We start from the raw sequence: 56,836 nt of genomic DNA on the forward strand, positions 1-56,836 counted from the left end.
GACAGCTACCGGGCGCAAGTCAAGTACTTGGTAATTGGCGAACACGGCCCATTTCATTTCGAATTTCATATCAGCAACGCGGAGCTCGAGCGAATCATGAACAACAACTGCGACGTCTGGCTTCGATGATCGCAGTCTCGCACTCGAGTCGCTGACATACATGATTCACATTGCCCTTCACTTTGTCGTCCCGGCATTGATCGCTCTCGCGTTCTACCGAGATCGCTGGAGATCGGCGACAGTGATCATGGTTGCCACCATGCTTGTCGACGTCGACCACCTGCTGGCCGATCCGATCTACGATCCGGAGCGCTGCTCAATCGGTTTCCATCCGTTGCATTCCGTGCCAGCGATCGTCGTCTATACGGTCCTGTTCTTGCTTCCCCTGGTAGAGCGCTGGAGGGGCACCACCCAGCGCTTGCGGCCCCGCTTGCAGGTGATTCACCTCGTCGGTCTCGGACTGCTCATCCACATGGCGCTCGACTGGAGCGACTGTCTGTTCTGATGCGGTGAAGCAGCGACCGCTTCCACGAGGCGGACCTGACTGGCCGTTCAGGACTGGCTCAGCTGCCGAACGATGGCATCGCAGCCATCGAGCAGCGGATCAATGCAGGGCAGACCGGTTTCATTCTTCAGGCCGTCGAGATACGCGGTCCGATCGTCCGCTGGCAGCCTGGAAGTATTCACCGAGACACCGACACAGCGAATGTCGGGGTTGGTCCGCCGCCCCATGCGGACATGGCTCTCGATGACTTCGGCCAGCGGGGGCAGGGTGTAATGGGGCCATCCCGTGACGGTTCTGCGCAGGGGGTCGTGGCAGACCACGAATCCGTCCGGTTGTGAGCCGTGCAGCAGCCCCAATGCGACACCGGAAAAGCCGGGGTGAAAGATCGAGCCCTGGCCTTCGATGACGTCGATGTGCTCCGGGTCGTTGTCCGGCGACAGCACCTCGGCGGCGCCCGAGATGAAATCGGCAACGACCGAGTCGATGGGGATGCCTTCCCCGGCGATCATGATGCCGGTCTGGCCGGTGGCGCGGTAGGTCGAGTTCAGGCCGGCCTTTGTCAGCGCCCGGTCCAGGGCCAGGGCCGTGTACTTTTTGCCGATGGCGCAGTCAGCAGCGACGGTCAGGATTCGCCGGCCGGTTCGCTTCTTTCCGTTGCCGACGGGCAGCTTGTCCGGCGGCACGCGCACGTCGACCAGGCGGGCTTTGCCGTCTTGCGAGGCCTCGACCAGGCTGGGCCGGTCGGGCAGGCGCAGATGCAGGCCGGAGACGATGTCCAGGCCGGATCGGGCGGCGTCTTCGATTACTTCCCACCAGGATTCCGGAACGACGCCGCCGACGGGAGCGACGCCCAGCACCAGACTGCCGCAGCCGGCCTCGACGGCCTCGGCCACGGTCATGTCCGGTACGCCCAGGTCGACCCGGCATCCCTTAAAGCGCAGTTGCCCGGCGACCTTTTCCGGACACCACTGCACCAGACCCAGCGCGGTCTTGGCGAAGGTGGCGTCGGTCTCGGCGCCGATCAGCAGCAGGTAAGGCGGGGCCAGACGGACATGGGTCAGACTGCTCATGTCAGCCCCAGAGCGCGGGGTCGGGCGGCGACACGCGACCGTCCTCGAAGGACATGGCATGTTCGCGGTCTCGCTCCAGGAAGAGGGCGCCGTCCAGATCCACGTAGCGGCAGAGCTGGGCGACGACATAACCCGGGGCCATGGCCAGGGAGGTGCCCACCATGTTGCCGATCATCAGGTCCAGACCCCGAGCCGTGGCCAGTTTGGCAAGTTCCAGGGCCTCGGTCAGGCCGCCGGTCTTGTCGAGCTTGATGTTGATCATCTGATAGCGCCCCGCCGCGGCCTCGAACTCGGAGCGATCCAGGCAGGACTCGTCGGCACACAGCGTCACCGGCGATTCGTAGCCTTCGAGTGCCGCATCACCGCCGCGGGGCAGCGGTTGCTCGATCATGGCGATGCGCAGCTCGCGGAACTTTGGCGCCAGCGCCTCGAGTTGCTCGAAGGTCCAGCCCTGGTTCACGTCCACCACGATTTCGGCCTCCGGGCGGGCCTGGCGCACCGCGGAGATACGCTCCAGCGCCTGCTCGCCGCTGAGCTTGACCTTGATCCGCTCGCCGGCGATCTGCCGGGCCGCAGCCGCCATCCGATCCGGCGTGTCGATGCCCACGGTTCCAAACGAGATCACTTCGCCGGGGACGATGCCCGCCAGCTCCCAGACCCGTTTGCCGGCCTGTTTGGCTTCCAGATCCCACAACGCGCAGTCGATGGCGTTGCGCACGCCGCCGGCAGGCAGTAGCGACAGCAATTCCTGGCGTCCGACGCCGGCCTCGATGGAGGCGCGCGTAGCTTCCGCCTGGGCCAGCATGCTCTCGCCGTTCTCGCCCAGGTAGTAGACACCGCTGGCCTCGCCGCGGCCCGTGTGGCCGCCCTCGGCGATCTCTACGTACAGGGCCTCCACGCCGGTAAAGACATGGTCGGTGATGGTGAACGGGAAGCGGAGTTTCCAGTCTTCCCGGCGAAACGTTATCTGGCGCATGCGCTGTTTCCTTGATGATGGTTCCGTTTACGCCAGGTACTGGAAGCCGAGAATGTTCCAGAACCAGTAGAACCAGATCACGAACAGGCCGCAAAGCGCCACGACGGTGTAGCGCAGACGGGCCCAGAAGCCGGCCAGCAGGCTGTTCATCCAGACCACCAGCAGCTTGAACAGCAGCCAAAGACATGCAATCACGGCAAGTATGGGCGTCACCAGCCACACTTTGAAAAGAGTGGAAATTTCGCTGAACATGCTGTCGCCCAGAACCGAGAGGACGATGACGCCGCTGATGATCACCAGCCAGTTGGCGGCCGAGGCCAACACCGCGGCCCGGTAGGCGGATCGGTCGGAAGCCGGCCATTGCCTGATGGTGGCGCGCTGGAAGAAGCGCCGCAGCAGCACTGCCAGGAACACCAGCATGGCGAAGCCCAGCAACGCATAATTGAGCGTCGGTGTTTCCCACGGCGCGAGCTTGCGCAGCGACATGAACGGCAGGCCATCCATGACGAAGCCGGTCACCTCACCGTCGTCATTTTCCTGGAACGCGATCAGTCGCGGTGCCAGCCCGGCAACGATGGTGACGTCCTGGTGAAGCGCGCGAAACAGGTTATCGCCGACCTCCGCGTAGCGCTTGGCGTTGCCAGCGAAGCCGACGACCAGCGTGTTGTCCGGGCCGGGCGTGACCTTCACCACGCTGCTCATGCGCAGCGCTTTTTCGATCTTGGAGAAATTGGTTCGCCAGAAACCGTAGTCGCCGGCGTAACGCCCAGCGCGTTCGGCGAAGTCTTCCGGCGGTTCCGGCGGGGCCTCTTCACGCGGGAAATACTGCTCGTACAGGGCCGGGAACAGCGCGGAGCGCACGGCGCTGCCACCGGAGCCGCCGAAGGACGCGAAGAAGGCCAGGTTGTGCGTTTCGTCAACGCCGAGGTAGGAATGGAACCAGCGGGTGTCGCCACCGTGACCCAGCACCCGGGTACCTTCCATGTCGGTTTCATACCAGCCCAGCGCCATGCCCATCAAACGATCGTCATGGGTGAACTGCAGGCTCAGCATTTCCTCGACCGTTTCCGGGCGCAGGATCTGCGCGCCGTCCAGGCTGCCGCCGTTGAGGATCGCCTGGGCAAAGCGCACCATGTCGGTGGCGCTGGCTGACTGGCCGCCGGCCGGCCCGAAGCTCTTGACGATTTCAAAGGGCTTTTCCTTGTAGCCGCCGGCCTCGAAAGCGTAGCTGACGGCCATATCGTCCTCGAGGCGCTCGGGCAGGGGCTCCTCGAAGGTGGCCGTGTCCATGCCTAGGGGCTCGAAGATGTGTTCGGCGATGTAGTCGTTGAACGGCTGGCCGGAGACGTTGGCCACGATCAGGCCGGCGAGCGCGGTGGCGTAGTTGGAGTAGGCGCTCTGGGCGCCCGGCGGGTTGACCCGCTCCTGGCGATAACGTTGCATCGCCTCCTTGAGCGGCACTGCTTTCTCCGGGTCCTCGATAATCAGGTAGCCCATGCCACCATCCTCGAACCCGGCCGTATGCGTCATGATGTGCCGCAGGGTGATGGGCTCTTCGAAGGTAGCGGGAATCTCCACTTCTTCCAGGTACTCGTTGACGTCGGTGTCGAGGTCGAGCTCGCCCTGTTCCACCAACTGCATCACCGCCACCCAGGCGGCCAGCTTGGAGACCGAGCCGGGCCTGAACAGCGTGGTCTCGGGGTCCACCGGTTTCTGCGCTTCGATGTCCTCGAAGCCGTAGCCCTTGGCAAAGATGAGCTCGCCGTCGCGGGCGATGGCCACGGTGCCGGACGGGCTGTTGTTGTTTTTCATCAGCGGTTCGACCACGCCGTCGATGAAGGCTTCCAGCGCCGCGGTGTCGTCCAGGCCGGTCGGCCGTGAAGGTTCGCCGCCGGTACTGACTGCACCTTCCTCCTGAGCGACCGTCATGCCGCTCTCATCGGAGGTTTCGGGCTCTGGTGTGGTCGCCGGGTCGTCCTGCGCCAGGACATTGCCGAGAAGCGCAGCGGCGACAATGGCGGCGAAGGTGAAGCGATGGATGCAGTTCATGGCCCGTCCTTTTTCGAATGGTTATATGGGTGATGGGGCCTGATGTTACCCGCGGCCTGGCGGCACGAGATAGGCTAATGCGACAGAAAAGTATGCAGATTCGACCGCAGCTTCTATAATCGCCCCATGATCTACGGAGACGAGTACTGCGTGAGAATGGCGCCCGGGTTCGACCCGGAGGCGGCATCAGCCACCGAGCTGAGCCAACTGTTCGAGAACGCGCCCTGTGTCTCCCGCTTCCATTCCTCGCCGGAAAACGATTTCATCAAGTACAAGGGCGCTACTGCATTGGGGCGCTCGCACTGTTACAAGCTGGACGAGGACCGCATGATCGAGATCAACGACTCGTTCCTGCGCACGCCGGTAGTGATCCACAACGAAGTGGCCGACCTGATCAGCTTCCAGTTTGTATCCTCGGTCAAGCGATCGGAATTCCTTGGCGAGCACAAGAACGTGCATAACCTGGGGCCGGCCGTCATCGTGTCCGCGCTACCGGGGCGCGAACTTACCTACCGCGTGCCGAAGGTGAACGAGACCATTCGTCATGTCGTGGTTTACACCACCCTGTCCAACCTGATGGCGCGGATGGGCGAGAAGAGCGAAGACTATCCCGGCTGGCTGCGCGACATCCTCGAAGGCAGGCATGACCAGCCGCGCCAGCACGTACTGTTCCTGGAGGACGTTCATCGCGAGTTGACCTGGTCGTTCTTCCACCTGCCGGTTTCCGGGCCATTGCTCAATCACTGGATGTTCGCCAAGTTCCATGAGCTGCTTAGTATCGGGCTGCAGATCCTGAAGAACGATCAGGCCTATCTGGACCGTGGTACCGAGCACCCGGCCTTTCCGCGCGGCGACATCATTCACCGCGCCACTACGATCCTCAACCGTGAATATGCCAATCCTCCCACGCTGCCCCAATTGGCCCGGCAGCTGGGCATATCGGAGACGCAGCTCAAGAGCGGCTTCAAGTCCCTGCACGGCGTCACCATCCGCCAGTACGTGATCGCCCGCCGAATCGAAGCCGCCCGCCTGCTGCTCAACGAAAACAGCCATTCGATTTCGGAGATTGGCGACATCGTGGGCTACCAGGACCACTCGGCCTTTTCGCGCGCATTCCGGCGGCTAATCGGCTGCAGCCCAAAGGCCTGGCGCCGTGCTCACCGGCACTGAGGGCTCGCCGGATATGCACAACAATAAGTCGTTTCGGACTAGTTAGTCAGGGTTGTACGAACTACTATTGAAGGCAATCCGCCGGTCAGGGACCAATGGGAAACACGCAGCAGGCGGATCACGGCATCGACAAATCACGATGTGATCGATTGCGATCACGGGGACCGGAGACATCATGAACAGACCGACCACAGCAACGCTTACCGTCACGACTCTGGCCTTTGCCATCGCTGCCGCACTGGGCCATGCGCCCAGTGTTCTCGCGCAGGCGAACGACGAACAGGTTGAAGAGGCGGAACAAAACGAAAGAGACAACGCCAGGGAAGATGTTGCGGAGATGGATGATCTCATCGTCACCGCATCACGGCGCGAGGAGCCGCTACAGGACGTAGCCATGGCGGTGACCAGTATCGACGCCGACGAGCGTATCGATGCCGGTTTCTCGGGCCTGACCGATATCCTGACCTTCGTGCCCGGCGTGTCGACCACCAACAGCGGCCGTCCCTACCTGAACAACGTCTACATGCGTGGCATTAATGCCCAGCTGTCGGCGGGCGTTTCCAGCTATGTCGACGATATTCCCTTCGGCTCGTCCACGGTCTACACCCAGCCCACGCCGCTCGACGGCACCCTGCTGGACCTGGGAACCCTCGACGTGATGAAGGGGCCTCAAGGCACGCTCTACGGCGCAAGCGCCATGGGCGGCATTCTCAAGTTCAACACCCGCGCACCCTCGCTCGATTTGGGCACGGGCAGTGTTTCGGCCAACTTGTCCAATACCGAACGTGGCGGCTTCAATCAGCTCTACCGCGCCAACCTCAACGGGCCGCTGGTCCGGGACACGCTCGGCGGAAGCCTGACGGTTTTCAGGGAGGAGACCAATGGCTATGTCGACAACGCGGCCATCGGGGAAGACGACTGGGACGACTACGAATATTACGGCGGCTCCGGCAGTCTTGTCTGGGAGGCCACCGACCGGCTCCAGGTCAAGCTGCAGGGGCTTCACCAGAACGCCACCCAGGACGGCACCTCGCTGGTTCAGGCCAACTACGCCCGGGATCTGCCGATTCCGGGATTCGGCGCGGCCGAACCGATCTTTGGCGAATACGATACGGGCCAGGCGGACCTCAATCCCAGCGAATACGAAGCCTCTCTCGGCGGCCTGACCATCAACTACGACCTCGGCTTCGGCGACCTGACTTCTGTGACCAGCTACCAGGAGATGTTCTTCAAGCAGGATCAGGACGTGACCGAGCCCTTCGCCGGTTTCGCCGACCAGTTCTTCCCGGACACGGCGCCTCACTCGTCGGCGGTGTTGGTGGGTGATCTCGGCTTCGACAAGTGGACGCAGGAAGTCCGCCTGACCTCGGAATCCAACGAAAGCTTCGAGTGGATCGTCGGTACGTTCTACACCGAGGAAGAGGGCTTCAATATCCAGGACCTGGTGATCACGCCGGACGTGCCGCTGTACTTCGCCAACTTCCCCTCCAACTACGAGGAAATCTCGGCTTTTGCCACCGGCACCTGGTATTTCACGCCGAATCTTGACGCCAGCCTGGGCCTGCGCTACACCGACTATTCCAACGACGTTGAGCTGAACACGGTCGGACCGCTGCTTGCACCGCTGCCGCTGTCGGAAATCGAAGACGACGTCACCAATTTTCTCTTAAACCTACGCTATCGCGCCGCGGAGAACACCTCGTTCTACACGCGCGTGGCGTCCGGTTTCCGGCCGGGCGGGGCCAACTTCCTGCTGCTCGATCCTGAGACCGGCACGCCGCTGTCCAGCCCGTTCTTCGAGCCCGATGAACTGATTAGCTACGAGGCCGGCGTGAAGGGTGGTTCGGCTGATGGTCGCTTCACTTACGACCTGGCCGGCTACTACATCGACTGGCAGGACTACCAGATCGGCATCGTCCGCAACGGCACGCAAGTGGTCGGCAATGCCGAAAAGGCAGTCAGCCGCGGTGTCGAAGCCTCGCTGGGCATGGCCGTGACCGACGCACTGACGCTGACCGGCTCGCTGTCGTACGTCAATGCCGAACTGGCGGCGGACGAACCCGACCTGGGCGGTGCCGACGGCGATCAGCTGCCGAGTACGCCGGAGTGGCAGGCGGTGCTGGATGCCCGCTACAGCTTCCGCCTCGGCGAGCGTCCGGCGTTCGTGGGCGCCTCGTACCGGTACAAGGGCGAGATGCCGGTGGGCTTCGAAGGCTATACCGACGCCTCGGGCACCGAGTTTCCGCCTTCATCGCCGCGGGTGGAGGTCGACGACTACCACCTCGTGGACCTGCGCGCAGGCGTGGCGTTGCAGAACTTCGATATTTCGCTCTACGTCAACAACGTGTTCGACGAGTGGGCCTGGACGGCCTTCTCGTCGAGTTTCGCGGTGGTGCCAACCGGTGCGCCGACGCAACCGCGAACGGTCGGTGCCACGGTGCGCTGGCACTTCTAGGTTGCCCGCCATGCCCGCACGTTCGATGAGACCGAGTTGGCCGTCATGCCTCACTCCAATCCTGGCCGCGGTCGCACTGGCGACCGTCGGTCCGTCGCTCGCTCAACCTGACGCGTCGGAGATTGACACGATCGTCGAGCGGGCCATGGACACCTTCGGTTCGCCCGCGGTCACCGTTTCGGTGGTGCACGATGGAGAGCTGGTCTATGCGAAAGGTCACGGGATTCTCGAGCGAGGCGACGAGACTTCGGCGGACGCCGATACCCTGTTCCAGATCGGCTCCGTGTCCAAGGCCTTCACTGCGGCCGCCTTGGCGCTGCTGGCCGACGACGGCAAGCTGACCTTCGACGACCGGGTAATCGATCACCTGCCCGAATTCCGCATGCACGACCCGTACGTGACGCGCGAATTCCGCATCCGCGACCTGCTCACCCACCGCAGCGGTTTGCCGTTGGGCGCGGGCGACCTGCTGATGTTCCCCGAGGGCAACACGACGCGCGAGGAAATTCTGCGTGCCATGCGCCACTTCGAGCCCAGCAGTAGCTTCCGTGCCCAGTACGATTACGACAACTCGATGTACATCATCGCCGGCATGGTGGTGGAGCAGGCCTCCGGCCAGAGCTTCGAGGCGTTCATCGAGGAGCGGCTGCTGTCCCCGCTGGGCATGGACGACTGTGCCGCCAGCTTCGGCCGCGCACCCGAATCCGCGGCGAAAGCCACCCCACACGTGCTCGTCGACGGAGAGCTGGAAACCACGCCAACCGGCCTCCTCGGTGACACCGCAGCGCCGGCCGGCGGCATCATCTGCAGCGCCCCCGGCATGGCGCGGTGGATGAACTTTATCCTGGACGAAGGCGTGAACGCTGACGGCGAACGCCTGATCAGCGAGGAACAGTTTGCCGAATTGCTCTCACCGGTAACGATAACCCGAACGCCGGGCTACCTGGCCGAACACGCCGGCTCCGAGCTGTCCGCCTACGCCCTGGGCTGGAGCGTGTCCACCTTTCACGGCCAGCCGCTCCACTCCCATGGGGGCGGCCTGATCGGTATGACCACCCATCTGATGCTGCTGCCGCGCGAGAACCTGGGTGTGTTCGTTTCCAACAACCTGATGTCGGCAGCGCCGCGCCCGATCGCGTATGACATCGCCGAGCTCTACTTGAATGTCGGCGACGGCCACGACGATGGCGATGCGAATCCCGGCCCGGACTGGGTCGATATCGTCGACGAACTGATGCGGGAGCGCCGGGACGCGGGCGCCGACGTCGTCGCCAAGGCCATGGCCGAGCGCGATGCCGACAGCACCCCCAGCCTGCCGCTGGCGGCCTATGCCGGCACTTATCAGGACCCCTGGTACGGCGAGATTACGCTGACGCTGGAAGACGACGGGCGGTTGTGGTTCCGCTCGCCGCGCAGCGAACCACTGACCGGGCCGCTGGAGCACTTCCAGTACGACACCTTCATCGTGCGCTGGAGCGATCGCCGCCTGAATGCCGACGCCTACATGTCCTTCATTCTCAGTCCGCAGGGTGAGGTGGAAAGGGCCCGCATGGAAGCCGTGTCGCCCACCACGGATTTCTCCTTCGATTTCCACGACCTCGATCTTCGCCGCGTACAAGAACAGACCGAAGACCAGTGATCCAGTCTGACTGGACCTTCGCGCTGTGGGCCGTTCTGGCGGCCCTTGCGGCACTGGGTTTCTGGGGTGATCGCACCCGCATCGGACGCAACGTCTCCGGCCTGGCCATCGTGCTGGCAACCGGCATGATCCTGTCCAACTTGGGCGTGCTGCCCAAGCAGGCGCCGGTCTACAACGTGGTCTGGGTTTACCTGGTTCCGCTGGCTATTCCGCTATTGCTGCTCAAGGCCGACCTGCGCCGGGTGCTGGCCGAGACCCGCGGCATGCTCGTGCCGTTCGTCCTGGGCGCGGTCGGAACCACGCTGGGCGCGCTGCTGGGCCTGTGGTTGCTGCCGCTGGGCGAGCACGCGCCGCAACTGGCCGGCGTATTCAGCGCCACCTATATCGGCGGCTCCATGAACATGGCCGCCGTCGCCCAGGCGGTTGAACTCGACCCTTCCATGGTCACGGCCAGCGTGGCGGCGGACAACGTCGTGGGCGTGTTCTACCTGGCCTTCCTGGCGTTGGCGCCCTCACTGGCATTGTTCAGGCGCTGGTTCCGGGTGCCTGATGACGGGGTAGGGGCGACAGAAAAGGAATCCGGGCGAGCGCCGGGTGGCGATGCGGATGCGGAACCCGCCGTCACGCCGCTCGATCCCCTTCACCTGGGCATCGCCGTGGCGCTGTCGTTCACGATCTGCGCCGCTGGCCAGGCGATGGCGAGCTGGTTCGGAGTTGGCGGCTACGCCATCCTGTTCATCACCGCGCTCACCGTGCTGGTGGCAAACCTGTTTCCGGGGCAGCTCGGCCGATTGAAGGGTGATTACGAAGTCGGCCTGTTTTTGATGTACCTGTTTTTCGCCGCCATCGGTATCAGCGCCGACGTGGCGGCCATGATCAGCTCCGCGCTGGAGATTGCCGCCTTCGCCGCGATCATCGTCCTGAGTCACGCCGCGATGATCTTCGGACTCGGGCGGGTATTCCGAACCGACCTGATGGACACCGTGATCGCTTCAAACGCCTGCGCCGCTGGCCCCGCAAGCGCGGCGGCGATGGCGGCCGGCAAAGGCCGCCCGGACCTCGTGGCGCCGGCGGTGCTGCTGGGCGTGTTCGGTTACGCCGTGGCGAACTTCGTTGGCGTCGGCCTCACGAACGTCCTGTCCTGACATGAATATCGATCTACCCCTGCAACCTGGAGTCCTTCCGTGAGAATACTCACCGTCATCTTGCTTTCGATCCTGCTGGCCGCCTGCGCGGCCGAGCCGCCCCCACCCGAATACGATCTCGTCATTACCAACGGTCTGGTCTATGACGGCAGCGGTGATCCCCCCAGGGAAATGGATGTCGCGGTCACTGGTGACCGCATTGCGGCAATCTTGCCGCGGGATGAGAACGTCTCGGCGAAGCGTGTTGTGGATGCCGGCGGACAGGCCGTCGCGCCCGGCTTCATCAACGTGTTGAGCTGGGCCAACGAGTCCCTGATCGAAGACGGCCGCGGCCTGAGTGACACCCACCAGGGCGTGACCCTGGAGATCTTCGGCGAAGGCTGGACCATGGGTCCGATGAACGACGCCATGAAGGAGGCCGCGCTCGAGCGCCAGACGCGCATCCGCTATCCGATCGAGTGGACCACGCTGGGCGAGTATCTCGAATGGCTCGTGGCGCGTGGCGTCACGCCCAACGTCGCGTCCTTCGTCGGTGCCACCACCATCCGCATTCACGAGCTCGGACAGGAAGACGTCCAGCCCGGAGACGAGCAGCTCGAGGCCATGCAGGAACTGGTGCGCGAAGCCATGCGCGAGGGCGCGTTGGGTGTCGGCTCTTCGCTGATTTATCCGCCGGCTTTCTACGCCGAAACCGACGAATTGATCGCCCTGGCGCAAGCGGCCGCCGAATTTGGCGGCGGTTACATCACGCACATGCGAAGCGAGGCCAACAAGATCCACGAGGCGCTCGACGAGGCCATCGCCATCGGCCGTGCCACCGGAGAGCGCACCGAGGTGTATCACCTCAAAGCCGCCGGCCAGAAGAACTGGCCAAAGATGGCCGAGGCCATCGATCGTATCGAGCAGGCGCAGAAAGAAGGCGTCGACGTCGGCGCCAACATGTACACCTACACCGCGGGTGGAACCGGCCTGACCGCCGTGTTGCCGCCCTGGGCTTCGGATGGCGGCTTCGATGCCCTGACCGAAAGGCTGCGCGACCCCGAAACCCGCGAGCGCATCGTCGCCGAAATGAAGGCCCCGGCTGAAGGCTGGGAAAACCTGCTGCAGCTCGCTGGCGGCGCCGATCGCTTGCTGCTGCTGGGCTTCGAAAATGAATCGCTCGAGCCGTTTAAAGGCAAGACCCTGGCGGAAATCGCCGAGGTGCGCGGCCGTTCGCCCGAACAGACGGCCATCGACCTGATCCTCGAAGAAGGCGCGCGCGTGGACACCATCTACTTCCTGATGAGCGAGGAGAACGTCGAACTGGGGCTCAGCCAGCCCTGGGTGGCACTGGGTTCCGACGCGCATTCCGCCGCGCCCGAAGGCGTGTTCCTGGAAACCGCCACCCACCCTCGCGCCTACGGCAACTTCGCGCGTTTCCTGGGCCGCTACGTGCGCGAAAAGCAACTGGTCCCGCTGACCGAGGCCATTCGTCGCATGACCCGCATGCCGGCCGAGACCTGGCAGCTCACTGACCGCGGATGCCTGGATCCGGGCTGCTACGCCGACATCGTCGTGTTCGACCCCGACACCATTACCGACCACGCCACATACGCTGAGCCGCAGCAGCTGGCGACCGGTGTCGACCATGTTTTCGTCAACGGCGTGCAGGTGCTCGATGAAGGTGAACATACCGGCGAGACGCCCGGACGCGTCGTGCGCGGGCCCGGCTATACCGGCGACGACGAGTGAGCGAGTTCTTCCGGCAACTGACGGGCGGCGCTTTCGGGCGCCTGCTGCTGCCCGGCATCGTGCTGCAGTCGGTGCTGATCGGCGGCGGTTATGCCAGCGGCCGGGAGGTGGTCGAATACGGCGCGCGCTTCGGGCTGCACGGCATTGGTGCCGTGGCCGTGGTGTTTCTCGGTTTCAGCCTTATGGCCGTGTTGACCTTCGAGTTCGCCCGACTGGCGCGCGCCTACGAATACAAGGCGTTCATGCGCGGACTGATCGGCTGGGCCTGGCCAGCCTTCGACCTGTTGTTCGGCGCCATGGCCATCCTGATCATCGCGGTGATGGCATCCGCGGCGTCGAGCATCATGGATCAGGTGCTGGGTGTGCCGCCCATCCTCGGAACGAGTGTGATCATCCTGGCCGTCGGCATACTCTGCTTCTACGGTTCGACCTTGATCGAAGCCTTCAAGAGCGTCGGTTCGGGTTTGCTTTACGTCGCCTACCTGCTTTTCGCCATCGTTGTGTTGACGCGGCACGGATCAGAGCTGGGAAGCGCATTCAGCGCCGACGGCATGGCGCGTTTCTCCGACGCAACCCTGGGTGCCGCCCTGCTCGCCGGCGTGATCTACGTCGGCTACAACCTCGCGGTGTTTCCCGCCGTGCTGTTTACCCTGCATCGACAGCAAACGCGCCGGCATACCGTCACGGCCGGCCTGATTGCCGGTGCGATGATGACATTGCCGTTCGCATTGACCTGGCTTTGTCTGCTCGCCTATTACCGAAGTCCCGAGGTATTCGATGCGCCGGTTCCGTGGCTGGTGATGCTCGAGCAGGCCGGCGGACCCTGGCTGCTTGTCGTTTTCGCCCTGGTCATGGGCTGGACGCTGCTGGAAACCAGCGTCGGCTTGATTCACGCGTTGCTCGACCGCGTCGACCGCAACCTCGGCCGAGCGGAAGACGAAATGTCGAGGCCGTTGAGAGGCATGCTGGGCGCCGGTGTGCTTATCGCCGCCGCTGTACTTTCCCAGGTCGGTATCATCGCCCTGGTCGCCAGGGGCTACTCCTTCATGGGCTACCTGTTCATCGCACTGTTCGCCTTGCCGCTAATGACCGTCGGCCTGGTTCGCATTCTGCGCCAGCACGGGCGATACTCGGCGGAATCGGAAGTGACGGAAAGAGGGTAGTTGACGCAGCCCCCAACGACTATTGAAGGAGCATCCGGCTTTCAACGGTTATTGCCGACGAGCGCCTGGTGGGTTTCTCCGATTCCGGCCAAGTTGTCGCCATTACGAGCGATTGACAGTTCGTGTCGAAGGGCGTATAGACATAAGGCTTGAGGGGGAAACGGAGGCTTGCTGCCATGAATGACTATTTGCGTTTTACCCTCGCTCTGATTCCGTTCTTGCTGCTTGCGGGCTGTTCACCTTCCGGCGATCCGCCGGCCGTTGAGACTGAAGAATCAACTTCCTATCTACCCGAGCTGGCGCCGGTCGGCGCCACGATGCTTGACGGCCTGGGTGATTACAGCCTGCCGATCGGCGCTTCCGATCCTGAGGTCCAGCGCTGGTTCGACCAGGGACTGTCTCTGACCTACGGCTTCAACCACCAGGCTGCCGAGCGGTCGTTCCTGCAGGCCGCGGAACTGGACCCGCAGTGCGCCATGTGCTGGTGGGGCGCCGCGCTGGTGCTCGGGCCGCACGTCAACGCCGGCATGAACCCGGCCAATAACGCGGCCGCCTGGGAGCGACTGCAGGCAGCGCAAGCCACTGCAACCGATGCGCCGGAATGGCAACAGGCCTATATTGAAGCCTTGTCGGCACGCTATGCCGAGAACCCGCCGGAAGACCGCAGCGGACTCGACCAGGCTTACGCCGACGCCATGGCTGAGCTGGTGGCCGCGCGCCCCGACGACCTGGATGCCGCCACGCTCTATGCCGAATCCTTGATGAACCTGCAGCCCTGGGACTACTGGACCATGGACGGCGAACCGGTCGGGCGCATCGACGAGATCGTTTCGGTGCTCGAGGGCATCATCGAACGCGATTCGGAACACGCCGGCGCGCTGCACTTGTATATCCACGCGGTGGAAGCGTCCGAACAGCCCGAGCGCGGCGTGGCCGCCGCCGATCGACTGCGGGACCTGATCCCGGGTTCCGGTCACCTGGTGCACATGCCGGCGCACATCTATGCGCGCGTCGGGCGCTACCACGACGCGGTTCTCGCCAACCAGCTTGCCATTGACGCCGACAACGCCTACCTGGCCGCCTGCCGGCCCGGCCCCGGCGTCTATCCACTGGGCTACGTGCCGCACAACCACCACTTCCTGTGGTTTGCGGCCAGCATGGAAGGGGCGCGCGAGATCGCCCTGGCCGCCGCCGCCGAGACCCATGCACGCACCAGTGACCCCGATATGATGCGCGCCCCGGGTTTCGACGGCATGCAGAACTTCGCGCTCACGCCCTTGTTCGCCAAAGTGCGATTCGGTCTGTGGGACGATATTGTTGACGAACCGAAGCCGGCCGACGACCTGCCGTACATGCAGGCCATGTGGCACTACGCGCAAGGCATGGCGGCGGTGCGAAATGACCGTATTGACGACGCGCGGACACATCATGAGGTGTTGGTTCAGGCCAGCACTGACCCGGAGATCGAAAAGCTCTTCATGTGGGAGCGTTATTCGCTGGTGCGCGGTGTTCGCGTGGCTGAGCGTGTGCTGGCCGCCGAGCTCGCCCACGCCGGCGGTGACCTGGAATCGGCCCTGGCCGCACTCGAGGCAGCCCGCGATATCGAGGATGACCTGCCGTACGACGAACCGCCGGGCTGGCACGCACCGGTTCGCCATACGCTGGGAGCGGTGCTGCTGGAGGCCGGTCGCCCGGAAGAAGCCGAGGCAGCCTACCGGGCTGAACTGCGCCGCAATCCCGAAAATGGCTGGTCGCTTTACGGGCTGGCCGAGGCCTTGCGCGCCCAGGGCAAGGAAACCGAAGCCGAGGAAGTGACAGCGCGTTTCGAGAAAGCCTGGGCCCAGGCCGACGTGACGCTGGCCAGTTCGCGATTCTGAATCGACTCAGCGGGTCGGGCGGGCTCTACCGCTCGACCCGCGTCAATCGGCCCAGGTCTTCGCTCAACGCGTCGACATCCAGAGGTGCAGTAAAGTAACCCCGCATCCGGCCTTCCGGATCAATCAGCACCAGCGCGGTGGAATGATCCATGGTGTATTCGCCGTTTCCCATTGGCACGCGAACGTAAGCCATTTGAAGACTCGTCATCAGGCGATCGAGTTCTTCTTTCTCCCCTGTCAGCGCCGTCCACTCGGAATTGAAATGGGCCAGGTATTCAGTCAGTTGGTCGGGTGTGTCGCGTTCAGGGTCGACACTGACGAAGACGGTTCTCAGCTGATCAGTTGAAATGCCGGCGCGCTTCTGCGCCGATGCCAGCATCGCCATGGTGGCGGGGCAGATGTCCGGGCAGTGCGTAAAGCCCGCAAACAGGACGCTCCAGCTTTCGGCGAACTGCGCTTGCGTGAATTCGCGGCCGCGCTGATCGAACAACCGAAACGCCGCCAGCGGACGGGGTTCGTCCAGCATGGTGGCGTGCGCGAGCGATCGTGCGGGATCTTCGCCGGAGCAACCCGCGATCAACAGGCAGGCGGCGGCCAGGTGGAGCAGGGCACATTCGGTTTTCACGGCAAGGCCCTCGCGCAAGGTGGGTTGCATGGATTGTACTTGGATGGGTTTCGCGGGGTAATCGCTCCCGGACGATTGTTGAGGGTGGATGTTGAGCATTCCTGTTCAGTTTAGGCATCAATGGACGCCGGCCGGGCTTGCCGGCTGAATACTCCTTCTGCGTTGATTCCGGTCAATGGTTCGTCGTTTCTGTGGCGCATACTTGGATACGGTGCGGGCGCGATTGGAGAATGACATGGACTACGCCAAGAGAGTCGATGAAATCTGGTGCCACCACGCGATCGATCCGTCGAAACGGGATGACGTCGAGCTCGTCAGGTACGCGACGCTCGCTGCATCCAGCCACAATACCCAGCCGTGGCTGTTCAGGCTTCATGAAAACGCAATAGAGATTCTGCCGGACCTGACTCGCCGCTGTCCGGCCGTTGACCCGGACGACCATCACCTCTATGCCAGTCTCGGCTGCGCCGCCGAGAATCTCCTTCTGGCGGCGCGTGCCGCTGGACTTGCCGGGCGTTGCAGCTACGATCCTTCGACATCGGGGGTGCGCATCGAATTCGAACAAACGACGCCTTCGCGCTCGGCCCTGTTCGAGGCGATTCCCCAACGTGAGTGCTGTCGGACGGAGTATGACGGAACACCGCTGACGGCGGAAGAACGGCAGCAGCTCGAGGCAGCCGGCAGCGGCGAGGGTGTATCCGTTTTGATGGTCACCGATGACGACCGCAAGGCACGGATTGCCGAATACGTGACCCGGGGCAACGTGGCGCAGTTCTGCGATTCGGCCTGGGCGCGTGAACTCAAACACTGGATCCGCTTCAATGGCCGAGCGGCCGCGCGCGCCGGAGATGGTCTTTACGGCCCGGCCATGGGCAGTCCCGACGTGCCCCGGTGGTTCGGTCGGCTGGCGATGCGCGTTGGCTTTTCCGCCGGCAATCAGAATCGCAAGGACCGGCGGCAGATCCTGTCGTCCTCGGCCGTTGCCGTGATTCACTCCGAGTCGAACGACAAGCCGCACTGGATCGAGGCCGGCCGCTGCTACCAGCGACTGGCGCTGCAGGCCACGGTGCTGGGCCTGCGTACCGCCTTCATCAACCAGCCGGTCGAAGTTTCAGCCCTGCGGCCGGAGTTCGCGCAGTTTCTGGGCATCGGCGATCGCCGCCCCGACCTGGTCGTGCGTATCGGCCGTGGGCCGGAAATGCCAAGATCCCTGAGACGGCCGGTTGCCGAAGTCATCACTTGAAAGGCGATGGCGCCATGACCGATCGGAACTTGCTGGACGAGCCTCGGAAAAAGGTACGAATTGACGAACGCATGGACTGCTTAACTGCCTATTGCGCGATCAGCGCGATTCCGGTGGCTACCAACAGCACGTACACCAACTGCCGAAACCGTCGCTCATCCAGTCGGTGGTGCAGGAAGTCCCCCAGCAGGTAGCCGATGCCGAGGACGGGCAGGTAGATTGCCACTCGGGGCAACGCGGGAATCAACGTGCCGTCGAACAGGAACACCATCGTCAGTCCGGCGTTGAGACTGAACCACACCGTCACCAGTGAGGCCCGCAGGCTGCCCTTGTCCAGTTTGGTGCCGGCCAGGGCGTAGACCAGCAGCGGGCCGCCGGAGGCGAACAGGCCGTGGGTGATGCCGGCGGCAATGGTGAGGATGCGGCTGAGCCACTTTGGGTGTTGATGGGTGGCGACATGGCGCCACAGGCGCCAGAGTTCCCGCAGGGCGAACCAGACGATCAGGCCGCCGAGCAGCATCTTGAGGAGGTTCTCACCCAGCCAGGGGCGCAGCAGGTAGCCGGCCGCAGTGCCGGCGGCCATCAGGGGCAGGACGAGTTTCAGCAGTAACGTCCTGTCGATGTGGTGGCGGTTCTTCCACGCAATGGTGCTGGTCATGAAGATGTTGAGCGGCACCAGGACCGGCAGCATGGCCGAGATCGGCAGCAGAAGAGCACCCAGGGCCAGGGCGATGACGATGGAGCCGAAGCCGGTAATGGCTTCGATGGTCGAGGAGAGCAGAATGCAGACACCCAGCCAGATCCAGGGCAGCATCAGCGCAGGTCTCCTTCGAACTTCCGCCGGATCAGTTTCAGGTACAGGCTCGGGCTGATTCGCCACAGCAGGCTGCCGATTTTCGACAGGCGGTCGGGGAAGAGCCAGCGCTTTCGCTTCTCGGCGGCCTTGACGATACGCTCAGCCATCCAGTCGGCGTCGCGCTGCTTGCCGACGCGGCTCTGGGCGTGTCCGGCCGCCTGGCCGTCGTGGCCCAGCGCATTCGCTTCGATGTCGGTCTTGAGAAAGCTGGGGTAGACCATCAGCACGTCGACGGCGTCGTCTTCAAGTTCCATGCGCAGCACTTCGAAGAACTGCGTCAGCGCGGACTTGGCCGCGCCGTAGGCTGCGCGGCCGGGCAGGGGCATCCAGCCGGCCATCGAGCCGATGTTGACGATCTGGCCTTTCGATTCGCGCAGCAGATCCAGGCAGGATAGGGTGAGCTCGATCGGGGCCTGCCAGTCGACCGCCATGACCTTTTTGAAAACCGCCGTGTCGGTTCGGTGCGCCGGCGAGCGGTGGGTGATGCCGGCATTGTTGATGAGTATGTCGAGCTGCCCGAATGCGTCGCGAGTGGCATCGACCAGTTCGGCGATGGCGTCGGTATCGGTGACGTCCATCGATTGAGTGAGCACGCGATCCGGGGCGTCCAGCTCCCGTTCGAGATCTTTAAGTTTTTGTTCGTCGAGATCGGCCAGCACCAGGCGGTGTCCGGCATCGAAGTAGCGCTTCGCCAGGGCACGGCCCAGGCCCGCGGCCGCGCCGGTGATCAGCACGACCTTCATTCCGCCTTCTTGCCCACGGCGTGTTCGGCGAAGTAATCGAAGGTCTCGGCCGAGGTCATTTTCGGGGTGTAGCCGAAGTCTTCCTTCAGGCGACGGTTGGAGAGCACGGGGCGGTAGCGCAGGAAGTCGATCTGCTCGGGGCCGGTGGGCTTGCCCAGCAATTTGGCGATGCGCAGTCCCGTCTTGACCAGGCCGACGGGCAGGGTGAGCGTGGGCTTGCCCAGGCGGCGGGCGATCTCGCGCATGTCCAGCGCGCCGTCGCCGGCCAGGTTGTAGACGCCCCCGGCGTCCTCACGGATGCCTTTTTCAAGAATGTTTAGCACGTCCTCGTCCCAGATGAACACGAAGGGCGAGTCCTGGCCATTCAGCACCAGGATGCGGCGGGCGGTGAACAGGGCGGTGATCTGGTTGCGGGTGTCGGCGCCCAGCACGGTTCCGGGACGCAGGACAAGTTGTTTCAGTTCCGGGTGGAGCTTGCGGTAGCGCGCCAGCATTTCCTCGATGCGACGCTTGTGGTCTGCGTAGGCGAAAGTCTCGTTGCCCCGCAAGGGATCGTCCTCGTCGATCCATTCGGGATTGTCGGCGTGATAGCCGTAGGCCGCGCCGGAGCTGGTGACGGTCAGGTGCTTTACGCCCGTCTCGATGCAGGCCTGGACGACGTTGCGTGTGCCGCCGACATCGATGTCGAAATCGCGCTGGCGATCTCTCGAAGCCTGCAGCACGGAGGCCAGGTGAACGACGTGGGTGATGGCGTGGCTGCGCATCACCTCGGTCAAGTTTAGTGATCGTATATCAAGTACTTGTAGTGGAAAGCTCAAGTTATCTCGATTCCGGATATCGGTGCCGAAGACCTCGAAATCGTGGGCCAGGCGATTGCCGAGCTGGTGGCCGATGTAGCCGGCCGCGCCGGTGATCAGAATGCGCTTGTTCATGGCGCCTCCGCGGCGGCTTGCCGCGGTTCGGCCGGGGGCCTGCGAGCCCACCATTGCGACAGGGTGATGCCCGCGACCAGGTGCCACACGCCCCAGAAGCCGGCGACCAGCAACATGCCGCCGGCTTCGGGGAAGAAGGTGAACAGAATCACCAAACCCAGCCCGGAATTCTGGATGCCGACTTCCATGGTGACCGCGCGACGGTCGGCGTCGGGAAGTTTGACAAGACTGGCCATGCCGAAGCCCAGGCTGAAGGCGAGCAGATTGTGGCCGATTACCAGCCAGACGAAGGTCTGAAATTTCTCCAGGAAGGTATTGAAATTCATGGCAAAAGCGATGCCGGCAAAGCCCAGCAACACCAGCAACGAAAACGCCCGCAGGGGCTTCTCGCTCTTCTCGGCCAGCTTTGGCCAGTGCCGGCCGGTGAGCATGCCCAGCACCAGCGGGATGCCGAGGACCAGCACGACCAGCATCAGGATATTGCCCGGGTCGATCTGGATGCTCGTCAGGTACTCGCGGGTGTAGGGATTGAGCCAGCCATAGAAGGCGAAGTTCAGCGGCGTGAGCAGGATGGCGGCCAGGCTGGACACCGCCGTCATCGACACCGACACGGCGACTGAGCCGCGGGCCATGAAGGTCATGATGTTGGAAAAATTGCCGCCGGGGCAGGCGGCGATCAGGATCATGCCCAGGGCGATTTCCGGGTCGAGTTCGAGCAGCCAGGTCACCAGGCAGGTCGCCGCCGGCAGCAGGAGGAACTGCGCGACCAGGCCGGCGGCCGGTGCGACGGGTCGTCGAATGACGCGGGTGAAGTCGGCCGGGCGCAGGGTCAGCGCCACGCCGAACATCATCAGCGCCAGAATGACGTTGAGCAGAATCAGGCTGTCGGGATCGAAGCGCACCGGGAAAGTCTACCCGCCTTTAATTATCCCTTCGGTTCTTCGTGCATCTTCTTAAAGTGCATCAGACCGGGGGCCCACATGTGCTTGACCGGGTCGACGTCGACGTGGATGACCGCGCAGCCCTGATAGTCGATCGCGCGCTGCAGTGCGCCTTTCAGTTCTGCCGGATCGGCGACGCGTTCTCCGTGCGCACCCATCGCCTCGGCCACCTTGTCGAAGGCGATCTCTCCCAGGTCGGCCTTGATGGTCTCCTCGGGCTTGAGCGACTTGAACATCAGGGTCTTCAGGGGTTTGAGCGCGAACTGCTGGTTCATCTTCACCATGCCCCACTGCTTGTCGCACAGCACGATGTAGACCACCTTCAGCTTGTTGCGCACGGCCGTCTCGATTTCCTGCGGATGGAAGCCGAAGGCGCCGTCGCCGATGATGCAGCACACCGGCTTGTCGGGCCGGGCCACGGCCGCACCGATGGCCTGGGCCACGCCGGCGCCGAGCATGCCGAACTTGAAGGTCGAGAGCACGCGGTTGGGCACGCGGGCACGGTGGTAAAACATCGCCCAGATGGCAGTGTTGCCGCCGTCGGCGACGATGGGGGAGTCGGCGTCGAACACTTCATTGCAGGTGGCGGCTACGTGCGCCGGGTGCATGGGCACACCGTCGTGTTCCAGTGCCTTGTTCCAGTCGGCGCGGTCCGATTCCATGGTCTTGCCGTAGCCGGCCACCCGCTGGCGGCGTGCGTCCATGTTGGCGACCTTGCGCTCGGCCAGTGCCCGCGCCAGGGCGTCCAGGAACTTGCCGATATCGGCCTGGATGGGCAGGTCGGCGGGCTTGTTCAGCCCCAGCATGTTGGCGTCGAGATCGACCTGGATGGTGGTCTGCTCGGCCGGTTTTCTCCAATACGGCGGCTTGCCCCACCAGTCAGTCTCGCCCACGCGTGATCCCAGGATCAGCACGGTATCGGCCTCGTTGCGCACCTGGTGATTGAGCTTGACGTGCGGCATGGGCATGGCCAGCGGCGAGTCTTCGCCGATCACGCCCCTGGCGGCCCAGCTGGTGGTCACCGGCGCGTGGAGTTGTTCGGCCACGCGCTCAAGGGCATCGAAGGCCTGCGCGTGAATCACCCCGCTGCCGGCGTGGATCATCGGTGCTTCGGCGCGGCAGAGCAGTTCGGCGGCCTGTTCAACCTGCTCAGGCGTAGGCGCGGTCGGCTCGGTGTTGCGGTACTGCTTCGGTTCCCACAGGGCGGGCAGGGCCTTGAACTTGCCGTTCATGATCGTCTCGGGCACGTCGACGTGGACCACGCCCGGCCGGCCGTCCCAGCAAGCGCGCAGGGCCTTGCGCATCAATTCGGGCACGCGCTCCCACGAAGAGACCGCTTCTGAGAACTTGCCGATCTGGCTGATCACGCCCGCCTGGTTGAAGCACTGGTAGGCGCCGCCGCGGTCGGGATACATGATCTCGGGCCGGCGCGCGCTGGTGATGGCCAGTACGCGGTTGCCCTCGGCCTGCTCGACGACCAGGCCGGGCAGGATGTTGGCCACGCCGGGGCCGTTGGATGCCATGCACACGCCCAGTCGGCCGGTCAGGCGCGCGTAGGCGCCGGCCATGTGCGCTGCGCAGGTCTCGTGGCGCGGTGTGACGATCTCGATGCCCAGCCGGTCGAGTGCCTCGTAGAAGCCGAAGTAGGTGCCGTCGATGATGCCGAAGACCTTCTCGATGCCTTCGGCCTGGAGCATGCGGGCAATCAATTCGCCGCCGGGATGTTCGGCCATGCCTGTCCTTTTTGTGAGCGAGTGGCGCCATCGGCGCGAAAGTTTCCAATGATTCCAGTGTAGGCGATATTGGTTTCGAGGCGGGTTTGTTGTTTCACAACAAGAGGTTGAAGCGATTCTTAAGCCCTCTTTCGGAATCATTCCGAATGCTTAGGGATGGTTTCAGGACTCGATGGACGGCGATGCGCAGGATGGATTGCACATTCATCACGTCCATTACGGAATCGCGCCATGAACCTGTTCAAGCTCTCACACGCCAACCCGGTCGCCACCGTCGTTGTCTTTCTCATCGTCGCCATCATGGGCCTCGCCGCACTGTTCAAACTGCCGGTGCAGCTGACCCCCGATCTCGAGCAGCCCAAGATCACCATCCTCAATTACTGGCGCGCAGCGGCGCCGGCCGAAATGGAAGCCGAGCTGGTGGAGCCGCAGGAGGAAGTGCTTGAGACGATCGTGGGGCTGGAGAGCATCAGCTCCTCGGTGCGCGCCGGGATGAGCATTACCACGCTGAACTTCCAGGTGGGCACCGACATGCAGATGAAGCTCATGGACGTGATCAACGCCATGAACCAGGCCCCGCCCCGACCGCGTGACGCCGAAGAGCCGATGATCAGCCTGGGCGGGCTGGAGCAGCCACTCGCGAGCTTGCTGATCCGCAAGACCGCGGATGGGGCCGACGGTGATTTCACCGCCGACCAGGAGCTGATCCGCCAGGCCGTGGAGCCTGTCCTGCGATCGATTCCGGGCGTGACCGATGTCGGTCTCAACAGCTTCCGGGAGCCGCAGCTCGAGATCGTGTTCGACCCTTACCGGATGGCCGCGCTGGGCCTGCAGCTCGACACCCTGCTCGCGCGCATCCAGAGCGCCGGCGATGTCTCCGGCGGTTTCGCCTCGGTGGGGCGGCGCGAATACACGGTGCGTTTCGCCGGCCAGTACCTGGCTGACGAGTGGGCGCAGATGATCGTCGCCTACAACGACGGCCGGCCGGTGCGCCTGGGCGAGATTGCGGAGGTGCGCCAGGGCCATGAGCCGATGCGGGGGTTCGCCTACCGCGACGGCGATCCCGCCTTCTACATCCAGCTGTTCGCGACGACCAACGCCAACACCGTTGAACTGATGACCGAGCTGAAAGAGCGTGTCGCAACGATCAACGCCAAGCACCTGACCGACGCAAACATGGAGCTGATTCTCAGCTTCGACTCGTCGGAACACATCAAGCGCGCCGTCGCGCTGGTGCAGGGCAACCTGGGCCTCGGTATCGCCCTGGCGATGGGCTTGCTCTACCTCATGCTGCGCGGCTGGCGCGCGACCGTGTTGATCGCGCTGACCATTCCGGTCTCCCTGCTGGCCGCGCTGCTGGTGCTCGACCTGCTCGGCCGCAGCCTCAATATCATCTCGCTGGCCGGCCTGGCCTTCTCCGTCGGCCTGGTTCTGGATGCGGCGATCGTGGTGCAGGAAAACATCGTCAGGTTGCTGCAGCACGGCAGGCCGCTGAAGAAAGCGGTGGTGCAGGGCACCGTCGAGGTCGCGCCGGCACTGTTCGCCTCCACCCTGACCACGGTGGCGATCTTCACGCCCATCGTGTTCATGCAGGGCGTGGAAGGCCAGCTCTTCTTCGACCTGGCGGTCAGCATGGCCGTGGCCGTTTGTGCCTCCATGCTGGGCGCCTTCTTCCTGGTGCCGGTGGTTGCCGGCATCTTCCTCAAGCGCGAATCCGACGGCGGCCAGCCGCCGCGCTTCTGGCACAGGCTGGCGCGGCGCTACCTGTCGCTGGCGGGTACGGACCGCCGCGCGCTGCTGTGGCTGCTTGTGCTCGGCCCCGGTGCGGCGGCGGTGATCTGGGCGCTCACGCCCGACACCGACTTCCTCCCCGAGGCCAAGTGGGAAGGCATCATGACCGTCTTTTCCGTGCCGCCGGGTGCCAGCTACGAAACGCTGGAAAACGAGATCGGCCGCACCATCATGCGTCGGCTAGAGCCGTACCGTGCCGGCGAGAAGTCGCCGGGCATCAGTGGCTACAACCTGGCCATGAGCGAGGGCGGGAAGATCCTGTTCGTCTATCCCGAAGACCCGCGGGAGGTGCACAACGTGCTCGAACTCTTGCGCACCGAGATCCTTGCGGGCCTGCCCGACACACGCGCCTTCTCGTTCCAGTCCTCGCTGCTGAGCCTCAACGTCGGCGGCAGCCGTTCGGTCTACCTGAACTTCAACGGCGAGCTCGATGACGCATCGCGCCAGGTGGCGGCGCAGACCATGCAGCGCATTCAGGCCGAGATCCCTGGCGCCGGACTCCGCCCACTCCCCGGCCTGAACGACGCCCAGCCCCAGTTGGTGCTCAAGCCCGACGATCACGCCGTGGCGCAGGCCGGGCTCGACCGCAGCCAGGTTGCCAGTATGGTGCGCGCGGCCACCGGCGGCCTGTACGTCGGCGAGCAGTTCGACGGCAGCCGCCGCCAGAACATCATCCTCAAGGCGCCGCGCTGGAGTGCGCCCGAGCAGTTGCAGGCCGTGCCTATGGCCACGCCGCTGTCCGGTGTCCAGACCCTCGGACAACTCACCCGGGCTGAACGCCGGGCGGGCCCCACCCGGCTTCGTCGCTACAACGGCGAGCGCACCTTCACCCTGGCGATCACGCCGCCGGCGGACATGTCGCTGGAAACCGCGCTGGAAAAGCTCGAGCCGATCATGGCCGATGCGCAGGCGCAGGTCAGCCCCGGCATTCACCTGATGCTCTCGGGTGGTTCCGATGACCTGGCCGACACGATCAACACCATGACCTGGAACTTCGCCTTCGCCGTGCTGGTGCTGTTCCTGCTGATGACCGCGCTGTTCCGTTCCACCCTGGACAGCCTGGTGGTGCTCGCCTCCATGCCGATGGCGCTGGCCGGCGGCGTGCTGGGACTGTGCGCGCTCAACCTGTTCGCCTTCCAGTCGCTCGACCTGCTGACGATGATCGGGTTCGTGATCCTGATGGGCCTGGTGGTCAACAACGCCATCCTGCTGATCGACCGGGCCCGGCGCGGGCGGGACGAAGGGCTTTCCGACGAGGAGTCCGTTCGCATGGCCGTGGAGACGCGTGTCCGGCCGATCTACATGAGCACGCTCACCTCCGTGGTCGGCATGCTGCCGCTGGTGCTCGTGCCCGGCGTGGGCAGTGAGATTTACCGCGGACTGGCCGTGGTGATCGTCGGCGGCATGCTCACCAGCACGCTGTTCACCGTCGTTTTCATGGCATCGGCGCTGCGGCTGATGGCGCGATTGCGCGCTCGCCGTGACTTTGCCGAAGCCGAAATCAATGCCGCAGTCCAGACGTCCTGATCAACCATCCTCCAAACGGGAGTACACGATATGAACCCCATTCAGTACATCAAGAGCATCATTGTTCTCGTCTCTTTGTTCCTGGCGCTGCTGGCCGAACAGGCCCCGGCCGCCCAGCACCCCGTGGTCTCCGTGGTGCCGGTCGAATCCGACCAGGTCAGCCCGACCCTGATGGTTACCGGCACCGTGCAGAGTCGTTTCGACTCGTCCGTGTCGGCCGGTATTGCCGGGTCGCTGACCTGGGTGGCCGAGCCCGGTACGCGGGTTGCGGAGGGCGAGCCCGTCGCTCGTCTCGACGCTCGCCCCTTCGAGCTGGCGGTGCGCGAACTCGAGGCAAGGCTGAACAAGAAGCAGATCGAGATTCACCGCCTCGAGCAGGATCTCGAGCGCTATCGGCGACTGCAGGAACAACAGTCGATCTCCGCGCGTGAAGTTGACTCGCTCGAGGCCGACCTGGGCATGGCCCGCTCGGACGCCGAGCTATTGGAGGTCGAAATCGACCGCGCCCGCGACGACCTGGCGAAGACGCGAATCGTTGCCCCTTTCGACGGCATGGTGACCCAGCGCTTCCAGCAGCAGGGCGAGAGCGTGTCTGCCACGCAGCCGGTAGCAAAGCTGGTGAGTACCGAGTCGCTCGAGATCCGCTTCTACGGCCCGCTGGCGCACAGCGCCTTGCCGGCCGCCGTGGGGCGCCTGCGCGTGCACTGGGGCTCGGGCAGCGCCGAGATGGCCGTGCGGGCGACTGTGCCGGTCAGCGATGAGCAGTCGCAGAGTTTCCTGGGCTACCTCAGCGTGCCGGCCGAGATGGCCGCTACGTTTCGCATCGGGCAGCTGATCAGCGTGGCCGTGCCCACGGCCCTGCCGTCTGAACAGTACATCGTGCCGCGCGACGCGCTCGTGCTGGGCGAAAAGCAGATCCGCGTGTTCGTGCTCGACGAGGAAGGCAAGGCGCGGGCGATCCCCGTCGAGGTCGGCGCAAACCATGGCGATTTCATCGCCGTGGAGGGCTCACTGAGCGCTGGCCAGCAGGTGATCGTACGCGGTGCTGAATCGATTCGCAGCGGCGACGAGGTTACGGTTCTCTCATCAGAGGAGTTTCCGGTTACCACGCTCAACAGCTAGGCACTCTACTTGTCGTCCCGGAAATGGCGCCCTTCTTGTCGTCCCGGAAGCTGCGAAAGCAGCTATCCGGGACCTCGCATCCATCGGCTGGCACTGAGTCGAGCCGTGCCGATCTGCGCTGTGCGAGGTCCCGGCTCTACGCTTCACGGAGCCTGCCCCGGACTAGATCCGGGGGCCGGGACGACAAGGTGTCGGCGGGCGCTGGGACAGGCCGTGCAGGGCGTTGGGGTGCGAGGTCCCGGCTCTCCGCTTCGTTCCGGCCGGGACGACACCGGTTGGGAGGGTTATGCAACTGTCGTCCCCGAACCCCGTCAGCGGTTATCCGGGCACTCGCGAGTCAATCGGAAGACTTCGGATCGCCTGCCCGCTGCGGCAGGCGATCCAGCAGTTCGGCAAAACGCGGATCGTTGCGCAGGGGCAGGTCGTGCGGATCGACGTTGACCATCAGAATCTGGGGCTGGCGTTCGTCGACAGCTTCGTTCAGCCAGTGAAAGGCGTCGTCCGGGCGTTTCGCAACCACCGCGTAGCGCGCCCAGGCGATGGGCGGACGATAGTGACCGACATTGGCTTCCAGCCGTTCGTCCAGCATTCGGGCGAATACCGCCTCGAGGCCTTCCTGTTGGAACAACCGGGAGTAGTCTGCGATGAGATCCTCAGCGACCCCTTGCTCCCGCATTAGCAGGATCAGTTGATCGAATGCCATTGCACCGTCGTCGAGGAGCAGGCCTAGGCGGTGCAGCATTCTGCCGTAGTGTCCGGACTCCGATTCGGAGTTCATCAGGCGGCGGGTTTCGGCCACCGCTCGCTCGAATTCACCGCGCATGGTGTAGACGAAGCTCATGTTGATAAAACGGTACCAGGCCGGGTCAGCCTCGCGCATGCGCTGGAGAACTTCCTCTGAACGTTCGAATTCGCCCAGCGACAGCAGGAACTCGCTGTATGGAAGGTAGTTCTGCGGGTCGTCGGGCGCCAATTCGATCGCCCGCTCATAGGCATCTTCGGCTGCCTGCAGGTCCCAGTCCGCCAGCCAGTACAGCTCGGCCTTGCGCAACCAGGCGCGGGCGTTGTCGGGATCGATCTCCAGCACGCGGTCGAGCAGGGCGTGGACCTCGTCGGCGTAGAGGTCGATGTCGAGGAAACCGTTGAGCGCGCTCAGGCGAAGCTTGGCCGCGGCGATCCCGAGGTAGGCTTCGGTATCGCCGGGTCTGTGTTCGAGCACATCCCTGAAGCCCGCGATGGCCTGGCGAAGGGCTTCGGGCTCGTTTTCAGCCAGACGCTCCTCGGCCTGCTCCAGCATCTGGCCGACGTCGGCGCCGACTTGCGCCGACGGCGGTGAAACCGGCTCGGGGGAGGGGCGCTGGCTGACCCACCAGCCGCCCAGGGCGGCCACCAGCAGGCCGACGCCGACGATACCCGACGACAGCCACCAGCCCGTCCGCGACCCGGCGGCTGAATAAGGCCGTTCCGGTTCAACGGAAACACGCCGGGTTTCCGGCAGCCAGATATAGCCCGTGCCGGTCACCGTGCGGATGTATTTCGGTGCGGCGGCGCGATCGCCGAGCACGCGGCGTAGCTTGCTGACCGCCACCGACAGGCTGTCCTCGTTGACGATGCGTCCCGGCCAGATTTCCTCCATCAGCCATGTCTTGGTCAGCACCTGCCCAGGCCGGCGACAAAAAGCGTGCAGCAGGTCGGCAACCTTTTGCTCGAGGATGACGTCATTGTCGTCCAGGCGCAGCCGCCCCTCGCGCGGGGCGAAAGTGGCGTTTTCAAAGCTGTATCGAATGGAATGATCCATGAAGAGGCCTTTGCAGGGTCGACTCCTGAAATCAGTGGCCAGTGGAGAGGGCAATGATAGTCCACGCCGTGCCCCGCTGCGCGTACCATGATTTCGAAGAACGAATGCTGCCGAGTGCCCGGCTTCGCCGGTTGCCAACAAGAGCGAGGAGCGACCCGATGACCCGCCTCATCGATCTCAGCCACACTGTCGAAGACGGCCTGATTACCTATCGCGGCCTGCCGGCGCCGATCGTTTGCGATTTCCTCTCTCGCGAGGCGTCGAAGGAACACTACGAAGACGGCACAAGCTTCCATATCGGTCGCATCGATATGGTGGCCAATACCGGCACCTACGTCGATTCGCCGTTCCACCGCTTTGCCGACGGCAAGGATCTGTCGGAGCTGGAACTCGAAAGCCTGGTGGATCTTCCCGGGCTTTGCGTCCATCTCGATAAGCCCCTTTCCACCCGCGCCATCGGCCCCGAAGCCTTCAATGGCCTGGACGTCGCCGGCAAGGCCGTCCTCGTGCATACCGGCTGGGCCCGCCACTGGAACACTGACGCCTATTTCGAAGGCCATCCGTTCCTGACGCGAGAAGCGTCCGAATGGCTGCGCGACAGCGGGGCAGGCCTGGTCGGCATCGACTCGCTCAACATAGACGATATCCAGGACGGAAAGCGGCCGGTCCATACCACGCTGCTGGGTGCCGACATTCCGATCGCCGAACACCTGCGCGGGCTGGAACAATTGCCCGAGATCGGTTTCACTTTCCACGCCGCACCGGTGAAAGTGCGCGGCATGGGGACATTCCCGGTTCGGGCTTATGCCGTCGCCTGAACAAATACTGACGGGCTTGCAGGCAATCTCCAACGACTGGCGTGGGCTGGCGACGATCTGGCATGTATTTGCCGGCACCATGCTCCTGGGAATTGTCTTCGGGTTGCGGCTGTCAAGACGGGTCATGGCTTCCGCGCTGACCCTGCCCTTTATTTCAGTCAGCGTTCTGGCCTGGTTGCAGCCCAATCCCTTCAACGGCGGTATATTCGCCCTCGCCGCGGTCGTGCTGCTGGTGATTGCAGCGCGCTTGCCGCGCGGCGTTATCGGCGTGGCGTCGGGTCCGCCACTGTTCGCTGGCGTACTGATGATCGCGTTTGCCTGGATTTACCCGCATTTTCTAGACGACGCAACGCTGCTCGATTATCTGGTCTCCGCACCGCTCGGACTGGTTCCTTGCCCGACGATCTCGATGGTCATCGGAATATCACTGTTGCTGGGCGGTTTCGGCTCCAGGAGCTGGTGCTGGACTCTTGCGATACTCGGGCTTTTCTACGGGGTTTTCGGCGCGGTTCGCCTTGGGGTGGCGTTGGGCTGGTTGCTGCTGGTCGGCGCACTCGCTTTGGGCGCCACCGGTTATTTCCGCTGTCGCCCCGACCGCGCAGGCGTCACTGGCGAAGCCTGAAGCCCGGTTACCAATCCCAACCCTGGCGCTCGCAATCGGGCGCGCTGAATGCTGCCGGGAAGGATACAGGCCGCTCCTTAGATATGTTCGCTGCCGTACATTACTTGCGCGCCAAATATCCCATTATGACTGGAAGAGTGAGCAATGCCGCTTGAAGCATGCATTGCGTGGTTTTAGAGCAATCGAGCCGGAGTGTTTCCGAGGGGGCCGGTCGTTCACTGAAAGTCCAAACCGGGAGAGAACCGATGGATAAAGTACTGAATGGTGGGCTGATTGGCGTGTTGGCGTTGTTTCTGACCGCTTGCGCCTCCCAGCCGCCTGTTCCCAATGATCAACTCGCCGTGGCGCGAAACGCCATCGACTACGCGGTGGAGATGGGCGCACGTGATCACGCGCCCGGTGATCTGAAACAGGCACGCGAGCACCTCGCGGAGGCGGAAAGGGCGATCGAACAGGGTGAAAACAAGATCGCACGCCAGCTTGCCCTGGAAGCCGAGAAAATGGCGAGGCTGGCAGACCGGAAGTCGCGGTCCGCACGGAGTCGTCGCCAGGTAGAACAGCTGGAAGATACCGTCGAAGCATTGCGCGAAGAAATCGCCCGTGCCCGTATGCAAGGAGGTTCGTCATGAAACACGTCGATCTGAAATTCCCCGTCTTACTCTTGATGGTTGTCGGGTTGCTCGGCGCTTGTGCGACCACCCCGCAGCGGCTGTCTGAACTGGATCGTGCCGAAGCATCGGTCGAGGCCCTGGTTTCGGATCCTCAGGTCCGCCGCTTTGCACCGGGCGAAATGCAGGAAGCCGAGACACTGCTCGAACGTGCTCAGGATCAGTGGCGCGAAGGCGCCGACCGGTCCGACGTGCTGCACCTGGCACAGTTGACGGAAACCCAGGTGGGTATTGCGCGCGAATCGGCAGAACTCAGTCGCCTGGAGGCGCGCGTTGACGAACTGAGCAACCAGCGTGAAGTGCTGAGCCTGGAAGCTCGCGCTGCCAGGGCCGAGCGCGAGGCGCAGCGGATCGAGTCCGAGCGCTCTCGTGCCGAAGCTCAGGCTGCCCGTTCCGAAGCCCAGCGCATGGCGGAAGCGGCCCGACGGGCCAGGGCTGAACAGGATGCCCGCGAAGCCGAGATGGAACGGCGGGAAGCCGCCCAGCAGAGCGAGATGGCGCAGCAGGAGGCCGCGGAAGAGCGCCGACAGCGTATGGCCGCCGAAAGGCGGACGCAGGAACTGGAGGAAGAGGCCCGTCGCATGCGCGAGCAGGCCGAGCGGCTGCAGGAGCAGATTTCCGATCTGGAAGCGCGGCCCACCGAGCGTGGGCTGGTGTTGACGCTCGGCACTGATGTGCTCTTCGACCTCGACAAGTACGAACTGCGCGAAGGTGCGGAGCGCACGATCGAGCGCATCGCGGAGTTCCTCATGGAATACGAGGATCGAAAGGTGCGGGTCGAAGGATTTACCGATTCGACCGGCGCACGCGACTACAATCTGCGCTTGTCGGAACGACGTGCCAATTCGGTTCGCGATGCATTGGTCGAACGCGGCGTGGACGAAGATCGCGTCCGGACCCGTGGTTACGGACTGGATTATCCGGTTGCGACCAATGAAACCCAGGCTGGCCGTCAGCTCAATCGCCGGGTAGAAGTCATTATCTCCGACGATGACGAGGACGTGCCTGCGCGCACCGAGTAGTGTTTTCCTTGTTGGCACCCGTCGGCAGAACTGAACCGCCGGCGGGTGCGGATTTTTTCGAATCAGAGATATTCAGCGCTGACTTCCCTGATGAAAGTCTGGCCGAGTGGCACGAGCGACACGGGTTGACGCGTTAAGGGGGAATTCGGGGTTCAGTCCTCCTGGAGTGTTTCGAAGCGTTCTGCGAGAAATTCGATCAGCTCGCGTACTGCAGGGAGCAAGCCGCGGCGCGAGGGGAAGACCGCATGAATGATTTCCCTCGGCGGCGCCCAATTTTGCATTACCCGGACGAGGCGGCCGTCGGCGAGTTCGTCGGTCATCATCATTGTCGGCAGCTGGACGACGCCGACGCCGGCGACGGCGGCGATCTTCAGCGCCGTCATGCTGCGGGTGACCAGCCGGGGGTGGTGTTCGATTCTGGCCTCGCGTCCTTGCGGGTCGAGCAGATGCCAGTGGTGACGATCCTGCGAGCGGCCGAGTGCCAGGCTGGGTAGGTGAACCAGGTCACCGGGCACTTCGGGGTGGCCCTGTTCAGCCAATAACGCTGGCGCCGCAACCAGGCACTGTCCGCGGTCGGAGAGTGTGCGCAGGATCAGGTCGCTGTCTTCCAGCGGCGGCGGCCGTACACGAATGGCGATGTCGAATCCCTCTTCGATGACGTCCACCCGGCGGTTGGTGGCATCGAGGTGAAGGGCTACTTGCAGAAATCGGCGCTGGTATTCTGCCAGCATGTCGGCAACGCGTGCATCCAGAAGGGCGATCGGGCAGCTGACTCGCACGACGCCGCAGGGCTCCGAGCGCATCGCCTCGATGGCGTCCTGCGCCGTTTCCGCCTGGACGAGCATGGCCCGACAGTGGGTGTAGTAGATGCGGCCGATCTCGGTGACGGTCACGTGGCGAGTCGAACGATTCAGCAGGCGCACACCCAGGGTTTCCTCCAGACGGGCAATCCGCCGGCTGAGTTTTGACTTGGGCTCGCCCAGCGCCCGCCCGGCCGGCGCAAAACCGCCGTGGTCGACGACCTTCGCGAAATAGTAGAGGTCGTTGAGATCCTGCATGCCGCGATCGTTCCGAATATGGAACGCACAGTATGAGTTTTGCCTACTACCGCATCAAGTGTTCTGAGAACAGAATGGCCTCCAACGTTCAATCCAGTGTGATCGAAGGAGGTCAACATGAAACGAATCACCGGTGTTCACGCCGCGCCCCCGCGCCACTGGGTGGGTAACGGCTTCCCCGTCCGCTCGCTGTTTTCCTACCAGTCGCACGGTCGCCACGTCAGCCCATTCCTGCTGCTGGACCACGCCGGGCCGATGAACTTCGAACCGAGCCAAGAGCCCCGCGGCGTCGGCGAACATCCGCACCGCGGCTTCGAGACGGTCACCATCGTCTACGCCGGCGAGGTCGAGCATCGCGACTCCACGGGTGCCGGCGGCCGGATCGGCCCGGGTGACGTGCAGTGGATGACGGCCGGTTCCGGGATCCTGCACGACGAGTTCCACTCCTCGGCGTTCACCCGTGCCGGCGGCACGCTCGAGATGGTGCAACTGTGGGTCAACCTGCCGAGCGAGCGCATGATGACCGCGCCCGGCTATCAGACCCTGCTCGATGCCGAGATACCAACGGTCACGCTGCCCGACGGAGCGGGTATCGCAAGGGTCATCGCGGGTGAATTCGATGGTCGCAAGGGCCCGGCGCGCACGCACACACCGATGCACGTCTGGGATCTTCGACTCGAGCGCGACGGCACCACCCGGCTCGAATTGCCGGAGGGCTGGAACTCGATGCTGGTCGTCCTGCACGGCACGGTCCAGGTCAACGACAGCGAGATCGCCCGCGAGGGTCAGCTCGTCACGCTGGGTACGGAGGGCGAAAGCGTGCTGCTGGAGGCCAACAACGAAGCCACCGTGCTGGTGCTCTCCGGCGAGCCGATCGACGAGCCGGTCGTCGGCCACGGCCCGTTCGTGATGAACAGCAGCGAGGAGATCCGGCAGGCGCTTCGCGATTTCTCCTCCGGGCAGTTCGGGCGGATTCCCGCCTGATTCACCCAAGCCGGCCGCGGCAGGTGCCGCGGTCGCTTGTCCGCCCATTCGGGGCAATACACATCAGCAAGGAGACACGATATGTCACATGCATTCACCTACAACCGACTCGACCGGGACAACGCCGCCGTGCTGCTGGTCGACCATCAGACGGGTCTGCTGTCGCTGGTGCGCGACATCGATTCCGACAAGTTCAAGAACAATGTCCTGGCGCTGGCCGACCTGGCGAAGTACTTCGGCCTGCCGACCATCCTGACGACGAGTTTCGAGGACGGCCCCAACGGGCCGCTGGTGCCGGAGCTCAGGGAAATCTTGCCAGACGCGCCCTATATCGCGCGCCCGGGCCAGATCAACGCCTGGGACAACGAGGACTTCGTCGAGGCCGTGCGCGCCACCGGCAAGAAGCAGCTGATCATCGCAGGCGTCGTTACCGAGGTGTGCGTGGCCTTTCCCGCCCTGTCGGCGCTCGAGGAGGAATTCGAGGTTTTCGTGGTGACCGATGCCTCGGGCACCTTCAATGAAATCACGCGCCAGTCGGCCTGGGATCGTATGTCTGCAGCCGGTGCCCAGCTGATGACCTGGTTCGGCACGGCCTGCGAGCTGCACCGCGATTGGCGGCGCGACGTCGAGGGGCTGGGTGAGTTGTTTTCGAACCACATTCCCGACTATCGCAACCTGATCCACAGCCACACGAAGTTCACTAGCGGTTGAAGTGCCGGGTTTAGCTCACTGGATGCGGGCGGCAAAGGGCGTCGCCCGCATCTCCTTGAATGCTTCTCAGGTCGTCTCGGCCGAACAGCCGGGACCCCGCACGCCGGGTATCCGCACGGTCCAGCTCGATGCCACTGCACAGGTGCGAGATCCCGGATAGCCGCTGCGCGGCTTCCGGGACGACATCGGGCTACCAGCCCCGGCAGCGTTCCAGCCGTTGGAGGGGGTTGCCTTCGGAATCCACCATGCAGAAATGCTCGAACTGCCCGGCAGTCGCGCAGGCGTGATTGGGCAGGATGCGCAATCGACTGCCGATGGGGAATTTGTCCAGGTTCAGTGATTCGCCGTCACGCCGGGAAAGGATACCGTGCTCCTGGTTGGTGGCCCGGACGATGACTTCGGGTGACAGGACATGGCCGGTCTCATCGCAGATCACGCCATAACCGCGGTCGATGGCCTGATCGGCGGTGCCGCGATCGCGTGAGAGCGACATCCAGCCGGCATCGACGAGCACCTGGCCCTCTCGGGTGCGGTGGCCGATGACCTCGGTCAGCACCGAAATGGCGATGTCGTCGAGTTCGCAAACGCCCAGTCCGGCCATCACCAGATCCATAAAGGCGTAAACGCCGGCGCGCACTTCCGTGACGCCTGTGAGATCTTCGGCAAACATGGCCGTGGGCGTGGAGCCCACGCTTGTCACCGGCGCGTCGAATCCGGCTGAACGCAGAGTCCGGGTCGCGGCCACCGCTGCGTCACGCTCCTGTCGGGCCATACGTACCAGGCAATCACGATCGCGGCAACCATACGAGCCGCCTGCATGCACCATAACGCCCGCCGTGGTCGCGCCACCGTCGCGGAGAATGCCGGCGGCCTCGATCAGTCCCGGGTCCTCAGGCTGGAACCCGGCGCGATGGCCGTCGGCGTCGATTTCCAGCAGGACCTGGAATTCGGTTAAGTGTTCTGCGGCCGCGCGGGCAACGGCACGGGCAGCATCGGGGTGATCAAGAACCAGCATCAACTTCATTCCGTCGGCGATCCGTCTTGCGACTTCGGCAAGCTTGCCCGGCGCGATGCCAACGGCATAAAGGAGATCATCGATGCCGGCAGCGTAGAAGTAATCCGCCTCCGCCAGGGTCGAGACGGTGGCGCCGGCGGAATGGCCGGCCATCATGCGGCGGGCGAGTTCCACATTCTTGACGGTCTTCAGGTGCGGCCGAAGCGGTACGCCGAGCCGGCCGAGCCGCCGGTTCATGCGTGCGACATTACGCGCGAAGCGTTCGTGATCGATCAATAAGGCCGGCGTGCTCACATTGGTTGAGGTCATGGCGATCTCGCAATGTCGTCCTGCTTGCGCAGTTGAGAGCCGTAATTGTCTCAATGTTACAGGAACACTGCGACCGTCCCGGGCCCGGCGGATCTGCCCGATTGCCCTATGATATGGTTCATCAATAATGCGTTAATCACCGCCACAGGTATCGAATGCAGGTGACATCTCAACTCCTCGAGCAAGCGCTCGAGCTTTCACACGACGCCGTGACCATCTTCGAAATCCAGGCGGGTGGATCCGCTCCCGGCATCGTTTATGTCAATCGCGCTTTCGAAATCATGAGTGGCTATGAGCGCGAACAGGTACTTGGCCGCGCACCGGGTTTACTTGAGGGGGAGGATACTGACGTTACCGATCTCGCCGCCTTCAGCTCGGCGCTGGATGCCGGAACAGAATGCGAAGGTGAATCCTGGTATTACCGGAAGTGCGGCGAGGCGTTTCTCATGTCTTGGAAGGCGAGCCCCGTATTCGATGGCTCAGGGAAAGTCGGGCACTTCATAGTCGTCCAGCAGGATGTGACTGAACGGCGCAGACGTCGTCGCCAAAGGGAAGACCTCGAGCGGATTGTCGATCTTCAAAGGGAAGTCGTCAGCGGTGGCCTCAATTTGCAGCGCGTTCGGCAGAAGATCGTTGAAGCAGCGCGCGATATCACCGACGCGGATGCCGCGGTGGTCGAGGAGGCCGAGGGCGAGGAAATGGTCTACCGGGCCGTGGCCGGAATTGCGGGAGATGCACTCGGCATGCGACTCCCGATCGACAACAGTCTTTCCGGGCTGTGTTTCCGAAGTTGCGAGATTCTGCGTACCGACGATACGGGGGACGACCCTCGCGTTAATACGGAGGGGGCGCTCAAGGTGGGCTTCGTCTCCGGAATACTCGTGCCGCTTGTCCACGATGGGCATTGCTATGGTGTACTCAAAGTCTATGCCTCGCGGCCCGAAGCCTTTTCCAGCGACGATCGTCAGTTGCTGGAGATTGCTTCAGGCATCCTGGCGGGGGCATTGTTCAACGCTGCGAGCTTTGAAAACGAGGTTCATCGCCGGAGCATGCTGGTCGATGCCATCCCCATCCTGGTTTCCTATATCGACCGCGAGCGGCGTTACCAGGAGGTCAACGCAGCCTACGAGGACTGGTTTGGCGTCCAGGCGAGCGACATTAGGGGGATGTACGTTTGGGAGGTTCTGGGTGAGGCCGCATACGAGGCGCTTCGCCCTCATCTTGGTGCCGCTCTCAGCGGCGAACAGGTGAGTTTCGAGGCCGAAATCCCCTACCAGAAGGGTGGTAACCGCATGGTTCTTGCGCAGTACCAGCCAAACCTCGACGGCAACGGGAAGGTCAACGGTGTCTACGCCGTGGTGCGTGATCTTACTTCCGTCAAGCAGGCGGAACAGGATTTCCTGACCGGGTTGTGCAACCGACGAAAATTCGAGGAAAAATCCGAGTATCTGCTCAAGAAGGCGACGCGATATCGTCAGTCGATGTCATTGATCCTGATTGACATCGACCATTTCAAGGCCATCAACGATTGTCATGGCCACCTGGCCGGTGATGAGGCCTTGAAAGCCATCGGTCGGCATCTGGCTGATACCGTAAGGGGCGCCGATGTGGTTGGCCGCTGGGGCGGCGAGGAATTCATCATCCTCGCGCCGGAAACAGCCACCGATGAGGCGCGCCAGTTGGCCGAACGCATCTGCGTCGAGATTCGTCGCCTGTCGTTCGATGGTTTGGACAAGGTCACCGTCAGTATTGGTGTGGCGCAAGCGATCGAGGACGAGGAATTGCGGCAACTCATGTCGCGAGCGGATGCCGCGCTCTACCGGGCCAAGCGGGAAGGGCGGGATCGCGTGGTCGTCGCCGACGATGCAGGCGGCCCAGCAAACGACAGCTAGCGTTGGGTCGCCGGCATCCGTTTTTTTGCACCAATTTGACGATTGCGCGCGCACGGGCGTTTACCATTGCAGGGCCGTCTCCCAAGGAAAAGCGCCACTTATCATGAAACGCCAGGAAATCGACTTTCCCTCCGAACACCGCCCACTGCGTGACGATGTCAGTCTGCTGGGCGGCATGATCGGGGAGTTGCTGCGCGAACAGTGCGGCGATGCGCTGTTCGAGCGCGTCGAGACGGCTCGTTCGGCGGCGATCGCCCGTCGTGTGGGCGAGGACGACGGCTCTCAGCTGCTGGCGCAGTGCCGCATTGATAGTGCGGACGAAGCCAGTGCATTCGTACGGGCCTTCGCGGCCTGGTTCCGGATGGTGAACCTGGCCGAACAAGTGCACCGTATCCGGCGCCGCCGCGAGTACATGGCAGCCGGCGAAGGCGTGCAGCCGGATTCGCTTTCCGACGTGTTCGAAAAGCTTGCCAATGAGGGGCAGGATTGGGAGACGGTACGCGGGCGGCTGGCTGATCTGTTGGTCGAGCCGGTGTTCACCGCCCATCCGACCGAGGCAACGCGGCGCTCGATCCTGGAGAAGGAACAGCGCATGGCCCGCTACCTGGTTGAGCGGCTCGATCCGGGGCTTTCGGAGAACGCCGCAAACCGTCTGGTCGACCGCGTGCGCATGGAGCAGACCATCGCCTGGCAGACGGCGGAGCAGTCGCGCTCGCGCCCGACCGTGGCCGACGAAGCCGAGCATGCCCATTACTACCTGGCCAACGTGCTCTATCGCGTCGCCCCGGTGCTGCACGAGAACCTCGCCGAGGCGGCCACCCGCGCCTGGGGCGTGGATCTGTGGCCTGGTGACCTGCCGTCGGTGCTGCGTTTCGGTTCCTGGGTAGGCGGCGATATGGACGGCAACCCCAATGTCACCGGCGAAACCGTAATGGAGACGCTGACCGAGCAGCGCCGCCAGGTGGTCGGCAACTACCTCAAGGAGGTTCGGCGCCTCAACCGCCTGTTGAGCCAGACCGAAGGGCGCGTCGACGTCAGTGCCGGGGTTCGCAATCGTGTGGACGAGTACCGCAGGCTTTTGCCGCAAGTGGCCGAGGCCGTGCCAGCCCGGCATGCGGAAATGCCGTATCGGGAGTTGCTCTACCTTGTGGAGGCCAGACTGCGGGCCACCGTTGAAGAAAAGGAGGGCGCCTACGGCCACGTGGACGAGTTCGGCGGCGACCTGACGCTTATTGCCGACAGCCTGAAGGCCAACCGCGGCCGCCGCGCGGGGCTGTTTCCGGTCGGGCGGCTGCTCAGGCGGGTCGATATTTTCGGCTTTCACCTGGCCACCCTCGATTTGCGCATCGACTCGGGCGACCTGCACGAGGCCGTCGCCGAGTTGATCGACGATGCCGACTGGCCCGACCGCGACCCGGAAGAAAGAACCCGTTATCTCACGGATGCCGTAGGCCGGGATCACATCCCCGATGGACGCGCCAACGGCGCCACCCATGCTGTCTATAAACTCCTCGCCGCCGCCGGCCGCGCCCACGAGAAATTCGGCGAGCGCGCGATCACCACGCTGATCATCTCCATGAGCCGCAACGCCGACGACATCCTGGCGGCCTGGTTCATGGCGCGTGCCGCCGGTGTGGATCGTCACCGGCTCGACATCGTGCCGCTGTTCGAGACCGTTGACGACCTGATTGCCGCCGAAGGGGTGATGAAGGGTCTGCTGGAGCTTGATGTCTGGCGCGAACTGCTTGCCGCACGAGACAACCGGCAGACGGTGATGCTGGGCTATTCGGATTCCAACAAGGACGGCGGCATGGTCGCCTCGCGCTGGTCGCTGCAGGATGCGCAGCGCAAGCTGCTCTCGCTGTTCGACGAGAGGGCCGTGAAGGTCACCTTCTTCCACGGCCGCGGCGGCACCGTCGGACGCGGCGGCGGCAAGACCCCACGCGCGGTGCTGGCTGCGCCGGCCGGTTCGGTCGGCGGAAGACTGCGCATGACCGAGCAGGGCGAAGTCATCCATCGCAAGTACGGCCTGCGAACGATCGCCGTGAGAAACCTGGAGCAGACCACCGGGGCGGTGATCAAGGCCGGCTTCGTCGACAGCGACCCGGACACCGAGGAAGGCCCCTGGCGCCGGGCGATGGCGCGCCTGGCCGAGCTGTCACGTGCGGCCTACCGCGACCTGGTCTACGGTGACGAGGCCTTCGGTGAGTACTTTCTCCTCGCCACGCCCATCGACGTGATACAGCGCCTGCGCATTGGCTCACGGCCGGCCTCGCGGGCGAAGAAGACCGGCATTTCGGGCCTGCGCGCCATTCCCTGGGTGTTCGCCTGGGGCCAGTCGCGGCAGGGCCTGCCGGGCTGGTACGGCCTGGGCAGCGGGCTCGAACAGCTGATCGACGAACTCGGTTTCGAGCCGGTTGCCGGGATGGCGCGCGAGTGGCTGTTCTTCTCCAACCTGCTCGCCGACGCCGAGATGGCCATGGCCAAGGCCGACATCGGAATCGGCCGGCGCTACGCCGAGCTGGCCGGGGCGCTGGGGGAGCGCTATTTCCCGACCATCGAGGAAGAGTTTTCCCGCACCCGAGAAATGATCTGCCGGGTCAAGGGTCAGGACGGCCTGCTCGACCAGGACCCGACGCTCAAGCGATCAATCCTGTTGCGTAATCCCTATGTCGACCCGATGAGCCTCACCCAGGTGGAGCTTCTCAAGCGCTGGCGCGCCGGGGGTTCGACGGACGGGGCCCTGGAACAGGCCCTGATCGACAGCGTGCACGGGATCGCGCAGGGGCTGCAGAACACGGGCTGAGCCTGCGCCTGAAAAAAGCGTCAGCGATTTCACGCTTTCTTGAGAATTTGTGCAAGACTTGCGTCCTGCGTGGCGGCAGTCTGGCAGCGAGTTCAACTTACAAGGAGTTGTGCAATGAAGCTGTCTCTCGATCGCGCCCACCTGACCGCCGGCCTGATTTACGGCGCACTGGGTATGGGCCTGGGTATTTACATGGCCGCCGGCCAGAACCACGTTCAGCACGTCACCCACGCGCATCTTTTGCTGGCCGGTTTCCTGCTTTCGGTGATCTACGCCATCGTTTATCGCCTGTGGTTGCCGAACCCCGGCCGATGGCTGTCCGGGCTGCAGTTTGGACTGCATCACGTCGGCGTCGTGCTGATGGTGTCGGGCCTGTTCCTGCTCTACGGCGGCCGGTTCACCCACGGCCAGCTCGAGCCCGTCCTGGCCGGCTCGTCCATCCTGGTGCTGCTGGCCCTGCTGATGATGCTGGCCATGGTGGTCAGAGTGGGGCGAACTTCCGTCGCGGAGCAAGTCCCGCCCCAATCCCATGGCACCGCGGGAGCAGAATCGGTATAATCCCCCGCTTGCCGGCGCCGGTGTAGCTCAGTAGGTAGAGCAACGCATTCGTAATGCGTGGGTCGGCGGTTCGACTCCGTCCACCGGCACCATTTTCAGAGGAAGCCCCGCAGAGATGCGGGGCTTTTTCGTATCTAGTGTCTCAAGTCGAACCGCCGACCATCAAAAAATCGGTTCGAAATGTGCGCGAAGCGCATATTCGCTGGCGCGCAGTCGCCAGCCCGAAGGGCAAGCTCGCGCAGCGAGCGCAGCACCCCGTCCACCGGCACCATTTTGAGAGGAAGCCCCGCAGAGATCCGGGGCTTTTTCGTATCTAGCGTCTCAAGTCGAAGCGCCGACCCACGCATTACGAATGCGTTGCTCGGTCCCCGCAATGCAGCGGCAAGTCCTTACCGCCTGTTCGCCTCGAACTCGAAGATCAGTTCGACCTCGTCGCCGACGAGGTCGCCTTCGACACCGTAGGTCATGCCCCAGTCACTGCGTTTGATCGTCGTGCGGGCGGAGATGCCGAGGGTGTGCTTTCCGTGACCAAAGGGGTACTCGGCGGACTTGTTGAGGGTCACATCCAGTTCGACCGGCTGCGTCTGGCCGAGCAGAGTGAGGTCGCCGACGAGCGTTCCCTGGTCGTCGCTTTTCGGGCGCCACTCGGTTGCCTCGAAGCGGATCGTCTCGTGACTGTCGGCATCCAGGAAGTCGTCGTTGCGAAGGTGTTCGTCGCGTTTGTCGTGGTTCGTGAATACGCTGTCCGCCTGGATGAGCACGTGGCCACTCTCGAGCTCGTTGGCTGACTCGTCGTAGGCGAAGCGGCCCTCGGCCTCGAGGAACTGGCCCAGCGTGTCGGCGTAGCCGACGTGCTCGACCAGGAAGCCGATGGAAAAGTGATCTTCGTCGATTTGGAACTCGGCCGGCTCGGCGAAGGATATGCTCGAGAGTCCGAGGGCAAGGGCGACCAGTGTGCAGGGGATTGCGGGTGTCTTATTCATGAGATTCTCCATTCGGAATGTTCTCTGGCCCGGCGATTTCTGAACAGCCAGGCGATGTCGATGGCGAAGGAAGCGCCAAGCGCCAGCAGTGCGACGGCCAGCAGGGTCAGTCGCAAGGGATCGGTGAGGATCGGTAGAAGGGCGATCGGCAATACGCTGACCTGAACCACGCACACCAGCTTGCGGCGGTAGCTGTCGGGGAGCGGTTTCGAAAGCCAGGGCCAGGTCAGTGAACCGGCGAGAAAAGCCGGGCGCATCAGCCCGATGGCCAGAACCCAGGCTGGCGCCAGGCCGGAGAGCCAGAGCCCGGCGCACAGCACCAGGATAAGCATGGCGTCGGTTTCCATGTCGAAGCGCGCGCCGAAGGCGCTGGATTCTCCCGCACGCCTGGCCAGCCAGCCGTCGACCCCGTCCAGCGCCAGAGCGGTCAGGGCCAGACCGAGAACCATGGCGGCTTGTTCGATGAAGATGCTCGGGTCAACGAGGGCGCCGGCAAGGGCACAGGTGATGGCGGCGCGCAGCAGGGTGACGCGGTTTGCCCATCCGAACCTGGAGCAGCCGGAAAGGGCCTGGATAAGGATCCAGGCGATTGCGCCATATACCGAGACGGCTACAGTCGGCGGGAGCCAACTCGCATCCGATGAAGCGGCAAGGAGCCATGCCAGCCCGCCAGCGGCTAACGCCCCGGCGGCTAGTTCCGCTTTGATAACACGACTTGTCATCGCAAGCTGCTCGCTTGTCCTACCATTCGATGATCGCATATCCGAGATATTGAATACATCAAAATCAACGTCACTGGGTTATCGTGATGATGGTTTGTAAAAGTGAGACACCCCAATGACTGGAACTGTTCGGGCTTTCTGGATCATCGCCCCCGGCCGCGGCGAGATTCGCAGCGAGTCGCTGCCGGACGTGGCCGGTGACAGGGTGCTCGCACGAACGCTTTTCTCCGGCATCAGTCGCGGGACCGAAGCGCTGGTGTTCATGGGGCGAGTGCCGCCGTCGGAGTATGAGCGCATGCGAGCGCCGTTCCAGAAGGGTGATTTTCCCGGCCCGGTGAAATACGGCTACAGCGCGGTCGGTGTCGTGGAGGAGGGGCCCCAAGGGTTGCTGGGACGAGAGGTATTTTGCCTGCATCCGCACCAGGAGCGTTTCGTGGTGCCGGCCGAATCGGTCGTGTCGTTGCCCGAGGACGTGCCGGCCGCGCGTGCGGTACTGGCGGCCAACATGGAAACCGCCGTCAACGCCGTCTGGGATGCCGGTATCGGTCCGGGTGATCGCGTGGCGGTGGTCGGTGCCGGCGTGATTGGATCGCTGGTTGCCTGGCTGGCCGGGCGCATTCCGGGCACGGACGTCACGCTGGTCGATCTCAACCCTGAACGTCAGCGCCTGGCGGAGAGGCTGGGTGTGGCGTTTGCGGCACCCGGCCAGGCCGAAGGCGATTGCGATGTGGTCGTGCACGCCAGCGGCAGCGAGACCGGTCTTGCGAGCGCGCTGGCCCTGGCCGGCAACCAGGCCCGCGTGGTCGAGATGAGCTGGTACGGCACGACGCACCCGGCGGTGCCACTGGGCGAAGCTTTTCATTCGCGGCGGCTTTCGCTGATCTCGAGCCAGGTGGGGCAGCTTCCGCCCGGGCGGCAGCCGCGCTGGACGCACCGGCGGCGCCTGGAACTGGCGCTGCAATTATTGGCCGACGCGGCGCTCGATCATCTGATTGCGGGTTCGAGTCCTTTCGAGGCGCTGCCCGAAGACATGCCCGGCTTGCTGGATGATGCGAACGACGTGCTCTGCCATCGCGTCGAATACGGGCGCGAGAAATAATTTCGACCGGGTTTCAATTCGAGGAAGGAACGCATGTACACATTGACCGTCCGTGATCACTTCATGATCGCCCACAGCTTTTCCGGGGAAGTCTTCGGCCCGGCGCAGCGCCTGCACGGGGCGACCTACGTTGTCGATGCGAGTTTCAGCCGCCCCGAACTGGACGGCGATGATCTCGTCGTCGATATCGGTCTGGCCGGGCAGGTTCTCGGCGAGATCCTGGGCGAATTCAATCACCGCAATCTCGACGAGATTGACGAGTTCGCAGGGCGCAACACCACCACCGAATTCATGGCCCGCGTGGTCTTCGGTCGCCTGGCCGTTGCGATTTCCGATGGCCGGCTCGGACCGGCGGCGAATGGATTGAAGCACTTGAAAGTAGAGCTCAAGGAATCGCACCAGGCCTGGGCCAGCTTCGAAGGCGCCCTTTGAGCCAGCGTCTTTTCATGGTCGTTCCCGGCGACCCAAAGCAGCGCACCGGTGGTTACCTGTACGACGCGCACATCGTGGGCCAGCTTCGGGACCTGGGCTGGTCGGTCGAGGTGGTCGGGCTCGAAGGTCGCTTCCCCGATGCCGACGAACTTGCCACCCGTGCGATGCAGCGGGCCTTGTCGGGATTGCCCGATGGCGCTGCCGTGGTCATCGATGGCTTGGCACTCGGTGGCCTGCCCGATGCCGTGGCCGCCCATGACCGGCGCCTGGACATTACCGCGCTGGTGCATCATCCCCTTGCCGATGAGACCGGCCTGGATGCAGGGGTTCGGGATCGGTTGCTGGCGCGCGAAACCCGATCACTCCAAGCTTGTCGCAGGGTCATCGTCACTAGTCCGTTTACGGCGCGCAGGCTGCGCGAGATGGGGCTCGACCAACGGACCCCGCACACCGTCGAACCGGGCGTGGACATGGCGGAAACGTCCGAAACCGTCGCGGCCCGGCTGCAGGGCCGCGAGCCGGCAGGGCCGGAGCGGTTGCTCTGCGTCGCCAGCCTGACGCCGCGAAAGGGCCAGGACGTGCTCGTGCGGGCGCTGGCGCAACTGGCCGATCGGGACTGGCGCTGCATCCTGGCCGGCTCGATCGAGCGTGATCCGCGGTTCGCCGCGCGCGTTAGCGGGATGATTCGGGAAGCCGACCTGGCCGACTGCATCGAGTGCATCGGCGAGTGCGACCAGGGAGCGCTAGAAGCGGAATATAGCCGGGCCGGGCTTTGCCTCCTTCCCTCGCATTACGAGGGTTACGGCATGGTGGTCGGCGAGGCGCTGGCGCGGGGGGTGCCGATGATCACGACCACTGGTGGCGCGCTGGCCGACACCGCGCCGGTGGATAGCTGCCTGCGGGTCGAGCCGGGCAGCGCCGACGCGCTTGGTGGCGCCCTGGGCCGGTGGCTGGGTGACCCCGGCCTTCGTCGGCGCCTGACGGGCAATGCCGTCGCCCGGCGCGAACATTTGCGCAGCTGGTCCGAGGCGGGGCGCGAATTCGCCGCCGCCCTGCAGGGAGACCGGAGCCGATGAGGAACGAGGCGGCCCGTTTTGAAGGCGACTGGCTCGCGCTGCGTGAGCCGGTTGATCACGCCGCGCGATCAGCGCCACTGGCCGATCGGCTATCGGAATGGCTGAAGGGCAGGGACAGGCTGCGAATCATCGATCTGGGCGCCGGCACGGGGAGCAACCTGCGCTGGCTGGCGCCACATCTGGACGCGCAACAGGATTGGCTGCTGATCGATCACGACGCGGTCTTGCTGGATCGAGCGCGTGAGGAATGGGCCGCTGATGGCCCGGATCAACCGGCGATCCGGGTGCGGACGCGCCGGATGGATCTGTCCGGGCTGCTGGACGATGCGTTCGATAAAGCCGACCTGGTCACTGCCGCAGCCCTGTTCGATCTGGTCTCGGCGGACTGGATCGAATCCCTGGCCGGACGGATCGCGGGCAGCGGCGCGGCCGCGCTGTTTGCGCTGACGGTGGATGGCCGGCGCCACTTCGTCGATGAAAACGGCCGACCCCTCGATGGCGAGCGTGATGAACGTATGGAAGCGCTCTTCAATCAGCACCAGCGGCGCGGAAAGGGTATGGGCGAATCGCTTGGACCGGAGGCCGCCGCCGTGCTGCCAGTCACGCTGGAGCAAGCGGGCCTGGATGTAAGGGTGGACCAGTCGGACTGGCGGCTTGGCGCCGGCGATGCAAGAACGCTGGCACTCGCTTTGGCGCTGCTGGATGGCTGGATGCGGGCCGCCGTCGAGCAGTCGCCGGGGGATGCGGCGTGGATCGAATCATGGCATCGAAGCCGCCGTGCCCAACTGGAGAAAGGGTGCATCGGCCTGGTCGTCGGCCACGTCGATGTCATTGCCCTGCCGCGATCCTCATGACCGAGCGACGCTGGTCCTGGACGCTTCTGCGATGGACGATCAGTTTGGGCGTGCTCGCCGTGCTGTTGTGGTGGCTGGAGCCCGTATCGATCGCCACTGAAATGGCGGATTTATCGGCGACCTGGCTGACGGCCGCATTGGCCGTCACGCTCGTCCAGATGGCGCTGTCGGCCTGGCGCTGGCGATTCACCGCGCACCGCTTGGGGCTTTCACTGTCCTGGCCGCGGGCGCTGGGCGATTATTACCAGGCGGTTTTCGTCAACCAGGTGCTACCGGGCGGGGTGGCCGGCGATGCGCTGCGCGCACACCAGCACGCTCGCGATACCGGGGCCACCGGACCGGCCTGGCGGGCGGTCATCATCGAACGCGCCTCGGGCCAGTTGGTCGTCGCCCTGGGCACCATTATCGTCCTCGGCCTGGTGCCGTTCTGGCGCGAGGCCTGGGCAGCGGCGATGCCCGATGGGGCGGCCGTCTGGTTGGCGACGCTGCTCGCAGCGCTGCTCCTAGCGGTTGCTTTCAACCTGGTCGCAAGGCGTTGGCCACGACACTGGCGCGTCGTTCGCGCGGACGTCGATTCGGCACTGCTGGCGCCTTCCGCCTGGCCAAGGCAGCTTGCCGCCTCGATGGCGATCGTGTTCAGTTACGTGGTGGTATTCGCTTTCGCGGGGCGCGCCATCGGTGCGGGAATCGATTTTGCGTTGCTTCTGGCCGTGGCACTGCCGATCTTACTGGCCATGCTGATTCCGCTGTCGGTGGCCGGCTGGGGATTCCGCGAGGCGGCTGCCGCGGCGGTTTGGATGATGCTGGGCTTGCCGGCCGAACAGGGCGTGGCGGTGGCGATGTCTTACGGGCTCGTCAATCTGGCAGCTTCACTGCCGGGCGCATTGCCGCTGATGGTCAGGCTTCGTTGAGGGTCGTGCGAAGGTCGACGTCGATGAGCAGTTCGTCTTCGAGCGAGAAGCTCCGGAACGCGGGGCGTTGGGCCTGGTCGAGATGTTCGATCACGGGCAGGTTCAGGCCGTTGCGGCCCGAGCCGATAATCAGCGGTGCGACCAGCAAGTGCAGGCGATCGAGCGCCTCGGCCTCGATAAAGCGCGAAACCGTCTCGGCGCCTCCCTCGACGAGGATATGGTTGAGTCCACGCTCATTCAGCGCCTTGAGCACGGCGGCCGGTGCGAAACGGCCATCGTCTGTGGCCAGAACCAGTCGTTCAACGTGCGCGCCTGCGGGTTCGGGTGATGCCATTGGCCCGATGATATGCAGAACCCGAGGCGGCGCCCCACGGGCATCGAACAGCGGTCCCTCCGCCGGAACCCGGCCGCGCGGGTCGATGACGACGCGTATCGGGTCGGGTCCGGCAACGTGGCGGACGGTCAGGCGTGGATGGTCGGCGCAGGCGGTGCCGGCGCCGATCACGACCGCGTCGACGAGCGCACGCAGGCGATGCAGGTGTGTGCGGGCGGGGGTGCCGTTGATGTAGTGGGAGTGGCCGCTTGCGGTGGCGATTCGACCATCCAGGCTCTGCCCGAGTTGGGCGATGGCCATGCGCTTCGCTGTGGCCAGCGGCGCCAGCGAATCCAGCAGCATGCGGGAAGGCTCACCGAGCTTCCCGTCGGATTGCCAGCGGCCTGAGGCAAACAGCGTGATTGCCCCAGCCGGGGTGGTTCGGCGCCAGTTCTCGCGGTCGTGCCAGTCGAGGCTGCGGGCCTCGAGCAGTACCGGCCAGGTCGTTTCACTGGAACTCGTCATGGCCCGCACCCGAAGGGTACGGGCTGGCAATTCACACAATCAGGCCGCATGTCGCTTACCGTTTGCTGACATGCGATCATGATGGCACAAGGGAACCTCTGATCAATTATGCACGGAGCGCGTTTTGTCGGAGAAGCCGCAGATCGTGGGGTGCGACGCGAGAGACAGTAGCCGTAGCTACGGCCGAGCGGCGCAGCGCCCGAAGCAAAGCGATGGCGATTTCGCGCAGCGAAGAAGCCATTGCGGAGCTCGGGTAAGCGCGTGCGCGAGATGCGGCTTCTCCGGCAAAACCCTTCGGGACGGGCCTTTGCGGGCGACCCGCTGCGTTTCGGATCGCTCATTTGGAATGACCAAACCACGCTCCCCGAAGCCACAACGGGTCATCCCGCAAAGGCGCCGCCGCGCCCGTGCATAATTGATCAGAGGTTCCCAAAACATGGAAAAGCCATGCACCAAGTAGAACGTGCAATTTTCGACCTCCGCCGGGGGCTTCCTGTTGTCATAGACGACGACAGCGACCGACCTGACACCAGCGTTCTGGTCTATCCCGTCGAATCCATTGCGGGTGATGACTTGAGGGAGGTCCTCGAACTGGCGGGAGGGCAGCCGGCCCTGACCATGACTCGTCACCGGCTTGAAGCAATGGGGTTTTCCATGCAGGCCGAGGCGGCCTGCCTGCCGCTACGCCGGGCCGACGGCGTGCGCGCCGAAGCGCTGTACCTGGCCGCGGCGGCCAGCGAGGGGATCCGGGCCGGCCTGTTTGACGACCCGCGTCCGGCCAGCACCACCGAGCGAGCCGCGCTGGCGCTCATGCGTCGCGCCCTGCTGGTGCCCGCAGCGCTGACCGCGCGCATCGACAGCAGTCGTCGTTCTGCGCTGGAGTCCATGGTTGCCGACGGCAGGCTCCTGCGTGTGTCGGCGAAATCGGCGGAACGCTGTTTCGAGTCGGGCAGGGGAATGCTGCGCCGGGTCAGCGAGGCGGATGTACCCTTGGCCGAGTCGGTCCGCTCGCGTTTTATCCTGTTTCGCGAACCCGACGGTTTGCGCGAGCATGTCGCGGTCGTCATCGGCGACGCGGCAAACTGGCCTGAAGAGGTACCCGTTCGCCTCCACTCGGCCTGCCTGACCGGCGATCTCTTCGGCAGCCTGCGCTGCGACTGCGGCGAACAGTTGCAGAATGCGGTGCGAACCATATCTGATCTCGGCGGCGGGGTCTTGCTGTACCTGGCGCAGGAAGGGCGGGGCATCGGCCTGGCCAACAAGCTGCGTGCCTACGAGCTGCAGGACGCCGGGCTCGATACGGTCGATGCCGACCAGGTTCTGGGTTTCGGGGAAGACGAGCGGCGTTATCGCGTGGCCGTCGACATCCTCTCCACGCTTTCCGTCCACCGCGTCAAACTTCTGACCAACAATCCCAACAAGATGCGGGCGCTGGCCGAAGGCGGTATCGACGTGGCCGGGCGCGGCAGCCTCTATGGACGGGTCACCCGTCAGAATCGCCGCTACCTGGAGGCAAAGGCCCGACGCTCGGGGCACCTGCTGGGTGACGTGCTGGACGAGCAGTAATGCGTCGCAGGCGGGTCGCTTCTCAGGTCTCGTTCGAAGGCTGGGGCGGCCAGGCCAGGTCACGGCTGGCCTCGATCACTTTTGCCAGGCGCTTGGCGTAATGCCTGATCAGGCGCTCTCCCAGTTCCTCGCTGGCCGAGGCGGCATCGCCGACGACACCGGCCGGGTGCAGGTCTCCGGCAAGCCAGGCCCAGGCTGCTTCACCCTGCGGCGCCAGTGGTTCGCGCTGCGGGTGGTTCGGTTCGAAGTCCTGGGCCCGGTCCATGCGGACCAGTTCGGGCGCGAGGTGACGCATCATGGCCGTTTCGGCGAGGCCGCCGTGCAGCCCGTCACGCAGTTCCTCGGCAGCGATCAGGCCGGCGGGCGGCTCGAACTGCATGTAGCTGGCCTTGACTGCCAGCAGCCCCAGGCGGCGCAGTTCGAGCGCGGCGTCATTCAACCAACCGATGTTGCCGCCGTGGGCGTTGATCAGTACCAGGCGTTCGACACCGGCTCGGACGAGCCCTTCGCCGATGGCCACGATCTGGCGTCTCATCTGGTCGGCGGAAAGACTCAGGGTGCCGGCAAAATCGGCGTGCTCGTTACTTGCCCCGAGCGAGAGCGATGGCAGGATGAGCAGCGGGAAATCGTCGCTCAGGTGCGCGCTGGCGGCGTCAAGCAGACCGTCGCCGATGATCCGGTCGGTTGCCAGCGGCAGATGCGGTCCATGCTGCTCGACGGCGCCGAGCACCACGGCGGCAACCGGGTTTTGCGTTGCCAGGCGGGTGAAGTCGGTGGTGGTCAGCTCGCCCCAGTCGTGACGCATGGTTTCAGCTTCCAGTCGGGCCGCGAACGGCATAGAGATCGCCCGACGCCAGTCCGTCGGCGCCGGCGGCGAGCCAGTCGCGAATCGCCTGTGCTTGCGCCCATTCGGGCCACAGGAAATCCCGCTGCTCGCCGGGTATCGCATTGTAGCGATAGTCACCGAGGGTCGCCAGGCGGTCGATGCAGGCCTGTGCGCGGGGCAGGGCACCGGCGACGAACTCCACTGACAGGGCCGGCAGCGGGTGCGACAGGCCTTCGAGCACGTCGCTTTCGTGACCCTCGACATCGATCTTGCAGAAATCCGGCAGGCCATGACGATCGATCAGTTCATCCAGGGTGGTGATCGCCACCTCGATCTCGCGCGACCAGCGAACGGCGGCGAAACCGGCGTGCTCCCGCGTGACTTCTGTGCGCCAACCTTTCGACAGGGAAGCGACCGCGGGATGTGTCTCGCTCAGCGCCAGACGCCCCCGGCCGGGTCGGGCCCCGACCGCCTGTTCCAGCAGGATCACGCCGGAGTCGCGGCCGTGAAAGCGCCGCAGCCAACGCATTATGGATGGCTGGGGTTCGACGGCGACGACGCTCGCGCCCAGGCGCCGGAATGCTCGAGTGCGGTCGCCGAGATGGGCGCCGATGTCGAATGCCAGCCCGCCTTCCGGCACGAAGGGACGGTAAAGCGCCATCAGCCCGGGCAGGCGTCCGGGGCGGCGATAGGCCCACATCGACCGGGCCAGTCCAAGCGAGGCTCTCAGCGTCATCGGCACAATCCCTTCGAAGGCGGACCCAAGGCGGCGGGGTTTAGCTCGCGGATGATTGAACTCGTGTTCACGTTCAGCATTGTGCGTGATTCGGCGTGAACCCGCGCAACGACAACAGCGCCTCGGCGTCACCGCTGGCAAGATTGCTACTCGCCGGCCTGGCTTTGAACCTTCTCCTTGTGCTGCCGGCCTGGTGGCGTGACGGCCAGATCGGAAGCGTCTGGGTCGCGCCCGAAGCCTGGCTGATTCCGGCCCTCGTGGCACTGACTCCCGGACCAGGCATCCGTGCGGTGGTGCGAGCGGTGCTGGCCGCCTGCCTGGGGATGGCGGTAATCGCGGCCGCTTTTGATGGCCTGGTCCGCTCGGTCCTGAGCCGACCCCTCAATGCCTTCATCGATGTCGTCATGCTGCGCGCCGGCTTCGATTTGATCGACGGCAGTGCCGGGCGCTGGGCCGCGATCGCGGCCTCCCTGATCGTCGTACTGGCAGCCGCGGGCATCATCTGGGCGGTGTGGCGGCTGCTTGCTCTGACAGCGCTTTCTGCCCGGCGGTCGGTGCTGGCACTCTTCGCCGTCTGTCTGGTCTTGAGTATTCCCTGGGTCGCATCGAATCTGCCCGGCGTTGCGCCCCAGTTGCCGGGCTTGATGGCGCAGCAGGCCGAGCAGTTCGAGTACACGCGCCGGGCCCGTCAGGCGCTGTTGGCCGCGGAGGGCGATCCGGCCTTTGACACCCGCGCGCTGCCCGGGCTGGTCGGCCGTGACGTCTACATCGTCTTTGTCGAATCGTACGGCGCGAGCGTGCTTCGGCAACCGCGCTACTCAGACCGGATGATTCCATTCCTGGAACGCTGGCGGGAGCGGCTGGAATCGGCCGGACTGTCGCCCGTCAGTGGCCATCTCGTTGCGCCCATCCGCGGCGGTCAGTCCTGGCTGTCGCATGCCACGCTATTGAGCGGTCTGGAGATCGACAGCCCCGTCTGGTATCGAATGTTGCTGGCGCGCGATATCGACCTGCTTTCCAACGATTTTCGCGCCAGCGGACATACTGCGCTCAAGCTCGCCCCGGCCATTGTCGAAGCCTGGCCGGAGGGTGCGGAGCTCGGTTTTGACCGCGTCTACGCCGCCCGCGACCTGGGCTACGAAGGCCCGTCTCTGGGATGGGTGACGATGCCCGATGAATTCACGCTCCATGCCTTTGGCGAACAGATCCGCCCACGCTACGAAGGCGCGGTGTTCGCGCAGTTCGCCCTGATCAGCAGCCACTGGCCTTGGCGACCGGTGATCGAGACGACGCCCGATCCAGCGGACATCGGCGCCGGGCGGGTCTACGACCGATGGCGCGGCAAGGAAGGCAACCCTCTATCGTTGCTTTTCGATCCCGCCGGTCAGCAGGTCGCCTACCTGGACAGCATCGAGTATTCGCTCGAAGTGGTCTTCGACTGGGCTCGCCGAAGCCTGCCCGACGATGCGATGCTGATCGTGCTCGGCGATCACCAGCCGACTTCGGTGATAACCGGCCGCGACGTTTCCGCGGCTGTGCCGATTCATGTCATCAGTGCCGATGGGGGGCTGCTCGCCGGATTTCGCCGGCGCGGTTTCTTGGCCGGGATGGTTCCGGACCGCTCGCAGGAGGCCGTCGGCATGGAGCGTTTTAGACACTGGTTGCGAGAGGATTTCGCCGGCGACTGAGACGGGCGGATTCCGCGTCTGTGCATTTGCCATGAATGGCCCGGGGGCTTAGTCTATGGCGGACTTTCCACACCCTGACCGATCATGTTCATTGACAGTGCGATTAAGCAGTGCCGAGCCTTGCGGCATGCCGGTGGCCGTGCGGGGTTCGTGCATGGCTGACCAGGTTGCCTCGGCAGGGGGGCTGGGGTATCGATTGCGGCTTGGCGCCATCTGGCTGGCGGCCAGCGGGATGTTGCCCGCGCGCTGGTTCCAGCCGCCACCACCGAAAGAATCCGAGCGCGCCGCTCGTACGGGCAAGCTCCATGTCGAGATCGTCAGCCATTGCTGGCGCTATTCCCACTTGATGGCCTACCAACTCAGCTCACTGGTCAATCACCCGCCCGAGGACGTGGCGGTGACGATGACGGTGTTCCATGCGCCGGAAGATGTCGACACCGTGCGCTTGCTGGCATATTTCGGCGCGATGCAGGTGCCCAACGTGACCTGGAACTGGCAGGCTCGCGACAAGACACTGCTGTTTCGCCGATCGATCGGGCGCAACGAGGCGGCGCTGGCCAGCGATGCCGATTGGGTGTGGTTTACCGACTGCGATGTGGTTTTCCACGAGGGTTGCCTCGACGGTCTTGGGGACGTATTGCAGGGCGCACGCGACGCAGTGGTCTTTCCGGACCACGAGTTCTGCTCGCCGGTCTATGAGCCCGGGGACGCCGTACTCGAGGCCGCGCGCGAGCCGTGTGTGGTCGAAATCGACACGACGTCGTTCGTGCGACAGGAGCGCACGCGCGCGACCGGTCCGCTGCAGATTACGCACGGCGATGTGGCGCGTACCAGTGGTTATTGCCGGGATATCCCCGTCTACCAGCAGCCGACCGATCGCTGGGCCAAGGCGCAGGAAGACCGGGCTTTTCGCTGGCTGCTGCGAACGGGCGGCAGGCCGGTTGCGATTCCATCGGTGTATCGCATACGTCACCAGGCGAAGGGTCGCTACCGCAGGCGAGGCGTTCACAGCCGATTGCGCACCCGGGTTCGTCAGGCCCAGCTGCGGTTTCGCGAGCGTGGAAGAAACGGCGATACCGATCAGCCCTGACGGATCAGGTTTCAGCCATGACGCGAATCCGTTTTCATATCGGTGCGCACAAGACGGCCACGACCCACCTGCAGATGACCCTGGCCCGCTGCGGACTCGCAGCCGGTACGCGCTACGTGCCGCTCAAGCGGCTGCGGCGATTGCTGACCTCCCGCGTGAGGAAGGGGCGGCTGATCGTGCCCTGGCATCGCTGGTATTCGGGCACCTGGCTGTTTTCCGACGAGAATATCCTGGGGACCACCGCCAACGGTCTACGAATCTACCCGCAGCCGGCGGCCGCCCTGAAGTATTTCTCGGACTGTGATCTGTCCGTATTCCTGTGTGTTCGCAGTTACGACAGCTTTTTGCCTTCGGCCTGGGGCGAGCGGCTCTGGCACCACGAATTCCAGCCCTTCGAGCCGGAGATACCGCGGCGTCGATGGCCCGACGTGGTCGATGATCTGTTGGTGGCCCTGCCCGGAGTGCCGGTTCACGTCTGGCGCTACGAGGACTACCGGATGCATGCCGAAGCTATCGCCCGCTTTTACGCCGACGGCGCCATCGTGCGTTTTCCGCCGCCCCGGCAGTCGCAGCCCAAGTCCGGTTTTTCGGCGCGCGCGATCGCGGAGCTGGAAAGACATGCCGGGTCGAGAATCGGCAAGCGCCGGCTGGAGTCGATACGCGAGCGCTATCCGGTCGGAGAAGAATACCCCCGTTACGATCCGTGGAGCGATGAGCAGAGGGATATGCTTCGTCAGATGTACAGCGAGGATATCCGGATCCTACAGGAGCGCGTCGACGTCTGGGAGCCCTGAACGGGCAAGCGTCACACCGCCAGGTCGATCACGGCCGCGCCGGTGAAGCGGCCACTCCGAAGATCCTCGAGGGCCTGGTTGACCTGTTCCAGCCGGTAACGATGGACAGTGGTCCTGATCGGAACTCGAGGTGCCAGGGCAAGGAATTCCTCGCCGTCGCGACGCGTCAGGTTGGCAACCGAACTGAGGCTGCGTTCTTCCCAGAGCTTGTGATAAGGGAATGACGGTATATCGCTCATATGGATACCGCCGCTGACCACCCGGCCGCCGCGGTCGACATGATCCAGTGCCGTGACCATCAGTTCGCCCACCGGCGCGAACACCAGGGCGGCGTCGAGCGTCACTGGCGGTGCCTCGTCGCTGCCACCGGTCCAGGCCGCACCCAGCTCGCGGGCCAGTTGCTGGGCCGCGTCATCGCCGGGCCGGGTGAAGGTATAAACCGACTGGCCGAAGTGCTGCGCGACCTGCGCGAGGATATGGGCCGCGGCGCCGAAGCCGTAGATGCCGACGTGGGTATTGTTCTCACCGCCGGCCAGTCGCCAGGTACGGTAACCAATCAGTCCGGCGCACAACAGAGGTGCGATATCCAGGGGCGTGGCTTTGGGCGGTAGCGGAAAGCAGAAGGGTGCGTGGGCACGGGTGTATTCGGCGAATCCGCCGTCGAGCGTGTAGCCGGTGAACTCGGCCGATTCGCAAAGATTCTCCCGGCCGCGGCGGCAAAAACGGCAGTCGCCGTCGGTCCGGCCCAGCCACGGCACTCCGACGCGGTCGCCGACCGACAGATCAGGGACGTCGTTGCCCAGGGCCATGACCCGACCGACGATCTGGTGGCCCGGGATGAGCGGCAGCTTCGGTTCGTCGAGTTCACCGTCGACGATGTGCAGGTCGGTGCGGCAAAGTCCGCAGGCTTCCACGCGCAACAGAACCTGGTCTTCGGCCTCGATCGTCGGCACGGCAACCCGGCGCGATTCGAGCGGCCGGCCGGCCCCCTCGAACACCATAGCGTGCATGGTCTCGGGAATCGATTCGGTCATGGGGTGTTCAGCCTGCCCGGACGATGGTTTCAACCTCAGTGTAGATCGAATGTCCGTTCAGCGCATGCTCAGGGAGCCTCTCTTTGTGCGTGCTAGCCTCTGTATTGATTCTTGAATGGGGACGGATCGATGCGTGTTTTTCTTTTTATTTTCATGCTGCTGACTCCCGCTGTATATGCCAGTTGCGAGCTTTCCTCGGCGCGACTGGGTAACGAGTTACTCAAGGTGGGTGATTCCGAACGCAAGGTAATCGGGCATGATCCCGACCGCACCGTGCAACTGGAAAACCGGCGAGGCGGCGCCGCCGGCATTCGCTACGATTTCTACCTGCGCGGCAAGACCATCCAGGTTCATGTGCGCGGCGGCCGGATAGCGATGGTCTGCCATATCAACGACTGAATGCCGGGTTTCAATGCGCCGAGGGCTCGGATGCCGTTCCGTAGCGCGCGGAGATGACCTTCATGCTCGGATTGCCGGGCAGCAGAACGAACAGGCGGTCGTATTCCGCTTCATCGATGGGTGAGACCGGCTCGCCGCTCAGAGCCTCGACTATCAGCGGCACGGTGTTGGAGTGCCCGGCAATGACCAAAACGCCTCCGCTGCTCCATTCGCTTACAGCCCGTGCAATGGACG

Annotated in this window: 50 protein-coding genes and 1 tRNA gene (2 of these 51 only partly in view); 32 read left to right on the top strand and 19 right to left on the bottom strand. The window is 64.2% G+C overall.

The window, feature by feature from the left end:
- Positions 1-129, top strand: the final stretch of a protein-coding gene (locus ACDC66_RS11040) for a hypothetical protein (RefSeq protein WP_376696778.1). The gene continues 249 nt to the left of window position 1, outside the view; only the last 129 of its 378 coding nucleotides appear in the window; its start codon lies beyond the left edge, outside the window; the stop codon is at positions 127-129.
- A gap of 31 nt (positions 130-160) precedes the next feature.
- Positions 161-505: a DUF6122 family protein gene (locus ACDC66_RS11045; protein ID WP_376696779.1), complete on the top strand. Its 345-nt coding sequence runs from the start codon at positions 161-163 to the stop codon at positions 503-505.
- Between the two features lie 47 nt (positions 506-552).
- On the opposite strand, the gene ACDC66_RS11050 is transcribed toward ACDC66_RS11045, so the two are convergent.
- The 3 genes from ACDC66_RS11050 to ACDC66_RS11060 are packed head-to-tail and all read right to left on the bottom strand — an operon-like array spanning position 553 to position 4,600.
- Positions 553-1,575, bottom strand: coding sequence for a DUF1611 domain-containing protein (locus tag ACDC66_RS11050; RefSeq protein WP_376696780.1), 1,023 nt, complete (start codon positions 1,573-1,575; stop codon positions 553-555).
- A 1-nt stretch (position 1,576) separates the two neighbouring features.
- Positions 1,577-2,551 carry an N-acetyl-D-Glu racemase DgcA gene (dgcA, locus tag ACDC66_RS11055; RefSeq protein WP_376696781.1) on the bottom strand — a complete coding sequence of 325 codons (975 nt, stop codon included), beginning with the start codon at positions 2,549-2,551 and terminating at the stop codon, positions 1,577-1,579.
- A 27-nt stretch (positions 2,552-2,578) separates the two neighbouring features.
- Positions 2,579-4,600 (bottom strand): serine hydrolase domain-containing protein, encoded by a 2,022-nt coding sequence (locus tag ACDC66_RS11060; protein WP_376696782.1) that lies wholly within the window; start codon positions 4,598-4,600, stop codon positions 2,579-2,581.
- A 126-nt stretch (positions 4,601-4,726) separates the two neighbouring features.
- Here ACDC66_RS11060 and ACDC66_RS11065 point away from each other — a divergent pair, with 126 nt between their 5' ends.
- The 7 genes from ACDC66_RS11065 (at position 4,727) to ACDC66_RS11095 (ending at position 15,780) form a co-directional block, all read left to right on the top strand.
- A complete protein-coding gene (locus tag ACDC66_RS11065) occupies positions 4,727-5,770 on the top strand; it encodes a helix-turn-helix transcriptional regulator (protein ID WP_376696783.1) in 1,044 nt (347 codons plus the stop codon).
- A 175-nt stretch (positions 5,771-5,945) separates the two neighbouring features.
- A complete protein-coding gene (locus ACDC66_RS11070; RefSeq protein WP_376696784.1) occupies positions 5,946-8,225 on the top strand; it encodes a TonB-dependent receptor in 2,280 nt (759 codons plus the stop codon).
- A gap of 25 nt (positions 8,226-8,250) precedes the next feature.
- Positions 8,251-9,864, top strand: coding sequence for a serine hydrolase (locus ACDC66_RS11075; RefSeq protein ID WP_376696785.1), 1,614 nt, complete (start codon positions 8,251-8,253; stop codon positions 9,862-9,864).
- A complete protein-coding gene (locus ACDC66_RS11080; protein ID WP_376696786.1) occupies positions 9,861-11,009 on the top strand; it encodes a DUF819 family protein in 1,149 nt (382 codons plus the stop codon). Before ACDC66_RS11075 ends, ACDC66_RS11080 begins: the two co-directional genes overlap by 4 nt.
- Before the next feature lie 39 nt (positions 11,010-11,048).
- Positions 11,049-12,740: an N-acyl-D-amino-acid deacylase family protein gene (locus ACDC66_RS11085; protein WP_376696787.1), complete on the top strand. Its 1,692-nt coding sequence runs from the start codon at positions 11,049-11,051 to the stop codon at positions 12,738-12,740.
- Positions 12,737-13,903, top strand: coding sequence for a YkvI family membrane protein (locus tag ACDC66_RS11090; RefSeq protein WP_376696788.1), 1,167 nt, complete (start codon positions 12,737-12,739; stop codon positions 13,901-13,903). The genes ACDC66_RS11085 and ACDC66_RS11090 overlap by 4 nt, the downstream gene beginning before the upstream one ends.
- A 176-nt stretch (positions 13,904-14,079) precedes the next feature.
- Positions 14,080-15,780 carry a tetratricopeptide repeat protein gene (locus tag ACDC66_RS11095; protein ID WP_376696789.1) on the top strand — a complete coding sequence of 567 codons (1,701 nt, stop codon included), beginning with the start codon at positions 14,080-14,082 and terminating at the stop codon, positions 15,778-15,780.
- Positions 15,781-15,805: 25 nt separating this feature from the next.
- Here the strand turns inward: ACDC66_RS11095 and ACDC66_RS11100 are convergent, their stop codons facing one another.
- A complete protein-coding gene (locus tag ACDC66_RS11100; RefSeq protein WP_376696790.1) occupies positions 15,806-16,435 on the bottom strand; it encodes an SCO family protein in 630 nt (209 codons plus the stop codon).
- A gap of 205 nt (positions 16,436-16,640) precedes the next feature.
- On the opposite strand from ACDC66_RS11100, the gene ACDC66_RS11105 reads away from it, so the two are divergent.
- Positions 16,641-17,648 (top strand): Acg family FMN-binding oxidoreductase, encoded by a 1,008-nt coding sequence (locus ACDC66_RS11105; protein ID WP_376696791.1) that lies wholly within the window; start codon positions 16,641-16,643, stop codon positions 17,646-17,648.
- 88 nt (positions 17,649-17,736) lie between these two features.
- On the opposite strand, the gene ACDC66_RS11110 is transcribed toward ACDC66_RS11105, so the two are convergent.
- From ACDC66_RS11110 to ACDC66_RS11130, 5 genes are read right to left on the bottom strand one after another with little or no spacing between them, the layout of a single operon-like run.
- Complete coding sequence (locus tag ACDC66_RS11110) at positions 17,737-18,462, bottom strand: sulfite exporter TauE/SafE family protein (protein WP_376696792.1); 726 nt, start codon at positions 18,460-18,462, stop codon at positions 17,737-17,739.
- Positions 18,462-19,247: an SDR family oxidoreductase gene (locus ACDC66_RS11115; RefSeq protein ID WP_376696793.1), complete on the bottom strand. Its 786-nt coding sequence runs from the start codon at positions 19,245-19,247 to the stop codon at positions 18,462-18,464. Before ACDC66_RS11115 ends, ACDC66_RS11110 begins: the two co-directional genes overlap by 1 nt.
- Positions 19,244-20,179, bottom strand: a complete 936-nt coding sequence (locus ACDC66_RS11120; protein WP_376696794.1) for an SDR family oxidoreductase — start codon at positions 20,177-20,179, stop codon at positions 19,244-19,246. The genes ACDC66_RS11115 and ACDC66_RS11120 overlap by 4 nt, the downstream gene beginning before the upstream one ends.
- Complete coding sequence (locus ACDC66_RS11125) at positions 20,176-21,081, bottom strand: bile acid:sodium symporter family protein (protein WP_376696795.1); 906 nt, start codon at positions 21,079-21,081, stop codon at positions 20,176-20,178. The genes ACDC66_RS11120 and ACDC66_RS11125 overlap by 4 nt, the downstream gene beginning before the upstream one ends.
- A 23-nt stretch (positions 21,082-21,104) precedes the next feature.
- The gene (locus ACDC66_RS11130) at positions 21,105-22,853 is read right to left on the bottom strand and encodes a thiamine pyrophosphate-binding protein (protein WP_376696796.1); all 1,749 of its coding nucleotides are present in this window, start codon (positions 22,851-22,853) and stop codon (positions 21,105-21,107) included.
- A 231-nt stretch (positions 22,854-23,084) separates the two neighbouring features.
- Here ACDC66_RS11130 and ACDC66_RS11135 point away from each other — a divergent pair, with 231 nt between their 5' ends.
- The gene (locus ACDC66_RS11135) at positions 23,085-26,171 is read left to right on the top strand and encodes an efflux RND transporter permease subunit (RefSeq protein WP_376696797.1); all 3,087 of its coding nucleotides are present in this window, start codon (positions 23,085-23,087) and stop codon (positions 26,169-26,171) included.
- Between the two features lie 30 nt (positions 26,172-26,201).
- A complete protein-coding gene (locus tag ACDC66_RS11140) occupies positions 26,202-27,293 on the top strand; it encodes an efflux RND transporter periplasmic adaptor subunit (protein WP_376696798.1) in 1,092 nt (363 codons plus the stop codon).
- 337 nt (positions 27,294-27,630) lie between these two features.
- Here ACDC66_RS11140 and ACDC66_RS11145 read toward each other — a convergent pair whose 3' ends face one another.
- Complete coding sequence (locus ACDC66_RS11145; RefSeq protein WP_376696799.1) at positions 27,631-29,091, bottom strand: winged helix-turn-helix domain-containing protein; 1,461 nt, start codon at positions 29,089-29,091, stop codon at positions 27,631-27,633.
- 158 nt (positions 29,092-29,249) lie between these two features.
- On the opposite strand from ACDC66_RS11145, the gene ACDC66_RS11150 reads away from it, so the two are divergent.
- From ACDC66_RS11150 to ACDC66_RS11165, 4 genes are all read left to right on the top strand, one after another.
- Positions 29,250-29,909, top strand: coding sequence for a cyclase family protein (locus tag ACDC66_RS11150; RefSeq protein WP_376696800.1), 660 nt, complete (start codon positions 29,250-29,252; stop codon positions 29,907-29,909).
- Complete coding sequence (locus ACDC66_RS11155; protein WP_376696801.1) at positions 29,896-30,531, top strand: hypothetical protein; 636 nt, start codon at positions 29,896-29,898, stop codon at positions 30,529-30,531. Before ACDC66_RS11150 ends, ACDC66_RS11155 begins: the two co-directional genes overlap by 14 nt.
- Before the next feature lie 245 nt (positions 30,532-30,776).
- A complete protein-coding gene (locus tag ACDC66_RS11160) occupies positions 30,777-31,160 on the top strand; it encodes a DUF4398 domain-containing protein (RefSeq protein WP_376696802.1) in 384 nt (127 codons plus the stop codon).
- Complete coding sequence (locus ACDC66_RS11165; RefSeq protein ID WP_376696803.1) at positions 31,157-32,221, top strand: OmpA family protein; 1,065 nt, start codon at positions 31,157-31,159, stop codon at positions 32,219-32,221. Before ACDC66_RS11160 ends, ACDC66_RS11165 begins: the two co-directional genes overlap by 4 nt.
- Before the next feature lie 152 nt (positions 32,222-32,373).
- On the opposite strand, the gene ACDC66_RS11170 is transcribed toward ACDC66_RS11165, so the two are convergent.
- Positions 32,374-33,279 (bottom strand): LysR family transcriptional regulator, encoded by a 906-nt coding sequence (locus tag ACDC66_RS11170; protein ID WP_376696804.1) that lies wholly within the window; start codon positions 33,277-33,279, stop codon positions 32,374-32,376.
- Positions 33,280-33,396: 117 nt separating this feature from the next.
- Between ACDC66_RS11170 and ACDC66_RS11175 the strand changes: the two genes are divergently transcribed.
- Positions 33,397-34,263, top strand: a complete 867-nt coding sequence (locus tag ACDC66_RS11175; RefSeq protein ID WP_376696805.1) for a pirin family protein — start codon at positions 33,397-33,399, stop codon at positions 34,261-34,263.
- 81 nt (positions 34,264-34,344) lie between these two features.
- Positions 34,345-34,974: an isochorismate family cysteine hydrolase YcaC gene (gene ycaC, locus ACDC66_RS11180; RefSeq protein ID WP_376696806.1), complete on the top strand. Its 630-nt coding sequence runs from the start codon at positions 34,345-34,347 to the stop codon at positions 34,972-34,974.
- A 190-nt stretch (positions 34,975-35,164) separates the two neighbouring features.
- On the opposite strand, the gene ACDC66_RS11185 is transcribed toward ycaC, so the two are convergent.
- Positions 35,165-36,298 (bottom strand): alanine racemase, encoded by a 1,134-nt coding sequence (locus ACDC66_RS11185; RefSeq protein ID WP_376696807.1) that lies wholly within the window; start codon positions 36,296-36,298, stop codon positions 35,165-35,167.
- 161 nt (positions 36,299-36,459) lie between these two features.
- On the opposite strand from ACDC66_RS11185, the gene ACDC66_RS11190 reads away from it, so the two are divergent.
- The 4 genes from ACDC66_RS11190 (at position 36,460) to ACDC66_RS11205 (ending at position 41,646) form a co-directional block, all read left to right on the top strand.
- Complete coding sequence (locus ACDC66_RS11190; RefSeq protein WP_376696808.1) at positions 36,460-38,190, top strand: diguanylate cyclase; 1,731 nt, start codon at positions 36,460-36,462, stop codon at positions 38,188-38,190.
- Positions 38,191-38,293: 103 nt separating this feature from the next.
- Positions 38,294-40,996: a phosphoenolpyruvate carboxylase gene (gene ppc / locus ACDC66_RS11195; protein ID WP_376696809.1), complete on the top strand. Its 2,703-nt coding sequence runs from the start codon at positions 38,294-38,296 to the stop codon at positions 40,994-40,996.
- A 114-nt stretch (positions 40,997-41,110) separates the two neighbouring features.
- Positions 41,111-41,554, top strand: a complete 444-nt coding sequence (locus tag ACDC66_RS11200) for a TonB-dependent receptor (protein WP_376696810.1) — start codon at positions 41,111-41,113, stop codon at positions 41,552-41,554.
- A gap of 16 nt (positions 41,555-41,570) precedes the next feature.
- Positions 41,571-41,646: transfer RNA gene (locus ACDC66_RS11205), tRNA-Thr, on the top strand.
- A gap of 297 nt (positions 41,647-41,943) precedes the next feature.
- Here the strand turns inward: ACDC66_RS11205 and ACDC66_RS11210 are convergent.
- Entirely contained in the window at positions 41,944-42,537 is a 594-nt protein-coding gene (locus tag ACDC66_RS11210) for a YceI family protein (protein ID WP_376696811.1), read from the bottom strand.
- Complete coding sequence (locus tag ACDC66_RS11215; protein WP_376696812.1) at positions 42,534-43,259, bottom strand: CDP-alcohol phosphatidyltransferase family protein; 726 nt, start codon at positions 43,257-43,259, stop codon at positions 42,534-42,536. Before ACDC66_RS11215 ends, ACDC66_RS11210 begins: the two co-directional genes overlap by 4 nt.
- Before the next feature lie 115 nt (positions 43,260-43,374).
- Here ACDC66_RS11215 and ACDC66_RS11220 point away from each other — a divergent pair, with 115 nt between their 5' ends.
- The 5 genes from ACDC66_RS11220 to ACDC66_RS11240 are packed head-to-tail and all read left to right on the top strand — an operon-like array spanning position 43,375 to position 47,631.
- Positions 43,375-44,358 (top strand): zinc-dependent alcohol dehydrogenase, encoded by a 984-nt coding sequence (locus ACDC66_RS11220; protein WP_376696813.1) that lies wholly within the window; start codon positions 43,375-43,377, stop codon positions 44,356-44,358.
- Between the two features lie 33 nt (positions 44,359-44,391).
- Positions 44,392-44,790, top strand: coding sequence for a 6-pyruvoyl trahydropterin synthase family protein (locus tag ACDC66_RS11225; RefSeq protein WP_376696814.1), 399 nt, complete (start codon positions 44,392-44,394; stop codon positions 44,788-44,790).
- Positions 44,787-45,866 (top strand): glycosyltransferase family 4 protein, encoded by a 1,080-nt coding sequence (locus tag ACDC66_RS11230; protein WP_376696815.1) that lies wholly within the window; start codon positions 44,787-44,789, stop codon positions 45,864-45,866. Before ACDC66_RS11225 ends, ACDC66_RS11230 begins: the two co-directional genes overlap by 4 nt.
- Positions 45,863-46,720 carry a class I SAM-dependent methyltransferase gene (locus ACDC66_RS11235; RefSeq protein ID WP_376696816.1) on the top strand — a complete coding sequence of 286 codons (858 nt, stop codon included), beginning with the start codon at positions 45,863-45,865 and terminating at the stop codon, positions 46,718-46,720. The genes ACDC66_RS11230 and ACDC66_RS11235 overlap by 4 nt, the downstream gene beginning before the upstream one ends.
- The gene (locus ACDC66_RS11240; RefSeq protein WP_376696817.1) at positions 46,717-47,631 is read left to right on the top strand and encodes a lysylphosphatidylglycerol synthase transmembrane domain-containing protein; all 915 of its coding nucleotides are present in this window, start codon (positions 46,717-46,719) and stop codon (positions 47,629-47,631) included. The genes ACDC66_RS11235 and ACDC66_RS11240 overlap by 4 nt, the downstream gene beginning before the upstream one ends.
- Here the strand turns inward: ACDC66_RS11240 and ACDC66_RS11245 are convergent.
- The gene (locus ACDC66_RS11245; protein ID WP_376696818.1) at positions 47,618-48,469 is read right to left on the bottom strand and encodes a RibD family protein; all 852 of its coding nucleotides are present in this window, start codon (positions 48,467-48,469) and stop codon (positions 47,618-47,620) included. The two genes, ACDC66_RS11240 and ACDC66_RS11245, sit on opposite strands and share 14 nt — an antisense overlap.
- Before the next feature lie 642 nt (positions 48,470-49,111).
- On the opposite strand from ACDC66_RS11245, the gene ACDC66_RS11250 reads away from it, so the two are divergent.
- Complete coding sequence (locus tag ACDC66_RS11250; protein WP_459117385.1) at positions 49,112-50,035, top strand: GTP cyclohydrolase II; 924 nt, start codon at positions 49,112-49,114, stop codon at positions 50,033-50,035.
- A gap of 22 nt (positions 50,036-50,057) precedes the next feature.
- Here ACDC66_RS11250 and ACDC66_RS11255 read toward each other — a convergent pair whose 3' ends face one another.
- Entirely contained in the window at positions 50,058-50,873 is an 816-nt protein-coding gene (locus ACDC66_RS11255; protein WP_376696820.1) for a creatininase family protein, read from the bottom strand.
- Positions 50,845-51,597: an FkbM family methyltransferase gene (locus tag ACDC66_RS11260; RefSeq protein WP_376696821.1), complete on the bottom strand. Its 753-nt coding sequence runs from the start codon at positions 51,595-51,597 to the stop codon at positions 50,845-50,847. Before ACDC66_RS11260 ends, ACDC66_RS11255 begins: the two co-directional genes overlap by 29 nt.
- 95 nt (positions 51,598-51,692) lie before the next feature.
- Here ACDC66_RS11260 and ACDC66_RS11265 point away from each other — a divergent pair, with 95 nt between their 5' ends.
- The 3 genes from ACDC66_RS11265 to ACDC66_RS11275 all read left to right on the top strand — a co-directional run bounded on the left by ACDC66_RS11265 (position 51,693) and on the right by ACDC66_RS11275 (position 55,169).
- Entirely contained in the window at positions 51,693-53,285 is a 1,593-nt protein-coding gene (locus ACDC66_RS11265) for an LTA synthase family protein (RefSeq protein WP_376696822.1), read from the top strand.
- A gap of 154 nt (positions 53,286-53,439) precedes the next feature.
- Positions 53,440-54,375 carry a glycosyltransferase family 2 protein gene (locus ACDC66_RS11270; RefSeq protein WP_376696823.1) on the top strand — a complete coding sequence of 312 codons (936 nt, stop codon included), beginning with the start codon at positions 53,440-53,442 and terminating at the stop codon, positions 54,373-54,375.
- Between the two features lie 17 nt (positions 54,376-54,392).
- Positions 54,393-55,169 (top strand): hypothetical protein, encoded by a 777-nt coding sequence (locus ACDC66_RS11275; protein WP_376696824.1) that lies wholly within the window; start codon positions 54,393-54,395, stop codon positions 55,167-55,169.
- Positions 55,170-55,180: 11 nt separating this feature from the next.
- On the opposite strand, the gene ACDC66_RS11280 is transcribed toward ACDC66_RS11275, so the two are convergent.
- Positions 55,181-56,203, bottom strand: coding sequence for a zinc-dependent alcohol dehydrogenase family protein (locus tag ACDC66_RS11280; RefSeq protein WP_376696825.1), 1,023 nt, complete (start codon positions 56,201-56,203; stop codon positions 55,181-55,183).
- 129 nt (positions 56,204-56,332) lie between these two features.
- On the opposite strand from ACDC66_RS11280, the gene ACDC66_RS11285 reads away from it, so the two are divergent.
- Entirely contained in the window at positions 56,333-56,602 is a 270-nt protein-coding gene (locus ACDC66_RS11285; RefSeq protein ID WP_376696826.1) for a hypothetical protein, read from the top strand.
- A gap of 10 nt (positions 56,603-56,612) precedes the next feature.
- On the opposite strand, the gene ACDC66_RS11290 is transcribed toward ACDC66_RS11285, so the two are convergent.
- Positions 56,613-56,836, bottom strand: the 3' end of a protein-coding gene (locus tag ACDC66_RS11290) for a SixA phosphatase family protein (RefSeq protein WP_376696827.1). It continues 313 nt past the right edge of the window; 224 of the gene's 537 nt are visible here — the last part of the coding sequence; its start codon lies beyond the right edge, outside the window; the stop codon is at positions 56,613-56,615.

Origin of the sequence: Wenzhouxiangella psychrophila (assembly GCF_042310375.1) — a bacterium.
Classification (GTDB): Bacteria; Pseudomonadota; Gammaproteobacteria; order Xanthomonadales; family Wenzhouxiangellaceae; genus Wenzhouxiangella.

Coding starts and splice junctions, on each gene's coding strand:
- ACDC66_RS11045 (WP_376696779.1), top strand. CDS start 161: ATGATTCACATTGCCCTTCACTTTGTCGTCCCGGCATTGATCGCTCTC.
- ACDC66_RS11050 (WP_376696780.1), bottom strand. CDS start 1,575: ATGAGCAGTCTGACCCATGTCCGTCTGGCCCCGCCTTACCTGCTGCTG.
- dgcA (WP_376696781.1), bottom strand. CDS start 2,551: ATGCGCCAGATAACGTTTCGCCGGGAAGACTGGAAACTCCGCTTCCCG.
- ACDC66_RS11060 (WP_376696782.1), bottom strand. CDS start 4,600: ATGAACTGCATCCATCGCTTCACCTTCGCCGCCATTGTCGCCGCTGCG.
- ACDC66_RS11065 (WP_376696783.1), top strand. CDS start 4,727: ATGATCTACGGAGACGAGTACTGCGTGAGAATGGCGCCCGGGTTCGAC.
- ACDC66_RS11070 (WP_376696784.1), top strand. CDS start 5,946: ATGAACAGACCGACCACAGCAACGCTTACCGTCACGACTCTGGCCTTT.
- ACDC66_RS11075 (WP_376696785.1), top strand. CDS start 8,251: ATGAGACCGAGTTGGCCGTCATGCCTCACTCCAATCCTGGCCGCGGTC.
- ACDC66_RS11095 (WP_376696789.1), top strand. CDS start 14,080: ATGAATGACTATTTGCGTTTTACCCTCGCTCTGATTCCGTTCTTGCTG.
- ACDC66_RS11100 (WP_376696790.1), bottom strand. CDS start 16,435: ATGCAACCCACCTTGCGCGAGGGCCTTGCCGTGAAAACCGAATGTGCC.
- ACDC66_RS11105 (WP_376696791.1), top strand. CDS start 16,641: ATGGACTACGCCAAGAGAGTCGATGAAATCTGGTGCCACCACGCGATC.
- ACDC66_RS11110 (WP_376696792.1), bottom strand. CDS start 18,462: ATGCTGCCCTGGATCTGGCTGGGTGTCTGCATTCTGCTCTCCTCGACC.
- ACDC66_RS11115 (WP_376696793.1), bottom strand. CDS start 19,247: ATGAAGGTCGTGCTGATCACCGGCGCGGCCGCGGGCCTGGGCCGTGCC.
- ACDC66_RS11120 (WP_376696794.1), bottom strand. CDS start 20,179: ATGAACAAGCGCATTCTGATCACCGGCGCGGCCGGCTACATCGGCCAC.
- ACDC66_RS11130 (WP_376696796.1), bottom strand. CDS start 22,853: ATGGCCGAACATCCCGGCGGCGAATTGATTGCCCGCATGCTCCAGGCC.
- ACDC66_RS11135 (WP_376696797.1), top strand. CDS start 23,085: ATGAACCTGTTCAAGCTCTCACACGCCAACCCGGTCGCCACCGTCGTT.
- ACDC66_RS11140 (WP_376696798.1), top strand. CDS start 26,202: ATGAACCCCATTCAGTACATCAAGAGCATCATTGTTCTCGTCTCTTTG.
- ACDC66_RS11145 (WP_376696799.1), bottom strand. CDS start 29,091: ATGGATCATTCCATTCGATACAGCTTTGAAAACGCCACTTTCGCCCCG.
- ACDC66_RS11150 (WP_376696800.1), top strand. CDS start 29,250: ATGACCCGCCTCATCGATCTCAGCCACACTGTCGAAGACGGCCTGATT.
- ACDC66_RS11155 (WP_376696801.1), top strand. CDS start 29,896: ATGCCGTCGCCTGAACAAATACTGACGGGCTTGCAGGCAATCTCCAAC.
- ACDC66_RS11160 (WP_376696802.1), top strand. CDS start 30,777: ATGGATAAAGTACTGAATGGTGGGCTGATTGGCGTGTTGGCGTTGTTT.
- ACDC66_RS11165 (WP_376696803.1), top strand. CDS start 31,157: ATGAAACACGTCGATCTGAAATTCCCCGTCTTACTCTTGATGGTTGTC.
- ACDC66_RS11170 (WP_376696804.1), bottom strand. CDS start 33,279: ATGCAGGATCTCAACGACCTCTACTATTTCGCGAAGGTCGTCGACCAC.
- ACDC66_RS11175 (WP_376696805.1), top strand. CDS start 33,397: ATGAAACGAATCACCGGTGTTCACGCCGCGCCCCCGCGCCACTGGGTG.
- ycaC (WP_376696806.1), top strand. CDS start 34,345: ATGTCACATGCATTCACCTACAACCGACTCGACCGGGACAACGCCGCC.
- ACDC66_RS11185 (WP_376696807.1), bottom strand. CDS start 36,298: ATGACCTCAACCAATGTGAGCACGCCGGCCTTATTGATCGATCACGAA.
- ppc (WP_376696809.1), top strand. CDS start 38,294: ATGAAACGCCAGGAAATCGACTTTCCCTCCGAACACCGCCCACTGCGT.
- ACDC66_RS11200 (WP_376696810.1), top strand. CDS start 41,111: ATGAAGCTGTCTCTCGATCGCGCCCACCTGACCGCCGGCCTGATTTAC.
- ACDC66_RS11210 (WP_376696811.1), bottom strand. CDS start 42,537: ATGAATAAGACACCCGCAATCCCCTGCACACTGGTCGCCCTTGCCCTC.
- ACDC66_RS11215 (WP_376696812.1), bottom strand. CDS start 43,259: ATGACAAGTCGTGTTATCAAAGCGGAACTAGCCGCCGGGGCGTTAGCC.
- ACDC66_RS11220 (WP_376696813.1), top strand. CDS start 43,375: ATGACTGGAACTGTTCGGGCTTTCTGGATCATCGCCCCCGGCCGCGGC.
- ACDC66_RS11225 (WP_376696814.1), top strand. CDS start 44,392: ATGTACACATTGACCGTCCGTGATCACTTCATGATCGCCCACAGCTTT.
- ACDC66_RS11235 (WP_376696816.1), top strand. CDS start 45,863: ATGAGGAACGAGGCGGCCCGTTTTGAAGGCGACTGGCTCGCGCTGCGT.
- ACDC66_RS11240 (WP_376696817.1), top strand. CDS start 46,717: ATGACCGAGCGACGCTGGTCCTGGACGCTTCTGCGATGGACGATCAGT.
- ACDC66_RS11245 (WP_376696818.1), bottom strand. CDS start 48,469: ATGACGAGTTCCAGTGAAACGACCTGGCCGGTACTGCTCGAGGCCCGC.
- ACDC66_RS11250 (WP_459117385.1), top strand. CDS start 49,112: ATGGGGTTTTCCATGCAGGCCGAGGCGGCCTGCCTGCCGCTACGCCGG.
- ACDC66_RS11255 (WP_376696820.1), bottom strand. CDS start 50,873: ATGCCGTTCGCGGCCCGACTGGAAGCTGAAACCATGCGTCACGACTGG.
- ACDC66_RS11260 (WP_376696821.1), bottom strand. CDS start 51,597: ATGACGCTGAGAGCCTCGCTTGGACTGGCCCGGTCGATGTGGGCCTAT.
- ACDC66_RS11270 (WP_376696823.1), top strand. CDS start 53,440: ATGGCTGACCAGGTTGCCTCGGCAGGGGGGCTGGGGTATCGATTGCGG.
- ACDC66_RS11275 (WP_376696824.1), top strand. CDS start 54,393: ATGACGCGAATCCGTTTTCATATCGGTGCGCACAAGACGGCCACGACC.
- ACDC66_RS11280 (WP_376696825.1), bottom strand. CDS start 56,203: ATGACCGAATCGATTCCCGAGACCATGCACGCTATGGTGTTCGAGGGG.
- ACDC66_RS11285 (WP_376696826.1), top strand. CDS start 56,333: ATGCGTGTTTTTCTTTTTATTTTCATGCTGCTGACTCCCGCTGTATAT.